General features: G+C 71.6%; 51 protein-coding genes (1 of these 51 cut by a window edge). 29 read left to right on the top strand and 22 right to left on the bottom strand.

Annotation, left to right across the window (positions count from 1 at the left end):
• The 4 genes in view from zwf to tkt are tightly spaced (at most 48 nt apart) and all read right to left on the bottom strand, a layout consistent with a single transcriptional unit that may run on beyond the window.
• On the bottom strand, positions 1-519 hold the start of the coding sequence (gene zwf, locus ACIBMZ_RS11950) for a glucose-6-phosphate dehydrogenase (protein WP_396692847.1). The gene continues 996 nt to the left of window position 1, outside the view; the window shows 519 of its 1,515 coding nt (coding positions 1-519); its start codon is at positions 517-519; its stop codon lies off the left edge, out of view.
• 37 nt (positions 520-556) lie between these two features.
• The gene (locus tag ACIBMZ_RS11945) at positions 557-2,176 is read right to left on the bottom strand and encodes a glucose-6-phosphate isomerase (RefSeq protein WP_396692845.1); all 1,620 of its coding nucleotides are present in this window, start codon (positions 2,174-2,176) and stop codon (positions 557-559) included.
• A 48-nt stretch (positions 2,177-2,224) separates the two neighbouring features.
• Positions 2,225-3,406, bottom strand: coding sequence for a transaldolase (gene tal / locus ACIBMZ_RS11940; protein ID WP_396692843.1), 1,182 nt, complete (start codon positions 3,404-3,406; stop codon positions 2,225-2,227).
• 13 nt (positions 3,407-3,419) lie between these two features.
• Positions 3,420-5,558, bottom strand: a complete 2,139-nt coding sequence (tkt, locus tag ACIBMZ_RS11935; RefSeq protein ID WP_396692841.1) for a transketolase — start codon at positions 5,556-5,558, stop codon at positions 3,420-3,422.
• 267 nt (positions 5,559-5,825) lie between these two features.
• Here tkt and ACIBMZ_RS11930 point away from each other — a divergent pair, with 267 nt between their 5' ends.
• The 3 genes from ACIBMZ_RS11930 (at position 5,826) to ACIBMZ_RS11920 (ending at position 8,362) form a co-directional block, all read left to right on the top strand.
• Complete coding sequence (locus ACIBMZ_RS11930) at positions 5,826-6,782, top strand: heme o synthase (RefSeq protein WP_396692839.1); 957 nt, start codon at positions 5,826-5,828, stop codon at positions 6,780-6,782.
• Between the two features lie 301 nt (positions 6,783-7,083).
• The gene (locus tag ACIBMZ_RS11925) at positions 7,084-7,419 is read left to right on the top strand and encodes a hypothetical protein (protein ID WP_396692837.1); all 336 of its coding nucleotides are present in this window, start codon (positions 7,084-7,086) and stop codon (positions 7,417-7,419) included.
• 31 nt (positions 7,420-7,450) lie between these two features.
• On the top strand, positions 7,451-8,362 hold the full coding sequence (locus ACIBMZ_RS11920; protein WP_396692835.1) for a RimK family alpha-L-glutamate ligase: 912 nt from the start codon (positions 7,451-7,453) through the stop codon (positions 8,360-8,362).
• 51 nt (positions 8,363-8,413) lie between these two features.
• Here the strand turns inward: ACIBMZ_RS11920 and ACIBMZ_RS11915 are convergent, their stop codons facing one another.
• A complete protein-coding gene (locus ACIBMZ_RS11915; protein WP_396692833.1) occupies positions 8,414-9,385 on the bottom strand; it encodes a heme A synthase in 972 nt (323 codons plus the stop codon).
• Positions 9,386-9,483: 98 nt separating this feature from the next.
• On the opposite strand from ACIBMZ_RS11915, the gene ACIBMZ_RS11910 reads away from it, so the two are divergent.
• The 8 genes from ACIBMZ_RS11910 to ACIBMZ_RS11875 all read left to right on the top strand — a co-directional run bounded on the left by ACIBMZ_RS11910 (position 9,484) and on the right by ACIBMZ_RS11875 (position 16,256).
• Positions 9,484-10,257: a helix-turn-helix transcriptional regulator gene (locus ACIBMZ_RS11910; RefSeq protein WP_396692831.1), complete on the top strand. Its 774-nt coding sequence runs from the start codon at positions 9,484-9,486 to the stop codon at positions 10,255-10,257.
• Complete coding sequence (gene sufB, locus ACIBMZ_RS11905) at positions 10,254-11,684, top strand: Fe-S cluster assembly protein SufB (RefSeq protein ID WP_117227176.1); 1,431 nt, start codon at positions 10,254-10,256, stop codon at positions 11,682-11,684. The genes ACIBMZ_RS11910 and sufB overlap by 4 nt, the downstream gene beginning before the upstream one ends.
• Before the next feature lie 83 nt (positions 11,685-11,767).
• Complete coding sequence (sufD, locus tag ACIBMZ_RS11900; RefSeq protein ID WP_396692829.1) at positions 11,768-12,913, top strand: Fe-S cluster assembly protein SufD; 1,146 nt, start codon at positions 11,768-11,770, stop codon at positions 12,911-12,913.
• A complete protein-coding gene (locus tag ACIBMZ_RS11895) occupies positions 12,913-13,239 on the top strand; it encodes a non-heme iron oxygenase ferredoxin subunit (protein ID WP_396692827.1) in 327 nt (108 codons plus the stop codon). The genes sufD and ACIBMZ_RS11895 overlap by 1 nt, the downstream gene beginning before the upstream one ends.
• Positions 13,239-14,012: a Fe-S cluster assembly ATPase SufC gene (sufC, locus tag ACIBMZ_RS11890; RefSeq protein WP_131054272.1), complete on the top strand. Its 774-nt coding sequence runs from the start codon at positions 13,239-13,241 to the stop codon at positions 14,010-14,012. Before ACIBMZ_RS11895 ends, sufC begins: the two co-directional genes overlap by 1 nt.
• Before the next feature lie 25 nt (positions 14,013-14,037).
• Positions 14,038-15,342, top strand: a complete 1,305-nt coding sequence (locus ACIBMZ_RS11885; RefSeq protein ID WP_396692824.1) for a cysteine desulfurase — start codon at positions 14,038-14,040, stop codon at positions 15,340-15,342.
• 39 nt (positions 15,343-15,381) lie between these two features.
• Positions 15,382-15,858, top strand: a complete 477-nt coding sequence (gene sufU, locus ACIBMZ_RS11880) for a Fe-S cluster assembly sulfur transfer protein SufU (RefSeq protein WP_396692822.1) — start codon at positions 15,382-15,384, stop codon at positions 15,856-15,858.
• Positions 15,855-16,256, top strand: coding sequence for a metal-sulfur cluster assembly factor (locus ACIBMZ_RS11875; protein WP_396692820.1), 402 nt, complete (start codon positions 15,855-15,857; stop codon positions 16,254-16,256). Before sufU ends, ACIBMZ_RS11875 begins: the two co-directional genes overlap by 4 nt.
• Positions 16,257-16,395: 139 nt before the next feature.
• On the opposite strand, the gene ACIBMZ_RS11870 is transcribed toward ACIBMZ_RS11875, so the two are convergent.
• Positions 16,396-18,264 carry a S8 family peptidase gene (locus ACIBMZ_RS11870; protein ID WP_396692818.1) on the bottom strand — a complete coding sequence of 623 codons (1,869 nt, stop codon included), beginning with the start codon at positions 18,262-18,264 and terminating at the stop codon, positions 16,396-16,398.
• Between the two features lie 569 nt (positions 18,265-18,833).
• Here ACIBMZ_RS11870 and ACIBMZ_RS11865 point away from each other — a divergent pair.
• From ACIBMZ_RS11865 to ACIBMZ_RS11855, 3 genes are all read left to right on the top strand, one after another.
• Positions 18,834-19,490: a LysE family transporter gene (locus ACIBMZ_RS11865; protein WP_396692816.1), complete on the top strand. Its 657-nt coding sequence runs from the start codon at positions 18,834-18,836 to the stop codon at positions 19,488-19,490.
• Between the two features lie 212 nt (positions 19,491-19,702).
• Positions 19,703-23,410, top strand: a complete 3,708-nt coding sequence (locus tag ACIBMZ_RS11860) for a M12 family metallo-peptidase (protein WP_396692814.1) — start codon at positions 19,703-19,705, stop codon at positions 23,408-23,410.
• A gap of 170 nt (positions 23,411-23,580) precedes the next feature.
• Complete coding sequence (locus tag ACIBMZ_RS11855; RefSeq protein WP_396692812.1) at positions 23,581-24,456, top strand: sulfurtransferase; 876 nt, start codon at positions 23,581-23,583, stop codon at positions 24,454-24,456.
• A gap of 112 nt (positions 24,457-24,568) precedes the next feature.
• Here ACIBMZ_RS11855 and ACIBMZ_RS11850 read toward each other — a convergent pair whose 3' ends face one another.
• From ACIBMZ_RS11850 to ACIBMZ_RS11820, 7 genes are read right to left on the bottom strand one after another with little or no spacing between them, the layout of a single operon-like run.
• Complete coding sequence (locus ACIBMZ_RS11850) at positions 24,569-26,053, bottom strand: mannitol dehydrogenase family protein (RefSeq protein WP_396692810.1); 1,485 nt, start codon at positions 26,051-26,053, stop codon at positions 24,569-24,571.
• Positions 26,050-26,985, bottom strand: a complete 936-nt coding sequence (locus tag ACIBMZ_RS11845) for a PfkB family carbohydrate kinase (RefSeq protein ID WP_396692808.1) — start codon at positions 26,983-26,985, stop codon at positions 26,050-26,052. The genes ACIBMZ_RS11850 and ACIBMZ_RS11845 overlap by 4 nt, the downstream gene beginning before the upstream one ends.
• Positions 26,982-27,533 (bottom strand): SIS domain-containing protein, encoded by a 552-nt coding sequence (locus tag ACIBMZ_RS11840; protein WP_396692806.1) that lies wholly within the window; start codon positions 27,531-27,533, stop codon positions 26,982-26,984. The genes ACIBMZ_RS11845 and ACIBMZ_RS11840 overlap by 4 nt, the downstream gene beginning before the upstream one ends.
• The gene (locus tag ACIBMZ_RS11835) at positions 27,491-28,138 is read right to left on the bottom strand and encodes an orotidine 5'-phosphate decarboxylase / HUMPS family protein (protein ID WP_396692804.1); all 648 of its coding nucleotides are present in this window, start codon (positions 28,136-28,138) and stop codon (positions 27,491-27,493) included. The genes ACIBMZ_RS11840 and ACIBMZ_RS11835 overlap by 43 nt, the downstream gene beginning before the upstream one ends.
• A gap of 3 nt (positions 28,139-28,141) precedes the next feature.
• Positions 28,142-28,912: an ATP-binding cassette domain-containing protein gene (locus tag ACIBMZ_RS11830; RefSeq protein WP_396692802.1), complete on the bottom strand. Its 771-nt coding sequence runs from the start codon at positions 28,910-28,912 to the stop codon at positions 28,142-28,144.
• On the bottom strand, positions 28,905-29,930 hold the full coding sequence (locus ACIBMZ_RS11825; RefSeq protein ID WP_396692800.1) for an ABC transporter permease: 1,026 nt from the start codon (positions 29,928-29,930) through the stop codon (positions 28,905-28,907). The genes ACIBMZ_RS11830 and ACIBMZ_RS11825 overlap by 8 nt, the downstream gene beginning before the upstream one ends.
• Before the next feature lie 41 nt (positions 29,931-29,971).
• Complete coding sequence (locus ACIBMZ_RS11820; protein ID WP_396692798.1) at positions 29,972-30,955, bottom strand: ABC transporter substrate-binding protein; 984 nt, start codon at positions 30,953-30,955, stop codon at positions 29,972-29,974.
• Between the two features lie 274 nt (positions 30,956-31,229).
• Between ACIBMZ_RS11820 and ACIBMZ_RS11815 the strand changes: the two genes are divergently transcribed.
• From ACIBMZ_RS11815 to ACIBMZ_RS11805, 3 genes are all read left to right on the top strand, one after another.
• A complete protein-coding gene (locus tag ACIBMZ_RS11815; RefSeq protein ID WP_396692796.1) occupies positions 31,230-32,276 on the top strand; it encodes a LacI family DNA-binding transcriptional regulator in 1,047 nt (348 codons plus the stop codon).
• Entirely contained in the window at positions 32,257-32,904 is a 648-nt protein-coding gene (locus ACIBMZ_RS11810; RefSeq protein WP_396692794.1) for a nucleoside/nucleotide kinase family protein, read from the top strand. Before ACIBMZ_RS11815 ends, ACIBMZ_RS11810 begins: the two co-directional genes overlap by 20 nt.
• A gap of 69 nt (positions 32,905-32,973) precedes the next feature.
• Complete coding sequence (locus tag ACIBMZ_RS11805) at positions 32,974-33,621, top strand: acVLRF1 family peptidyl-tRNA hydrolase (RefSeq protein ID WP_396692792.1); 648 nt, start codon at positions 32,974-32,976, stop codon at positions 33,619-33,621.
• Between the two features lie 66 nt (positions 33,622-33,687).
• Here ACIBMZ_RS11805 and ACIBMZ_RS11800 read toward each other — a convergent pair whose 3' ends face one another.
• Complete coding sequence (locus ACIBMZ_RS11800; RefSeq protein ID WP_396693496.1) at positions 33,688-34,599, bottom strand: neutral zinc metallopeptidase; 912 nt, start codon at positions 34,597-34,599, stop codon at positions 33,688-33,690.
• Between the two features lie 230 nt (positions 34,600-34,829).
• On the opposite strand from ACIBMZ_RS11800, the gene ACIBMZ_RS11795 reads away from it, so the two are divergent.
• From ACIBMZ_RS11795 to ACIBMZ_RS11780, 4 genes are all read left to right on the top strand, one after another.
• The gene (locus ACIBMZ_RS11795) at positions 34,830-36,434 is read left to right on the top strand and encodes an ABC-F family ATP-binding cassette domain-containing protein (RefSeq protein WP_396692790.1); all 1,605 of its coding nucleotides are present in this window, start codon (positions 34,830-34,832) and stop codon (positions 36,432-36,434) included.
• A gap of 273 nt (positions 36,435-36,707) precedes the next feature.
• Positions 36,708-36,935, top strand: a complete 228-nt coding sequence (locus tag ACIBMZ_RS11790) for a helix-turn-helix domain-containing protein (protein ID WP_007072022.1) — start codon at positions 36,708-36,710, stop codon at positions 36,933-36,935.
• Between the two features lie 46 nt (positions 36,936-36,981).
• Complete coding sequence (locus tag ACIBMZ_RS11785) at positions 36,982-37,749, top strand: enoyl-CoA hydratase/isomerase family protein (protein WP_396692786.1); 768 nt, start codon at positions 36,982-36,984, stop codon at positions 37,747-37,749.
• 110 nt (positions 37,750-37,859) lie between these two features.
• Complete coding sequence (locus ACIBMZ_RS11780) at positions 37,860-39,836, top strand: ABC transporter ATP-binding protein (RefSeq protein ID WP_396693494.1); 1,977 nt, start codon at positions 37,860-37,862, stop codon at positions 39,834-39,836.
• 7 nt (positions 39,837-39,843) lie between these two features.
• Here ACIBMZ_RS11780 and mug read toward each other — a convergent pair whose 3' ends face one another.
• The 6 genes from mug to ACIBMZ_RS11750 form a co-directional block, all read right to left on the bottom strand.
• Positions 39,844-40,401: a G/U mismatch-specific DNA glycosylase gene (gene mug / locus ACIBMZ_RS11775; RefSeq protein ID WP_396692785.1), complete on the bottom strand. Its 558-nt coding sequence runs from the start codon at positions 40,399-40,401 to the stop codon at positions 39,844-39,846.
• 128 nt (positions 40,402-40,529) lie between these two features.
• Positions 40,530-41,291 carry an SDR family oxidoreductase gene (locus ACIBMZ_RS11770; RefSeq protein ID WP_396692784.1) on the bottom strand — a complete coding sequence of 254 codons (762 nt, stop codon included), beginning with the start codon at positions 41,289-41,291 and terminating at the stop codon, positions 40,530-40,532.
• A 119-nt stretch (positions 41,292-41,410) separates the two neighbouring features.
• The gene (locus tag ACIBMZ_RS11765; RefSeq protein WP_396692783.1) at positions 41,411-41,878 is read right to left on the bottom strand and encodes a hypothetical protein; all 468 of its coding nucleotides are present in this window, start codon (positions 41,876-41,878) and stop codon (positions 41,411-41,413) included.
• Positions 41,875-42,690, bottom strand: coding sequence for a DUF692 domain-containing protein (locus ACIBMZ_RS11760; protein ID WP_396692781.1), 816 nt, complete (start codon positions 42,688-42,690; stop codon positions 41,875-41,877). Before ACIBMZ_RS11760 ends, ACIBMZ_RS11765 begins: the two co-directional genes overlap by 4 nt.
• Positions 42,687-43,613 (bottom strand): TIGR04222 domain-containing membrane protein, encoded by a 927-nt coding sequence (locus tag ACIBMZ_RS11755; RefSeq protein ID WP_396692779.1) that lies wholly within the window; start codon positions 43,611-43,613, stop codon positions 42,687-42,689. The genes ACIBMZ_RS11760 and ACIBMZ_RS11755 overlap by 4 nt, the downstream gene beginning before the upstream one ends.
• 102 nt (positions 43,614-43,715) lie before the next feature.
• Positions 43,716-44,288, bottom strand: a complete 573-nt coding sequence (locus tag ACIBMZ_RS11750) for a TetR/AcrR family transcriptional regulator (protein ID WP_396692777.1) — start codon at positions 44,286-44,288, stop codon at positions 43,716-43,718.
• A 147-nt stretch (positions 44,289-44,435) separates the two neighbouring features.
• Here ACIBMZ_RS11750 and ACIBMZ_RS11745 point away from each other — a divergent pair, with 147 nt between their 5' ends.
• Positions 44,436-45,110: an HAD family hydrolase gene (locus ACIBMZ_RS11745; RefSeq protein WP_396692776.1), complete on the top strand. Its 675-nt coding sequence runs from the start codon at positions 44,436-44,438 to the stop codon at positions 45,108-45,110.
• Between the two features lie 158 nt (positions 45,111-45,268).
• A complete protein-coding gene (locus ACIBMZ_RS11740) occupies positions 45,269-46,195 on the top strand; it encodes an RIO1 family regulatory kinase/ATPase (protein WP_396692774.1) in 927 nt (308 codons plus the stop codon).
• 82 nt (positions 46,196-46,277) lie between these two features.
• On the opposite strand, the gene ACIBMZ_RS11735 is transcribed toward ACIBMZ_RS11740, so the two are convergent.
• Complete coding sequence (locus ACIBMZ_RS11735) at positions 46,278-46,526, bottom strand: DUF2630 family protein (protein WP_396692773.1); 249 nt, start codon at positions 46,524-46,526, stop codon at positions 46,278-46,280.
• Between the two features lie 726 nt (positions 46,527-47,252).
• On the opposite strand from ACIBMZ_RS11735, the gene ACIBMZ_RS11730 reads away from it, so the two are divergent.
• From ACIBMZ_RS11730 to ACIBMZ_RS11705, 6 genes are all read left to right on the top strand, one after another.
• Positions 47,253-48,155, top strand: coding sequence for a terpene synthase family protein (locus ACIBMZ_RS11730; RefSeq protein WP_396692771.1), 903 nt, complete (start codon positions 47,253-47,255; stop codon positions 48,153-48,155).
• The gene (locus ACIBMZ_RS11725; RefSeq protein WP_396692769.1) at positions 48,152-49,771 is read left to right on the top strand and encodes a prenyltransferase/squalene oxidase repeat-containing protein; all 1,620 of its coding nucleotides are present in this window, start codon (positions 48,152-48,154) and stop codon (positions 49,769-49,771) included. The genes ACIBMZ_RS11730 and ACIBMZ_RS11725 overlap by 4 nt, the downstream gene beginning before the upstream one ends.
• Before the next feature lie 95 nt (positions 49,772-49,866).
• On the top strand, positions 49,867-52,392 hold the full coding sequence (locus ACIBMZ_RS11720; protein WP_396692767.1) for a nitrate- and nitrite sensing domain-containing protein: 2,526 nt from the start codon (positions 49,867-49,869) through the stop codon (positions 52,390-52,392).
• A 47-nt stretch (positions 52,393-52,439) separates the two neighbouring features.
• The gene (locus ACIBMZ_RS11715; RefSeq protein WP_396692765.1) at positions 52,440-52,901 is read left to right on the top strand and encodes a roadblock/LC7 domain-containing protein; all 462 of its coding nucleotides are present in this window, start codon (positions 52,440-52,442) and stop codon (positions 52,899-52,901) included.
• Positions 52,902-52,905: 4 nt separating this feature from the next.
• Positions 52,906-53,292: a DUF742 domain-containing protein gene (locus tag ACIBMZ_RS11710; RefSeq protein WP_396692764.1), complete on the top strand. Its 387-nt coding sequence runs from the start codon at positions 52,906-52,908 to the stop codon at positions 53,290-53,292.
• On the top strand, positions 53,273-53,878 hold the full coding sequence (locus ACIBMZ_RS11705; RefSeq protein WP_396692762.1) for a GTP-binding protein: 606 nt from the start codon (positions 53,273-53,275) through the stop codon (positions 53,876-53,878). The genes ACIBMZ_RS11710 and ACIBMZ_RS11705 overlap by 20 nt, the downstream gene beginning before the upstream one ends.
• Before the next feature lie 80 nt (positions 53,879-53,958).
• Here ACIBMZ_RS11705 and ACIBMZ_RS11700 read toward each other — a convergent pair whose 3' ends face one another.
• On the bottom strand, positions 53,959-56,814 hold the full coding sequence (locus ACIBMZ_RS11700) for an aconitate hydratase (RefSeq protein WP_396692760.1): 2,856 nt from the start codon (positions 56,812-56,814) through the stop codon (positions 53,959-53,961).
• Positions 56,815-57,049: the final 235 nt, after the last annotated feature.

Raw genomic sequence — 57,049 nt, 5'->3', positions numbered from 1 at the left:
CAGGTCGTGCCCGAACGGCTTCTCCACCACGACCCGCCGCCAGCCGCCGCACTTCTCGTTGTCGGCCATGCCGGTGCGGGCGAGTTGCTTGAGCACCACCGGGAAGGCGGCCGGGGGGATGGAGAAGTAGAACGCCGCGTTGCCGTGGATGCCGTGGCTGTCGCGCAGCCCCTCCAGGCAGGAGGCGAGGTTGTCGAACGCGGTGTCGTCGTCGAAGGAGCCACCGACGAACTTGATGTTGTGTTCCAGCCGCGACCAGACCTCCTCCCGCCACGGGGTGCGGGAGTGTGTCTTGGCCGCCTCGCGGGCCAGCGACGCGAAGTCGCCGTCGCGCCAGTCCCGCCGGGCGAAGCCGACGACCACGAAACCGGGCGGCAGCAGCCCCCGGTTGGCGAGGTCGTAGACCGCGGGCAGCAGCTTCTTCTGGGCCAGGTCACCGGTGACTCCGAAGATCACCAGAGCGCAGGGCTCCGGGATCCGCGGCAGCCGCCGGTCCTGCGGGTCGCGCAGCGGGTTCACGCCGCCTCCTCGCTCCGCTCGTCCACGTCGTCCATCGTCATGCCCGCAGCGACCCGACCGCGTCGATCAACCGGGCCAGGCCCGCCGACCGCTCGGTCAGGTGCAGGTGCAGCAGCGGGCGTCCACGACCGGCCAGGGCGCGCCGGTCGCCGGCGGCCTGCGCCGCCTGTCGTTCCCCGAAGGTGTACGGCTTACCGGGCACCGGCAGATCAACTCTGACCGTACCGGTTATCTGAAGAAAGCTACCCGCCAGCGGACCACTCTTGTGGTATTGCCCGGTGGAGTGCAGGTAGCGGGGTCCCCAACCGAAGGTGACCGGTCGTCGGGTCAGCGCGGCCAGCAGCGGGCGCAGCCGTGCGGCGTCGGCCTCGGCGTGCGGGTCGAGGTAGGCGGTGACCGCCAGGTAGTCGTGGTCGCCGAGGCCGGTCAGCAGGTGACGCAGGGCGTCGGGCAGGTCGTCCGGGGTGCCGGGCGAGGCGTACACCTCGATCGCGTCGGTGGTGGACGACGGTGTCGGCAGCGGCGTCGGGTCGGCCAGCGCCGCCTCGGTGTGCCGGGCGGACCCGGTGGCGTCGGGCCGGTCGAACGGGTCGACGCCGAGCACGCTCGCGGCGACGGCGGCGGCGTACTCCCAGGCCAGGAAGTGGGCGCCGAGCGGGCCGTTGACCGTCACGTCGGGTCGGACGCCACCGGCGGGCAGCGCCCCGGCGGCGAGCGCGCCGCCGTAGCCGACGGTGAGGACGTCCGGCCCGGTCAGGCCGGGGTCGTCCGGGGAGTCGACCACCACCGGCAGGATGCCCTGACCGTCCTTGCCGGTGGCTGCGGCGAGCAGGTGCTCGACCCAGTCGCCCAGCCCTTCGACGCCGGTGCCGTCGCCGACCAGCGCGACCGTGTCCCGTCCCGTCGTCGCGGCGGCGGCCAGCGCGGCGCCGAGCGCCAGGGCGGGGTTGTCCCGCAGGCGCGGCAGCGACTCCGCGAACGCGTCGGCCTGGTCGAGCAGGTCGGCCACCGGGACACCGGCCAGCGCGCAGGGCACCAGTCCGTACGCGCTCAACGCCGAGGACCGTCCGCACACCGGCGGGTCGGCGGGGACGGTCATCGCCTGCCACTGCGCGGCGGCGTCCGCCAGCGGCGAACCCGGCTCGGTGACCACCACGAAGTGCCGGCCCGCCTCGGCCTCGCTCAGCCCCGAGTCGAGGAACGCCTGCCGGTAGGCGCGTCGGTGGTCGTCCACCTCCGGCGTCGCCTCGGCGGCACCGGTCAGGACCACGACGGTGCGGGCCAGTCGGTCGTCCAGGGTGGCCCGGACCCGGCCGGGGTCGGTGGTGTCGAGCACGGTCAGCGGATGACCGGTGGTGCGGGCGACGGCCTCGGCGGCGAGCGGGGTGCCGCCCGTGCCGAGCAGCACCACGTGGTCGAGGTCGGCCAGTTCCGCCGTCAGTTCGGCGAGGCGGGGGAGCAGCTCCACCCCGTCGCCGGGCCGGCCGGCCGCCGAGAGGTCCCACAGGGGTGGGTCCTGGGCGGCCAGCCGGGCCGGCACGTCGGCGTCGACCAGGGCCTGCCGGGTCGAGGTCGGCGTGCTGCCGTCCACGGCCTGTGCGCCGTGCACGGTGAGACCTCCCGCCGACTCGGCGGGTGCGGCCAGCAGGTCACCCACGCCGCCACCCGGATGGGGCGGCGGCGTGGGAGACGTCTGGTCGCAGGGTCACGCATTGCCTCCGGCACGCGCGGCGGCGTCGGCGTTGTCGTGAGCGGCGTCGCTCGGGTGGCCGCTGCCCTGCCCGGCGGCGGCGAGCGACTTGCGGACACCGTCGAGCAGTTCGCCCCAGCTCGCCTCGAACTTCTCGACGCCCTCCCGCTCCAGCGTGTCGATCACGTCGGCCAGGTCGACACCGACCGCACCGAGGTCGGCGAAGACCTGCCGGGCGTCGTCGTACGCGCCGGTGACGGTGTCCGGCCGGGTCTCCCCGTGCTCGGCGTAGGCGTGGATGACCGACTCCGGCATGGTGTTGACCGTGCCCGGCGCGATCAGCTCCTCGACGTAGATGACGTCCCGGTAGTCCGGGTTCTTCGTCGAGGTGGAGGCCCACAGCGGACGCTGCGGGTGCGCCCCCGCGGCGGCGAGCGCCTGCCACCGGTCGCTGGAGAAGACCTCGGCGTACCGCTCGTAGGCCAGTCGGGCGTTGGCCACGGCCGCCTTGCCGCGCAGGGCCTTGGCCTGCTCCGTGCCGATCTTCTCCAGTCGCTTGTCCACCTCGCTGTCGACCCGGGAGACGAAGAACGAGGCCACCGACGTGATCGTGGACAGGTCGTGCCCGTTGGCCTTGGCCTGCTCCAGGCCGGCGAGGAACGCCTCCATCACCTGCGAGTAGCGGTCCAGGCCGAAGATCAGCGTCACGTTGACGCTGATCCCCTCGGCGAGCGCGGCGGTGATCGCCGGCAGACCGGCCTCGGTCGCCGGGATCTTGATGAACAGGTTGGGCCGGTCGACCAGCCACCAGAGCGCCTTGGCCTCGGCGACCGTCTTCGCGCTCTCGTGGGCGAGGCGCGGGTCCACCTCGATGGACACCCGACCGTCGACGCCGCCGCTGGCGTCGTACGACGGGCGCATCACGTCGCAGGCCCACCGCACGTCGTACGTGGTGAGCATGCGGACGGCCTCTTCCACCTCGACACCCCGGGTGGCCAGGTCACGAAGCTGCCAGTCGTACTCGTCGGCGTCGCTCAACGCCTTCGCGAAGATCGTCGGGTTGGTGGTCACCCCGACCACGTGCTTGTCCCGGCGGAGCTGGTCGAGCCCGCCGGAGCTCAGTCGTACCCGGGAAAGGTCGTCGAGCCACACCGCCACCTGCGCGGCGGAGAGCTCACCCAGCCTGTCGGTCGTCATTCACGCGCTCCCCTCAGTTGCCGGTCGTGAAACCGGTGATGTCACCGACCCGGGTCAGCGCCGCGTGCGCGGCGGCGACGATCCGGTCGGGGGTGAAGCCGAACTGCTCGAAGAGCACGGAGTGCGGGGCGCTCGCGCCGTAGTGCTCCAGGCTGACGCTCTCGCCGCAGTCGCCGACGATGGCCTGCCACGACATCGCGATGCCCGCCTCCACGCTCACCCGGGCCTTTACCCCGCGTGGCAGCACCGACTCCCGGTAGGCCTCGTCCTGCGCGAAGAACCACTCCTGGCAGGGCATCGAGACGACCCGGGTGGGGGTGCCGTCGGCCTCCAGCCGTTCCCGGGCGGTCAGGCAGAGCTGCACCTCGGAACCGGTGCCGACGATGATCACCTGAGGCTTGCCGTTGGACGCCTCGGCCAGCACGTAGCCGCCCTTGGCGGTGCCCTCGGCCCCGCCGAGCTGCGTCCGGTCCAGCGTGGGCAGCGCCTGCCGGCTCAGCGCCAGCGCGGTCGGCCGGTCGGTGTGCTCCAGCGCCTGCCGCCACGCCCACGCCGTCTCGTTGGCGTCGGCCGGCCGGACCACGTCCAGGCCGGGGATGGCCCGCAGCGCGGTCAGGTGCTCCACCGGCTGGTGGGTCGGACCGTCCTCGCCGAGACCGATCGAGTCGTGCGTCCAGACGTAGACCACCGGCAGCTTCATCAGCGCGGCGAGCCGCACGGCGGGACGCATGTAGTCGCTGAACACCAGGAACGTGCCGCCGTACGGGCGGGTGCCGCCGTGCAGGGCGATGCCGTTGAGGATGGCGCCCATGGCGTGCTCGCGGATGCCGAAGTGCAGCGTCCGGCCGTACTCGTGGCCGGGGAACTCCTTCGTCGCGAACTGGCTGGGCACGAAGGAGGGCTCGCCCTTCATCGTGGTGTTGTTGCTCTCCGCCAGGTCGGCGGAGCCGCCCCAGAGCTCGGGCAGCACCGGCGCGAGCGCGGCGAGCACCTTGCCGGAGGCGGCCCGGGTGGCGACGCCCTTGGCATCGGCGGGGAACTCCGGCAGCGCCTCGGCCCAGCCGTCGGGCAGGATCCGCCCGGCCAGCCGGTCGTACAGCGCGCGGCGCTCCGGGTTGGCCTCGGACCAGGTGCCGAAGGCGGTGCTCCACTCCTGCTGGGCGGCGTCGCCACGACCCAGCGTGCCACGGGTGTGGGCGAGCACCTCCTCGGTGACCTCGAACGTGCCGGCCGGGTCGAAGCCGAGGATCTCCTTGGTGGCGGCCACCTCGTCGGCGCCCAGCGCCGAGCCGTGGATCTTGCCGGTGTTCTGCTTGTTCGGTGCGGGCCAGCCGATGATGGTGCGCAGCCGGACGAACGACGGGCGACCGGTCTCGGCCTTGGCGGCCAGCAGCGCCTGGTACAGCTCGTCGACGTTCTCGTGGTAGTCGCCCTGGTCGGCGTCGCCGGTACGCCAGTCGACCGTCTGCACGTGCCAGCCGTACGCCTCGTAGCGGGCCGCGACGTCCTCGCTCAACGCGATCCGGGTGTCGTCCTCGATCGAGATCTCGTTGTCGTCGTAGACCACGCAGAGGTTGCCCAGTTGCTGGTGCCCGGCCAGCGCGCTGGCCTCGTGGGTGATGCCCTCCTCGATGTCGCCGTCGGAGGCGATGCACCAGATGTGGTGGTCGAAGACCGACTCACCCGCCTCGGCCTCCGGGTCGAACAGGCCGCGCTCCCGGCGCGCCGCCATGGCCATGCCGACGGCGTTGCCCAGGCCCTGTCCGAGCGGGCCGGTGGTGGTCTCGACACCCGGGGTGTGCCCGTGCTCGGGGTGACCCGGTGTGAGCGAGCCCCACTGCCGCAGTGACCTGAGGTCGTCCAGGCTCAGCGGGTAGCCGGCGAGGAAGAGCTGGATGTAGAGCGTCAGGCTGGAGTGACCGGCGGAGAGTACGAAGCGGTCCCGGCCGGGCCAGTTCGGGTCGGCGGGGTTGTGACGCATCACCCGGTTGAACAGCAGGTACGCCGCAGGGGCGAGACTCATCGCGGTGCCCGGGTGGCCATTGCCGGATTTCTCCACGGCATCTATGGCCAGGACGCGGACGGTGTCCACGGCACGGCGGTCGAGGTCGGACCAGTCAAGTGCGGGGTGCGCAGGTCGGTTGGCAGCCACGGTGGTTTGTGCTCCTCGGCGAGATGGGCGGAACCCTCACAGGTGACCCTATCGAGCGCCACTAAACGTGCGCCCGAGGATCTCAGCATGCTGGTCTGTACGTTTCCGTTCCGCCCAGCGGTTCAGTCGCGGGTGTGACGGCCCGCACCGTTACCGGGTCGCCCGGGCAGCCAAAACGACAACGCGTAGTGTGTGGGGCGGTGTGTGGACCCCGGGCGGGTCCCCGCCGCCGTGACCTCCCCTGCCGAAGCCGGAAGGTGGCAATCCGTGAGCATGATCACCGAGCGCCCCGTCAGCAACCCTGCCGGGCAGACGCCGGTGCGCGCGACGGAGGAGGTGCCGGTCCGCTCCCGCGACCTGCGGGCGGTGGTGGCGGCGTACGTGACGCTGACCAAGCCGCGGATCGTGGAGTTGCTGCTGGTCACCACGGTGCCGGCGATGATGCTCGCGCACGGCGGGATGCCGTCGCTGTGGCTGGTCGCGGTGGTGCTGGTGGGCGGGTCGCTCGCCGCCGGTGCGGCCAGCGTCCTGAACTGCTACATCGACCGGGACATCGACCAGGTGATGCGGCGTACCAAGCGTCGCCCGCTGCCGGCGCACACGGTGACGCCGCGCAACGCGCTGGTCTTCGGTCTGGTGCTGGCGGTGGTCTCGGTGGCGCTGATGGCGGCGTTCACCAACCTGCTCGCCGCCGGTCTGACGCTGGCCGCCATCGTCTACTACGACGTGGTCTACACGCTCTGGTTGAAGCGGACCACGGCGGCGAACACGTTCTGGGGCGGCGCGTGCGGGGCGGCGCCGGTGCTGATCGGCTGGGCGGCGGTGACCGGATCGCTGTCGCCGATCGCCTGGGCGCTGTTCGCGGTGGTCTTCTTCTGGCAGATGCCGCACTTCTACCCGCTGGCGATGAAGTACAAGGACGACTACGCCCGGGCCGGTATCCCGATGCTGCCGGTGGTGGCGTCGGTGCGGCGGGTCAACACGGAGATCATCCTGTTCGCCTGGCTCACGGTGCTCACCTCGCTGTCCGTCTGGGCGCTGGGCCTGAGCGCGGTCTACGGCGTGCCGACGCTGGTGGTGGGCGCGATCTTCCTGGTCGAGGCGCACAAGCTGGCCGGTCGGGCGAGCCGGGGTGAGCCGGTCAAGCCGATGCGGCTGTTCCACTGGTCCACCACGTACCTGACCATCGTCTTCGCCGCCGCCGCGCTCGACGCCCTGATCTGACGCAAGGAAGGGCACCTTCCTACCGTCTCGCGTATAGGAAGGGGCCCTTCCTAACAATCGGCCTGCGACGAACGAATGTCGTTTGTCTGCTTTGTCGCACTATTGACACCCACCACATGATCGGTCTGATCCGACCTTGCCTGATGGCATTGATGGCGCTCTGCGGCGTCGATTAGGGTGATTCGACCGGATAAATTCGGTCAAAACTCCTGGTGGGGGTCTTAAACCAGCAGGTAATCGGTATCACAAAAGCTTCCCTGTTCTCGCCCTTTCGCTTGCATCTCTGCTTAGGCTTCGCGTTATGGCAGATGGTTCCGATACGACGCTGACGGCTGATCAGACCGCCTCCGGCGTGGCCCCGAGCGGGCTGGTCGCGGGTATCAAGTCGTTCGCCACCGGACACGGCGGGGCGAAGGCGGTCATCGAGTACGTCGGCAAGCGTGGGGCGCGGATCGTCCTGGTGGGTTCGGACGGTGCGTGGGGCGACCAGTTCGCGGAGGACACCGGGGTCGCCCGGGAGGCGTGCGCGGCGGCTGGTGTCGCCGTGGAGAACGCCTGGGAGCGGGAGTTGATGGACCAGATGCGGCCCAGCAACGACCTCTGGCGTTCGATGGCCCGCCGCACCATGGCCCGCTAGACAAGCCGCACTACAGATAGATAGAGATAGATTGACTAACCACCACCAGTCGACCCGGGGGAAACCCCGGGTCGCTCTCGTCACCTGTACCGAACTGGCCGACCTGGAGCCGGACGACCGCCTCGTGATCGGCCCGCTCGCCGACCGCGGGGTCACCGCCGAGCCGGTCGTCTGGGACGACCCGGCCGTCGACTGGTCCGGCTACGACCTGGCGATGCTCCGCTCGCCGTGGGACTACATATCCCGCCGCGACGAGTTCGTGGCCTGGGCGACCCAGGTCCCCCGACTGGCCAATCCGGCCGACGTGGTGCGCTGGAACACCGACAAGCGCTACCTCGACGAACTGTCCGCCGCCGGTGTGCCGACGGTCCCCACCGCCTGGGTGGCCCCCGGCGAGCAGTGGCGACCACCGGCCGACACCGGCGAGTACGTCGTCAAGCCCTCGGTCAGCGCGGGCAGCCAGGACACCGGCCGCTACGACCTGGCCGACCCGGAACACCGCGACCTCGCCGTGGCCCACGTACGTCGGCTGGGCGCGGCCGGCCGGGTCGCCATGATCCAGCCGTACCTGAGCGCGGTGGACTCGGCCGGCGAGACCGCGCTGCTCTACTTCGCCGGTCCGGACGGGCCGACGTTCAGTCACGCCATCCGTAAGGGACCGATGCTCGCCGGGCCGGACCTCGGCGTGGGCGGCCTGTACCGGGCCGAGGAGATCGCCGCACGCACCGCCGGTGCCGATGAGCTCGCGGTGGCGCAGCGGACGCTCGCGGCCGTGCCCGGCGGACCGGAGCGCCTGCTCTACGCCCGGGTGGACCTGATCCCCGGCTCGGACGGGGCGCCGGTGCTGGTGGAGCTGGAGCTGACCGAGCCGTCGCTGTTCCTCGGGCACGCCGACGGTGCCGCCGACCGCCTCGCGGACGCGATCCTCGCCCGGATGGGCTGATCGTTCCCGTTCCGGCCGGTGTCGCACCGGCCGGGGCCCGCGGGTGTCTTCTCAGGCGTGCGCGGCTACCGGCTGCTCGGCCGCCGCGGACCTCTCGTCCGGTGCCGGGCCGACCGGGCGGCGTTCCCGGATCGACCAGAGCACCGCCAGCGTGCAGAGCCAGACCAGGCAGGACCCGAGCATGTGCGCGCCGACCAGCAGCACCGGCAGGTTGGTCAGGTACTGCACGAGGCCGATCACACCCTGGGCCAGCTCGACCGCGAGCAGCACTCCGGCGGCCCGTACGGCGCGGGCCGGCGCGCCGACCGCGCGTAGCGCCAACCAGAGGCCGACGGTCAGGCCGATCAGCAGGAAGACCAGGTCGGCGTGTACCTGGGAGACGGTCTGCGGGTCGAGGCCGTTGCGGACGGCGTTCGCGTCGCCCGCGTGCGGGCCGCTGCCGGTGACGGCCACCCCGACCACGATCACCGCGGCACTGGCCAGCACGGTCAGCCAGGTCAGCGTCCGCAGCGCGGAGGGCACCACCGGCACCGTCGGCCCGTCCGGCTCGCGCACCCGCCGCCAGAGGGCGTACGCGACGAGCAGCAGCACCATCGAGACCACGAAGTGGATGCCGACCACCGAGGGGTGCAACTGGGTGCGGACGGTGATCCCGCCGATCACCGCCTGCGCCACGATGCCGAGCACCACGCCCAGGGCCAGCGGCACCGTGCCCCGGCGGCGCGGCCGGTGTGCCAGCACGGCCAGCAGCGTGGCGCCCGCGATGAACACCAGCGCGAAGGTGAGCAACCGGTTGCCGAACTCGATCACCCCGTGCACGCCCATCTCGGCGGTGGTGGTGTACGAGTCGTCGGTGCACCGGGGCCAGGTGGGGCAGCCGAGGCCCGAGGCGGTGAGCCGGACCGCCCCGCCGGTGACGACGATCACCGTGTTCGCGACGATGTTGGCGTACGCGAGTCGGCGCAGCAGGGTGGTGGAGACCGAGAACCGGGCGGGTCGCTTCACGAAGCGAATCCTACGCACCGTAGTTGACGCCGATCGGGTGACTCCGCCCGCTCGGTGGTTCGGATCACCGGACCCCGCGTTTGCAGGCGCCTGGCGAATTACGTAACGTGGGCGTTGTGAAAAAGGCGGCAGGGCTCCCCGGGCACCCGCCGGCAGCCGGTTCGGCCGCCGGTGGCCCGGTGTCGTCCGCCCCGGATGCGCCCGCCGCCGACCTGTCGACCCGGGACCGGGTCACCCAGTTGCTGCTGGAGCGTCGCGCCGCCACCGCCGCCCAGCTCGGCGACGCGCTGGGGCTCAGCCCGGCGGCGATCCGCCGGCACCTGGACGCCATGCTCGCCGACGGTGACGTGGTGGCCCGCGAGCAGACCGTACGCGGTCACCGTGGTCGGGGACGCCCGGCCAAGGTGTTCCTGCTGACCGACGCGGCCCGGAGCCGCTGCGGCACCCACCACTACGACAACATGGCCACCGCGGCGCTGCGGTGGATCGCCCGTACCGGCGGCTCCCGCGCGGTGGAGGACTTCGCCGCCGAGCAGGTGGCCGCGTTGGAGGCACGCTGTCGGGCCGCCCTGAGCGACGCCGGGGACGATCCGATGGCGCGTGCCGAGGCACTCGCCGCGGCGTTGACCGCCGAGGGATACGCTGCCAGTGCGTCCACGATCGCTTCCGGCGGCCAGCTCTGCCAGCACCACTGCCCGGTGGCGCACGTGGCCGCCGAGTTCCCTGCGTTGTGCGAGGCCGAGACCACGGTGATCTCTCGCCTGGTCGGCACCCACGTGCAGCGCCTGGCCACCATCGCGCACGGCGACGGGGTGTGCACCACGCACATTCCGGGTTCGTCGCCTGCCCAGTCCGGTAAGACCGTCACCACTGTGAGGACAGATAGATGACCGAGCAGATCGTCCAGCCCCTGACCCAGGAGGAGCAGCTCGCCGCCCTGGGCAACTACGAGTACGGCTGGGCCGACCCGGACGTCGCCGGGGCGGTCGCCCAGCGTGGCCTCAGCGAGGCGGTGGTGCGGGACATCTCGGCCAAGAAGAACGAGCCGGCGTGGATGCTCGACCTGCGGCTCAAGGGCCTGCGGCTGTTCGGGCGCAAGCCGATGCCGGCCTGGGGCGCCGACCTCACCGGGATCGACTTCGACAACATCAAGTACTTCGTGCGCTCCACCGAGAAGCAGGCCGCGAGCTGGGAGGACCTGCCGGAGGACATCAAGAACACCTACGACAAGCTGGGCATCCCGGAGGCGGAGAAGCAGCGCCTCGTCGCCGGTGTGGCCGCCCAGTACGAGTCCGAGGTGGTCTACCACAAGATCCGCGAGGACCTGGAGGAGCAGGGTGTCCTCTTCCTGGACACCGACACCGCCCTCAAGGAGCACGAGGACGTCTTCAAGGAGTACTTCGGCACGGTGATCCCGGTCGGCGACAACAAGTTCGCCGCCCTGAACACCTCCGTCTGGTCCGGCGGCTCGTTCATCTACGTGCCGAAGGGCGTGCACGTGGAGATCCCGCTGCAGGCGTACTTCCGGATCAACACCGAGAACATGGGCCAGTTCGAGCGGACGCTGATCATCGTCGACGAGGGCGCGTACGTGCACTACGTCGAGGGCTGCACCGCGCCGATCTACTCCTCGGACTCGCTGCACAGCGCCGTGGTGGAGATCATCGTCAAGAAGAACGCCCGGTGCCGCTACACGACCATCCAGAACTGGTCGAACAACGTCTACAACCTGGTCACCAAGCGCGCGGTGTGCCACGAGGGCGCGACCATGGAGTGGATCGACGGCAACATCGGCTCCAAGGTGACCATGAAGTACCCGGCGGTCTACATGACCGGCGAGCACGCCAAGGGCGAGGTGCTCTCGGTGGCGATGGCCGGCGAGGGGCAGCACCAGGACGCCGGTGCCAAGATGGTGCACGCCGCGCCGCACACCAGCAGCACGATCGTGTCGAAGTCGATCGCCCGGGGCGGCGGCCGGACCTCCTACCGGGGCCTGGTGCAGGTCCTGGAGGGCTCGCACAGCAGCGCCAGCACGGTCAAGTGCGACGCCCTGCTGGTGGACACCATCTCCCGCTCGGACACCTACCCGTACGTCGACATCCGCGAGGACGACGTGTCGATGGGGCACGAGGCGACCGTCTCCAAGGTCAGCGAGGACCAGCTCTTCTACCTGATGAGCCGGGGCCTGAGCGAGGACGAGGCGATGGCGATGATCGTGCGCGGCTTCATCGAGCCGATCGCCAAGGAACTGCCGATGGAGTACGCCCTGGAGCTCAACCGCCTGATCGAGCTGCAGATGGAGGGCGCGGTCGGCTGACCCGCCCACCGGCGGGCCGGCTCGCGTCGGCCCGCCACCCTTCGCACCACAGACCGTCGTCGTGAGAACAGACCAAGGACGAGATGACTACCCAGGCTTCCGCGCCGCCGCCGAGCACCAAGTCGCAGGCGCTGCGCTCGTACGACGTCGCCGACTTCCCGGCCCTGACCGGCCTGGAGGAGGAATGGCGTTTCACCCCGCTCAAGCGGTTGCGCGGGCTGGTCGGTGACGACCGCACCGCGACCGGCACGGTCCGGCACGAGTACGCCGACCTGCCCGAGGGCGTGACGGTGGAGCGCGTCGACCGGGACGACGAGCGGGTCGGCAGCGTGCTGACCCCGTTCGACCGGGTCAGCGCGCTGGCGTACGGCGGTGCCGGGCAGGCGCTGCTGGTGCGGGTCGCCCGGGAGGCCGTACCGGCCGGGCCGGTGACCGTGCGGGTGGTCGGCGAGAGCGCCGAGGGTGTGGCCTTCGGGCACACCGTGGTGCAGGTGGAGCGCTTCGCCGAGGCGACCCTGGTGCTGGAGCACGTCGGTTCGGCGACCCTGGCCGACAACGTCGAGGTGACCGTGGCCGACGGCGCGAAGCTGACCCTGGTCACCGTCTCCGACTGGGCCGACGACGCGGTGCAGGCGCAGCACCTCAAGGTGAAGCTGGGCCGGGACGCCCGTGTGGTGCACGTGCAGGCCACCCTCGGCGGCGACCTGGTGCGCCAGTTCACCACCGTCGAGTACACCGACCGGGGCGGCGAGGCCGAGCTGTACGGCGTCTACTTCGCCGACTCGGGCCAGCACCTGGAGCACCGTCAGCTCGTCGACCACACCGTGCCGGACTGCCGCAGCTACGTCGGCTACCGGGGCGCGTTGCAGGGCGAGAGCGCCCGGACGGTCTGGGTCGGCGACGTGCTGATCCGCGCCGAGGCGACCGGCACCGACACGTACGAGATCAACCGGAACCTGTTGCTCACCGACGGCGCCCGGGCCGACTCCGTGCCGAACCTGGAGATCGAGACCGGCGAGATCGCCGGTGCCGGGCACGCCAGCGCCACCGGCCGTTTCGACGACGAGCAGTTGTTCTACCTGATGGCCCGGGGCATCCCGGAGGCCGAGGCCCGCCGCCTGGTGGTGCGCGGCTTCTTCGCGGAGCTGCTCAACAAGATCCCGGTCGAGGAGCTGCGCGAGCGGCTCGGGGCGACGATCGAGGCCCGTCTGACCAAGGCCGGCGCCTGATGATCCGTGTCTGCGCCGTCGAGGACGTGCCGAAGGGCACCGCGGTCAGCGCCGACATCGACGGCACCGCGATCGCGCTCGTGCACGCCGAGGACGACGTGTTCTACGCCGTGCACGACGAGTGCTCGCACGCCGCGGTGGCCCTCTCCGAGGGGGAGGTGTCCGGCTGCACCCTGGAGTGCTGGCTGCACGGCTCCCGCTTCGACCTGCGTACCGGCGAGCCGAGCGGGCTGCCGGCGACCGAACCCGTACCCGTCTATCCCGTCGAAGTCCGCGACGGCGACATCTACGTCAGCCTGACGCCGAGTAATGGAGTGACCCGATAATGAGCACCTTGGAGATCCGTGACCTGCAGGTGTCGGTCAAGCTGCCCGAGGGTGAGCTCAAGCCGATCCTGGCCGGTGTCGACCTGACCGTGCGCTCCGGTGAGACGCACGCGATCATGGGCCCGAACGGCTCCGGCAAGTCGACCCTGGCGTACTCGATCGCGGGTCACCCGAAGTACGAGATCACCGGCGGGTCGGTCACCCTCGACGGCGTCGACGTGCTGGAGCTCTCCGTCGACGAGCGGGCCCGTGCCGGTCTGTTCCTCGCCATGCAGTACCCGGTCGAGGTGCCCGGTGTGTCGGTGGCGAACTTCCTGCGGACCGCCAAGACCGCGCTGGACGGCGAGGCGCCGAAGCTGCGTACCTGGGGCGGCGAGCTGCGGGGCGCCATGGAGCGCCTGCACATGGACCCGGCCTTCGCCCAGCGCAACGTCAACGAGGGCTTCTCCGGCGGTGAGAAGAAGCGGCACGAGATCGTGCAGCTCGAACTGCTCAAGCCGAAGATCGCCATCCTGGACGAGACCGACTCCGGCCTCGACGTGGACGCGCTTCGCGTGGTCAGCGAGGGCGTCAACCGGGTCCGCGACACCGGTGACACCGGCCTGCTGCTGATCACCCACTACACCCGCATCCTGCGCTACATCAAGCCCGACTACGTGCACGTCTTCGTGGCCGGCCGGATCGTCGAGGAAGGCGGCCCGGAGCTGGCCGACAAGCTCGAGGAAGAGGGCTACGAGCGGTACGTCGCCGGAGCCGGGTCGGCGCGGGCCTGAGCCGAGGGAAGGGCCGGTCACGACGATGACCACCATCGCGATCCCGTCCGGGATGCCGCAGTACGACGACGTGCCCGGCTACGACGTGGCGGCGGTACGTGCCGACTTCCCGATCCTCGATCGGGAGGTCAACGGGCATCCGCTGGTCTACCTGGACAGCGCCAACACCTCGCACAAGCCGCGTCAGGTGCTCGCTGTGCTGGACGAGCACTACCGTCGGCACAACGCCAACGTGTCCCGGTCGGTGCACACCCTGGGCACCGAGGCCACCGAGGCGTACGAGGGGGCCCGGGCGAGGATCGCCGCGTTCGTCAACGCGCCGAGCGCGGACGAGGTGGTGTTCACCAAGAACTCCACCGAGGCGATCAACATCGTCGCGTACGCCTTCTCCAACGCCTCGCTGCGCGCCGACGGCGACCCGCGGTTCCGGCTCGGGCCCGGTGACGAGGTGGTGATCTCCGAGATGGAGCACCACTCGAACATCGTGCCGTGGCAGTTGCTCTGCGAGCGGACCGGCGCGACGTTGCGCTGGTTCCCGGTCACCGACAACGGCCGGCTGGACGAGTCGGGGCTGACGGACCTGGTCAACGAGCGGACGAAGATCGTCTCGCTGGTGCACATGTCCAACATCCTCGGCACGGTCAACGCCACCTCGCGGATCACCGCACGGGTGCGCGAGGTGGGTGCGCTGTTGCTACTGGACTGCTCGCAGTCGGTGCCGCACATGCCGATCGACGTGGTCGACCTGGACGCCGACTTCATCGTCTTCACCGGGCACAAGATGTGCGGTCCGACCGGCATCGGGGTGCTGTGGGGGCGGGCCGAGCTGCTGGCGGCGATGCCGCCGGTCTTCGGCGGTGGCTCGATGATCGAGACGGTGTCGATGGACGGCTCGACGTACGCGCCGCCGCCGGCCCGGTTCGAGGCGGGTACTCCGCCGATCGCCGAGGCGGTCGCGCTCGGTGCCGCGGTGGACTACCTGACCGGCCTCGGTATGCGGGCGATCCAGTGGCACGAGAAGCAGCTCACCGCGTACGCGTTGGACGCTCTGGCGACCGTGCCGGGCCTGCGGATCTTCGGTCCGGAGGTGCCGGTGGGTCGGGGTGGCACGATCTCGTTCGCCCTGGCCGACGTGCACCCGCACGACGTGGGGCAGGTGCTCGACTCGCTCGGTGTACAGGTGCGGGTGGGTCACCACTGCGCCCGCCCGGTCTGCCGGCGCTTCGGGGTCCCGGCGACCACGCGGGCCTCGTTCTACCTCTACACCACCACCGAGGAGATCGACGCCCTGGTGGCGGGTCTGGAACAGGTGCGGACGGTGTTCCGATGAGCCGGGCGACGTCCGGCGACTCGACGGGAGGTCGGCCCGATGCAGCTTGAGTCGCTCTACCAGGAGATCATCCTGGATCACTACAAGCACCCGCACGGCCGTGGCCTGCGGGACGCCGCCGACCCGGCGGCGCAGGTCGGCGAGGCGCACCACGTCAACCCGACCTGCGGCGACGAGGTGACCGTCCGGGTGGCCACCGACGGCACCGTGCTGCACGACGTGTCGTACGACGGCATGGGCTGTTCGATCAGCCAGGCGTCGGCGAGCGTGCTGCACGAGTTGCTGACCGGTCGGGACACGGCGGCGGCGTTCGAGGTGCACGAGGCGTTCGTGGCGCTGTTGTCCAGCCGTGGCCAGGTCACGGCGGACGAGGAGGTACTCGGCGACGGGGTGGCGTTCGAGGGTGTCGCCCGCTATCCCGCCCGGGTCAAGTGCGCGCTGTTGCCGTGGATGGCGTTCAAGGACGCCGCGGCACGCGCCGGTGTGGGCGCGAGCCCGACGGAGGTGAAGGCATGACCGAGGAAACCAGCACGCCGGAGAACGGGGCCGTGGCCACCGAGGCTGCCTCGCCGGTCGCGGCGACCGGCGGCAAGGCCGCCGTCGCCGACATCGAGGAGGCGATGAAGGACGTCGTCGATCCGGAGTTGGGCATCAACGTGGTCGACCTGGGTCTGGTGTACGGCGTGCACGTCGACGACGACAACATCGCGACCCTGGACATGACGTTGACCTCGGCGGCCTGCCCGCTGACCGACGTGATCGAGGACCAGGCCCGCCAGGCGCTGACCACCGGTCCGGGGGGCGGCCTGGTCGGCGACATCCGGATCAACTGGGTCTGGTTGCCGCCGTGGGGGCCGGACAAGATCACCGACGAGGGGCGTGACCAGCTCCGCTCGCTCGGCTTCAACGTCTGAGCTGACGACACGGCGCCCGGAGCCCGGCTGTTGGCCGGGGACTCCGGGCGCCGTCGTGCGCGCGGTGGGTGTCCGGGGCGACGCGCGCCCCGGTCGCTCGCGACGGCGGACGGTGTGAGCCGCCCGCCGTCGCGTCAGGTCACAGGGTCAGCGTCCAACTGTCCAGGTAGCCGGTGTCGGCGCTGGCGGAGTCCTGGACCCGCAGCTTCCAGGCGCCGTCGGCGGCCTTGCCGGACAGGTCGCGGGTGTAGGTCTGGAAGATGTTGTCGGCGCTGCCGCCGGTGCGGTTGTGCAGCACGTAGGCGGTGCCGTCCGGGGCGATCAGCGAGACGGTCAGGTCACCGATCCAGGTGTGGAAGATGCGTACCTCGACGGTGCTGGTGGCACTGGCGGCGCGCCCGCACCCGTGGATCACGATGGTGCTCTCGATGGTGCTGTTGTCGTTGATCGGGTAGTCGGTGGCGTTGCCCTGGGTGCAGCCGGGCGGGCCGTTCACGGTGAGCGTGAAGGTGGCGCCCTGGGTGGTCTCCGGCCCGGTGCCGAGCACGGTCACCGTGTAGAGACCGGGCACGGTGCCGGCGTCGGCGCTCAGGGTCAGCGTGGCGGTGTCGCCGGAGGTGACGGTGGTCGGGCTGAAGCTCGCGGTCACTCCGGTCGGCAGGCCGCTGACGCTGAGTGCGACGCTGTGCGGCGTACCGACCGTGGTGGTGGTGCCGACCGTGGTCGTGGTCGAGTCGCCCGGGTCGACGGTGCCGCTGCCCGGGGCGAGGGTGAGGGCGAAGTCCTGGGTGGGCGGCACGATGTTGCCGGTGTAGAGCAGCTTGTTCGGCGAGCCGACGCCCGGGTTGGTGACCACGCCGTCGGTGGCGTCGGCGACCAGCAGGTCGCGGATCTGCTGCGGGCTGTAGCCGGGGTTGGCGGCCACGGCCAGGGCGGCGGCACCGGCCACGTGCGGGGCGGCCATCGAGGTGCCGTTGATGGTGTTGGTGGCGGTGTCGCTGCCGATCCAGGCCGAGGTGATCGCGCTGCCCGGGGCGAAGACGTCCACGCAGGTGCCGAAGTTGGAGTAGCTGGCGCGGGCGTCGGTGCTGGTGGTCGCGCCGACGGTGATCGCCTCCGGGGTGCTGGCCGGCGAGTAGTTGCAGGCGTTGGCGCTGCTGTTGCCGGCGGCGACCGCGTACACCACGCCGTCGGCGACGGACCGGGCGACCGCGTCGTTGGTGGCCTGGTCGCGGCCACCGCCGAGGCTCATGTTCGCCACCGCCGGCTCGCCCGGCTGGTGATCCGCGGTGACCCAGTCGATGCCGGCGATGACCTGCGCGTAGGTGCCGCCGCCGCCGTTGTCCAGCACCCGTACGCCGACCAGGGTCACGCCCTTGGCCACGCCGTACGCGGTGCCGCCGACCGTGCCGGCGACGTGGGTGCCGTGGCCGTTGCCGTCGTCGGCGCTGCCGCCGTCGATGGCGTCGAAGCCGGTGACGGCCCGCCCGCCGAAGTCGTTGTGGGAGAAGCGGATGCCGGTGTCGATGATGTACGCGGTGACTCCGGTGCCGTCGTTGGGGTAGGCGTAGCTGTTGTTCAGCGGCAGCGCCCGCTGGTCGATGCGGTCCAGGCCCCAGGACGGGGTGGGGGACTGGGTGTCGGCGATGCTGACGGTGCGGTTCTGCTGGACGTACTCGACGGACGGGTGGGCCGCCAGCCGCTTGGCCGCCCGCTCGGTCAGCCGGGCCTCGAATCCGCGCAGGGCGTCCCGGTAGGTGCGGGCGATGCTGCCGCCGTGCCGTTCGGCGAGGGTCTTGGCGGTGGCCCCGACCTGTGCCCGGCTGACCGCCGAGTCCTTGAGTACGACGATGTACGAGTCGGCGACGGCGGCGGCGTCGCCGGCGTGCACGATCGCACCCTCGGCGGGAGCGGCCTGGGCGGGCGCGGCGACCGCCACCAGGGTGAGTGTCGCCGCAGCGGTGAGGGCGAGGCGCCAGGGACGCCGGGACGGCTGGGAGAGGAGCATCTCCCGCCTCCTTTCGATGCGCAGCCGACCCGTTTGTGACGGGCCGACCGGTGACCGTGGAGCGGACTGACACAGATGGTAGGACCTCAACGCATCGATGTTGAGAGATATAATTCGCCCCGCGAATCGCGTAGCATGGTGGATTTCAGCATCCACGATCATGAATCATTTGGTCGAAACAAGCCGGAAACGTGGGCCATTGGTGGGAGGTGGGCGTTGTCCGTTGTGGATGCTCATAAACGTCCCGTGGTCAGGGCGAGTGTCGGCTGGCGAATCGGGTGTGTCCGCTACTGATCCACATGATTCGACCGGGAATGATTGTCGGACGGCAATTCGTTGCGGGGATGTTCGCAATTCGGTCCCATTGACGAGACGCGTGGACAGACAGCCTGCGGCTCGTCAACCGGGGCTCCGGTGGGAGCCGCGGTAAATGCGTGGCACCGGCCGCGCGTGGGGCGTAAGGATGGCGGCGTGCGGACGTACCCGATGATGCCCTGCCCGGTCGCCGTGCCCGTCGCCACGGGCCGACAGCCGGTCGCGCCCGGGTCCCCGCCACCCGACCCGCCGTCGTGACCGGCGCGTTCCTGGCCGGCGTGGTCGCCGGCTACGGCGTCGCCGTCCCGGTCGGTGCCATCGCGGTGCTCATCGTGGGGCTCACCGCGCGCACCTCGTTCCGGGTCGGTGCCTCCGCCGCGCTCGGGGTGGCCACCGCCGACGGCCTCTACGCCGCGGTCGCGGCGTTCGGCGGCGCGGTCGTGGTCGGCTGGCTCGCCCCGCTCGCCACACCGCTGCGGCTGGTCGCCGTCGCGGTGCTGCTCGCCCTCGCCGCGCACGGCGCGTGGCGGGCGCTGCGCACCGTCGGCCCGACCCGGCCGCCGCCGGGTGCCGACGGTGGTCCGGCCCCCGGTGCGGTGCGGCGCGGGCTGGACACCCCGCTGCGGGCGTACGTCGGGATCCTCGCGCTGACCCTGCTCAACCCGGCCACCGTCGTCTACTTCACCGCGTTGGTGCTCGGTCGCGGTGGCCGGGACGGTTCCGGGGCGGGCACGGCGGCGCTGTTCACCCTCGGGGTGTTCATGGCCTCGGCCAGTTGGCAACTCGTGGTCGCGGCCGGCGGCACGCTGCTCGGCCGAACGCTCACCGGCGCGCGGGGACGACTGGTCACCGCCCTGCTGTCGAGCGCCATCATCGCGGCACTCGCCGTCGCCCTGCTGCTCGGCGGTTGACCCTCCGGAACGGACCGTCGACAGTGTGACGATCTCGTGAAGGTCGCGTTGCGTCGAGCGTGGACGACCTTCTCCCAGAGGATCTTGCCCTGTTCGGCTGATGTTCGTCCTCCGCCGTCCGTCTAGGGTCTGCCCCATCCATCGATCATCCGCACTGCCCGTCGACCCGGACGGTGCGGTGGGTCGCACCCCCTCATCACCAGGGAGACGAGTTGAGGAGCTTCCTCACCCCTCGACCGGGCGGACGGTCCGGACACACCCGGTCACACCGACCCCGCCTGGCCGCCGCGCTGGCCGTGGCATTGGTGGCGACGATGTCACCGGTCCTGCTCACCTCCACCCCGGCCGCTGCCGCCCCGTCGGCCGACGGCCCGTGGCGCAAGGTGGACGGCACACCCGCCGCCACCAAGTCGGGCCGTCCGGCGGCCATCGAGGCGACGAGACTGGCCGCCTACACACTGGACCGGGCCGGCATGGCGCGCCTGCTGGAGAGGGCGCCGGCGGAGCAGCGCCGCGCGGCGGGCCAGCCGCAGCAGGTGGTGTCCCTGCCCGCTCCCGACGGCACGTTCCAGCGGTTCGCGCTGGTCGAGTCGCCGGTGATGGAGCCGGAGTTGGCCGCCGCCCACCCGGAGATCAGCACGTATGCCGGCACCGGCCTGGACGACCCGACCGCGACGATCCGGGCCGACCTCACCCCGCTGGGCTTCCACGCCTCCGTCCGGTCCGCCGACGGGGCCTGGTACATCGACCCGTACTACCACCGCGACCAGAGCCTGTACGCCAGCTACTTCGCCCGCGACCTGACGAACCAGAACGGTGAGTTCGTCGAGCGCGAGGACGTCGAGTCGGCGGCGCACCACCTGCACGACGAGATCGAGGAGGCGCACGACGAGCCGGTCGCCGGCCCGCTGGTGACCCTGCGCACCTACCGCCTCGCCTTCGTCACCGACCCGTCGTACGCCACCTTCTTCGGCGTGGAGAACGTGACCGCCGCGAAGGTCACGCTGATCAACCGGGTGAACCAGATCTACGAGGACGAGACCGCGATCCGGCTCGTCCTGGTCAACGACACCGAGAAGACGAACCTGAACACCCCGGCGTTGGCCACCGAGCCCAACGGCCCCTGCGGCAGCTCCGGCTGCTACACCCCGGCACAGCTCACCGGATGCAGCAGCGGTCTGCTCAACCGCAACCGGATCGTGCTCGGCCAACTCGTCGGCGCGGGCAACTACGACGTCGGCCACATCGGTCTCGGGCTCAGCGGCGGTGGCATCGCCGGTCTCGGCGTGGTCGGCGGCGACGGCAAGGCGCGCGGCTGCACCGGCCTGCCCAACCCGGTCGGCGACTACTTCGCGGTCGACTACGTGGCACACGAGATCGGGCACCAGTTCGCGGGCAACCACACCTTCAACGGCAACCAGTGGAACTGCTCGGGCGGCAACCGCAGCGCGGCCAACTCGTACGAGCCGGGCAGCGGCTCGTCGATCATGGCGTACGCGGGCATCTGCCAGCAGGACAACCTCCAGCCGCACACCGACCCGTACTGGTCGCACCGGACCTACACCGAGATCACGAACTACGTGACGTCGAACCGGCCGGCGATCAACGAGGTGCAGACCGTCTCGCTGCGCGACTTCGACACCGCCGGTGACTCGTTCACCCTCGGCTACGGGGACGCGACCTCGGCGCCGATCGTGCGCGGGGCCAACTACACCACCGCCGGGATCAAGGCCGCCATCGAGTCGATCGCGGGCTGGCCGGCGGGCGCGACGGTCACCGTGGCCGCCTTCGGGGGCAGCGGCACGCTCAACGACACCGGATTCCAGGTCACCTTCGGCGGCACCCTGGCCGCGACCAACGTGGCCCCGCTGACCCTGGGCGACCTCACCGGCGTCACCGGTTTCGTCGGCGAGACCGCCAAGGGCGGTGCCGTCGACAACGGCGGCCACCTGGTCGAGCAGACCACCAACCACGCCCCGGTGGTCACCGTGCCGGACGGCCTCACCATCCCGGTGCGTACGCCGTTCGCGCTCACCGGCAGCGCCACCGACGTCGACGGCGACACGCTCACCTACCTGTGGGAGCAGAACGACCGGGGCGGCAGCGCCGGTACCGCACTGATGAACAACACCAAGACCAACGGACCGCTGTTCCGGGTCTTCGGCGAACCGGCGTGGGTGTCGCCCGAGGACGCCCTGAAGTACCACTCACCGGGCCAGAACGCCGTCACCACCGACTCGACCCGGGTCTTCCCGGACCTCGCGCAGGTGCTGGTCGGCAACACCAACGCCCGGACGGGCGCCTGCCCGACCCCGCCGGCACCACCGGCCAGCGGCAGCGCCTCCAACGTCCCGCCGGAGATCCTGGACTGCTACTCGGAGTTCCTGCCCACCCGGGACTGGGTCGGTGTGAACAACGACCGGACCCTGAACTTCAAGCTCACCGCCCGGGACGGTCGGCCGGGCGGCGGCGGCATCGGCAGTGCCGACATCGCGCTGCGGCTGGCTCCGGACGCCGGACCGTTCCTGGTCACCTCGCAGGCGGAGGCCGCCGTGCTCGACGGTGGTACGTCCCAGACCGTCACCTGGGACGTCGCCGGGACCGACGCGGCACCGGTGAACGTGAGCCACGTGAAGATCACGCTCTCGGTCAACGGTGGCGACAGCTTCCCGTACGTGCTGGCCGAGAGCACGCCGAACACGGGTGGCGCGACGGTGACCCTGCCCAACGTGGCGACCGACGAGGCGCGGATCAGGATCGAGGCGGTCGACAACGTCTTCTTCGCCGTCAACGACGCCGAGTTCGGCGTCCGCTCCGCCCCCGAGGTGTCCACCGACGCCCCGACGGACGGCGTCGGCGTGCAGTACAGCGACGCGCTGGCGCCGACGGTGACGGTCCGGGCGACCGACGCCGACGGTGCCGGATCGGCGCTGACCGCGACCGCCACCGGCCTGCCCGCCGGTCTGGCGCTCACCGTGGCCGGCACCTCCGGGCCGGACACCCGTCCCGGCACCCGGAGCTGGACGGTCACCGGCACCACCTCGGCGGCCCCGGGCACGTACCCGGTCACCGTCACGGTGACCGACGGCACCGGGCTGGTCGGCAGCACCACGTTCACCGTCACCGTCGCCCCGGAGAACGCGGCCGTGACCTGGGCCGGGGACACCCTGGTCAGTACCGCGACCGCCGGTGCCGCCGGTCGCGTCCTGTTGCGGGCGGTGCTGCGGGACAGCTCCGTGCTGCCGTCGTCGGCCGACACCACCGGCGGTGACCTGCGGACCGCCACGGTGACCTTCACCGCGGGCGGGGCCGCGCTCTGCACCGCTCGCGTAGACCTGGTCGCCCCGGCCACCACCACCGGCACGGCGGCCTGCACGGCGACCCTGCCGGCGGGGGCGCACACGGTGACCGCCACGGTCGGTGGCAACTACACCGGGAACACCGCCGCCACGGTGACGGTCGCCCGTTCCGACGGTGGATTCCTCACCGGGGGCGGTCACCTGACCGTCACCCGGTCGGCCGGTACCCACCCGGCGGACCGGGCGTCGAAGGTGTCGGTGAACCTGAACGCGAAGCCGGCCACCGCGAAGAAGGCGGCGTCGGGCCACGCGGAGATCACGTACCGGTCCGGCGGCACCGACTACACGGTGCGGACCAGCGCGGTCGACGGTCTCGGCATCACCTCGGCCGGTAAGTTCGCGTCGCTGCGATACCAGGCCGCGCTCTACGACGGCCGGGGCAAGCTGGTGGCCGCCGGCCTGACCCTGGCCGTGACGGTGACCGACCGGGGTGCTCCCGGGCGGCACGACACCGTGGGGATCACCCTCTGGCAGGGCGGCACCCTGGTCTTCTCGTCCGACTGGACGGGAGCCGGGACCGGCGAGGTGGCGCTGACCGGCGGCAACCTCACCGTGCACTGAGCGGCGGGCAGGCCGGGCAGGTGCGTCCTGCCCGGCCTGCCGTCCGTCGATTGCCACCACCAGAACACCGGTGAGCTCCACCACTCGTCGGAATATCCGCAGGTCGGAGTCGTATTGTCGCGAAGGTAATCCCGATTGCCCAGATAGGAAATCCGGCGACAGGAGGACTCATGGCCAGCACCCTCGACCTGCCCACCCCGCTCGTGTCCACCGAGTGGCTCGCCCAGCACCTCGACCACCCGGACCTGCGGATCCTCGACGCGACCGTGCACCTGGCCCCGCCGAGTGAGGCCGGCCAGGACTGGTCCCAGACCTCCGGCCGCCCCGAGTACCTGACCGCCCACATCCCGTCGGCGGCGTTCGCCGACATCATCGACGACCTCTCCGAGCCGGACGGCGGCTGGTTCACCCGGCCCTCCCCGGAACGCTTCGCGGCGGCGGCGGGGCGACTCGGCATCGGCCCGGACACGGCGGTCGTGGTCTACGCGGCCAACGTCTTCTGGGCCACCCGGGTCTGGTGGCTGCTGCTCGCGAACGGCTTCGACAAGGTGGCCGTCCTGGACGGCGGATTCGGCAAGTGGACCGCCGAGGGCCGGCCGACCCGTGACGGCGAGGAGAGCTACCCGCCCGCGCAGTTCGTCGGTACGCCCCGTCCGGAGCTGTTCGCCGATCTGGACGAGGTCAAGCAGGTGGTGGAGAGCGGCAGCGGAGCCTGCCTGATCAACTCGCTGTCGCCGGAGGACCACCACGCCACCGAGACGATCAGCTACGCCCGCCCCGGTCGGATCCCGGGCAGCCGCAACGTCTTCGTCGCCGCCCTGCTCGACCCGACCGACGGGACCTTCCGGTCGGTGCCGGAACTGCGGGAGATCTTCCAGGAGGTGCAGGCCCAGCCGGGCCGGAAGGTCACCTACTGCGGCGGCGGCATCGCCGCCACCGGTGACGCCCTGGCGCTGCGCCTGATCGGGGAGACCGACGTGGCGGTGTACGACGGTTCGCTGCGCGAGTGGACCAGCGACCCGTCGCTGCCCGTCGAGGTCGGCTGAGCACGCCGCGCCGCCCGTACGCCTTCCGGCCCGCCACGCCGTCGCACTGGCGGGCCGGAAGGCTGTGTGGCGTCGTCTCGGACCCCGGCTCAGCGGGACGGTGTCGACAGGCTCAGCGAGACGGTGTCGCCACGATCTGCCGGAGGGCGGCCCGGACGCCGCCGGTCCGGATCAGACGCAGGGCCTCGACGTAGGCCTCGACGAACCGGGGGGAGTCCGCGAGGGTGCCGAAGAGCGACCGGTCCTCGATGAAGGTGGTCGGGGCGTCCCCGTTGCGCCGCGCGGCAGCCATCAGACCGTCCCGGCGCGGATCCACCACGTCGATCGGCCGGCCCTGTTCGTCGGTGCCTTCGGCGTACCGTGCCCAGGCCGCCACCACGGCGGCGCAGACGCCCACCGGCCCGCCGTCGGCGAGCTGCGCGGTCACCACCGGCAGCAGGAACTTCGGGATCCGGTCCGAGGTGTCGGCGCAGATCCGGGTCAGCGGATCCTGGATCTCCGGGTTGCCGAAGCGCTCGACGACGGTGCGGCCGTACGCCCGGAAGTCGACCCCGGCGATCGGCTTGAGCGTGGGTACCGCCTCCTCGTCGATGTAGCGCAGCAGCAGCGCCCGGACGTCCGGGTCGGTGATGGCCTCGTGCACGTACCGGTGCCCCAGCAGGAAGCCGAAGTAGCAGAGCGCCTGGTGCGTGCCGTTGGCCAGGCGCAGCTTCATCAGCTCGTACGGCTCGACGTCCCCGACGATGTCCACACCGACGTCCTCCAGCGGCGGACGGCCGGCGACGAAGGTGTCCTCCAGCACCCACTGGTGGAACGGCTCGGCGGTGACCGGCCACCGGTCCCGGTAGCCGAAGGTCCGCTCCAGGTAGGCCCGGTCGGCGTCCACCGTCGCCGGGGTCACCCGGTCCACCATGGAGTTCGGGAAGGAGACCTCCTGCTCCATCCACCGGGCCAGCTCGGGGTCCTTCATCCCGGCGAAGCCGAGGAACGCGGCGCGCGACACCTTGCCGTTCTCCTGGATGTTGTCGCAGGACATGACGGTCAAGCCGCCCAGGCCACGGTCCCGTCGCAGGCGCATCGCCTGGAGCACCAACCCGAACGGTGTCGCGTTCGGCACGTCGGCGTCCAGGTCCGCGCGGATCGGGGCGGAGTCACCGGTGAACTCGCCGGTCACCTGGTCGATCCCGTACCCACCCTCGGTGATGGTCAACGACACCACGCGGGTGGCCGGGTCGGCGATGCGCTCCACGACGCCGGTCGGGTCCTGAGGGGCGTACCCGGTGCTGAGCAGCGAGCCGATCACCCGGTTGCGCCGGCTGCCGTCCGGCTCCTTCACCGTCAGCGTGTAGAGGTGGTCCTGCGCGGCGAGCCGGTTGCGGGTGCCCTCGTCGGCGGGGCGGACGCCCACGCCGTGCACCGCCCAGTCCAGTCCCTGCCCCCGGCGCAGCAGTTCGTCGAGGTACATCGCCTGGTGCGAGCGGTGGAAGTGCCCGACACCGAAGTGCACGATCCCGCCGCGCAGTGCCGCCCGGTCGTACCGGGGCGCCTCGACCTCGGTGGGCAGCGAGGTCAGGCTCGCGTTGCTCAGTTCCCTCATCGCTCTTTCCGTTCTGTGGGCCGCAGCGCGGCCAGGTTGCCGCCGGAGATCCGGCAGATGTCGGCCGCGAGGTCCATCGCCTCGCGGGCCAGATCGCGCCACCGCGCCGCGTCCAGGTCGACGCCGTCCTCGGCGAAGCCGCACACCAGGCGGGCGAGGGTGGCGTCTCCCGCACCCATCGTGTCGACGACGGGTCCGGGTCGGTCCGGTACGGGTGCGGTCGCCACGACACCGTCGGCCGTGTGCACCGACACGCCGTCGGCGGCCCGGGTCAGCACCACCACCCGTACCCCCGATCGCAGCAGCTCGGCCACGAACTGCTCGGGGTCCTCGACGTGCAGGTCGGCGAGGTCCTGCAGGCTCAGCTTGACCACGTCGGCGACGGTGGCGAGCCGGCGGAGCCCCGACCGGTAGGCCGCGACATCGCGCACCAGCGTGGGCCGCACGTTGGGGTCGACCACGAAGGTCCGTCCGGTCCGGCGGACGACGTCGACGAGCGCCTGCACCTGGTCGAGGTCGTCCAGCGGGTACGAGTTGACCACCAGGACGGCCCCGCCGCCCATGGTCGCCACGTCCGCCGCCGTGTACGCGTACCGCCGATCGTGGATGGCCGCGGAGAACTCGTAGACCGGCTCTCCCGCCACCCGCCGGGACGTCGCCGTTCCGGTCGGCAGCGCGCAGGACAGCGGTACCAGGGTGACGTCCTCGGCGGTGACCGCCTCCCGCAACCAGTCGCCGAGGCCGTCGGCGGACACCGGTGACACCAGTGCCGCCGGTGTCCCGAGTCGCCGGACGCCGACGGCGAGGTTGAACCCGGCGCCGCCGGGGTGGCGGGCACGGGTGCCGTCCGCGTTCTCGATGACGTCGGCGAGCAGGTCGCCCACCACGACCACGCCGGACGGTGCTGTCCCGGCTCCAGTCGACGCGGTCACTGGAGATTGGTGTGGTTGTGGCTCATCGTGCCGGCCGGGTCCGGCAGCGCCCGCATCAGCTCCAGCACGACGGAGTCGAGCAGGATCAGTGCCGACTGCTCGAAGAGCGTGCCGCCGAACTGTCGGCTGGCGTCCGCCGGCAGGACGATCGAGCCGTCCGCGAGATCCCGTAGTGGGCTCTGACGTTGGTGGGTCACCAGCAGCACCTTCGCACCCTCCGACCGGGCGATCCGGGCGAAGCCGACGCTGACCGGGGTCCGCCCGCTGCCGGACACGATCACCAACGTGTCGCCCGAGCGCACCGACGGTGCGGTGGCCTCGCCGACGAAGTGCGCCGCCAGGCCGAGGTGCATGAATCGCATCGCGGCCATCTGTGCGGCGAGCCCGGAGCGGCCCTGCCCGGAGAGGAACAGTCGGCCGCCGGCCACGTCGTCGAAGCAGGAGACGAAGCGGTCGTACTCGTCGACGGGCAGCGCCGCGAGGACGGACCTCAGCTCGGTGCCGCTCAGGTGCCAGGAGTCGACAGGTCGACCTGTGCTCTGATCCATGCCGCTTCTCCTTCCGGGTCGGTGGCCTCGGTGACGCCCGAGCCGATCACGACGATGTCGGGGGCGACCGCCAGGGCGCGGGCGAGGTTGGCGCGTCCGATGCCGCCGGCCAGGGAGACGCGGAATCCGCGCGCCCGGCGTTGGGCCACCCGGTCGATGTGGTCCTCGGTGCCGAGGCCGGCCCGCCGGGTGTCGGACGGGGCGTGCAGGGCCAACCAGACGTCCTGTGGTGCCCGGCCGTCCAGCAGGGTCTCCGCGTCCAGTTCGCCGTCGAGGATGGTGTCGAGCACCACCTCCCGCCCGTACCGCCGGGCGACCTCGTCGGTGTCGCGGCGGGTGGCGGGGGAGGCGTGCGCGAGCACGGTCATCATGGCGGCCCCGGCGGCGAAGACCATCTCGGCCTCCAGGCGTCCGCCGTCGGCCGTCTTGGTGTCGGCGAGCACCGGTGTGTCCGCGCCGAGTTCCCGGACGGTGCTGATGGCGGCGAGCCCGAAGCGCTTGAGTACGGGCGTGCCGACCTCGATGAGGTCGAAGTACCGGCCGACGCGCGGGATGAGCGCGAAGTGCTCCGGCGCGTCGATGGCGAGTTGCAGTCGGATCGCCACGGCCTAGCCCTTCGGCTCGGGAGCGTGCAGACCGGTGATCACCTTCAGCAGCGAGTCCGGGGTGAACGACGACGTCGGCTCGTCGGCCACGACCCGGCCCAGGCGCAGCACGACGATGCGGTCGGTCACCTGGAGCACGTGCGGCAGCGTGTGCGAGATGAAGATGACGCCCAGACCGCGTTCCCGCGCTCCCGCGATCACCTTCAGCACCTCACCCGACTGTCGGGCACCGAGGTGGTTGGTGGGCTCGTCCAGGATGATCACCTTGCGTGCCCAGGCGACGGCACGGCCGATGGCCACGGCCTGCCGCTGCCCACCGGAGAGCTGGTTGACGTTGCGACGTACGCCGGTGGTCAGGCCGATCCCGGCCCGCTCCAACTCCTCGTGCGCGACCCGGGCCATCGCCTTGTTGTCGAGGAACCCGAGCTTGCCGAGCAGCCCCGGCCGTCGGCGTTCCCGTCCGAGGAAGACGTTGCCGCTGATGGTGAGGTCGGGGCAGAGGCCCGAGTCCTGGTACAGCGTCTCGATGCCCGCCTGGAGCGCGTCGTGCGGCGACTTCCACTCCTGCGGCACGCCGTCGAGATAGACGCTGCCGGTGTCCGGCCGGTGCGCGCCGGAGAGGACCTTCACCAGGGTCGACTTGCCGGCTCCGTTGTCGCCGACCAACCCGATGATCTCACCGGCCCGGACGGACAGGTTGACGTCGGTCAGCGCCCGGACGCTGCCGTAGGACTTGGTGACCTCGCGGGCCTCGTAGATGGGTGCGTCAGCCACGGCCGGCTCCCCTCCTGGTACGGACGTTGATCTGCTGGACGCCGACCGCCACCGCGATCAGGACGCCGATGACCACCTGCTGCCAGTTCGGTGCGACGCCGATCAGGATCAGGCCGCTCAGCACCGCCGTCGTGATGAGCGCGCCGAGCACGGTGCCGGACATCCGCCCGATGCCACCGGCCAGGCTGGTGCCGCCGATGACCGCCGCGGCGATCGCCGCCAGCTCCTGGCCCTGTCCCGAGGTGGGCGAGCCCGAGCCGAGCCGGAAGTAGACGAACACGCCGGCCAACCCGGCCAGCAACCCGGCCAGCATGTACACCTTCAACAGGTGCCGTTCGACGTTGATCCCGGCACCCCGGGCGGCGAAGCCGTTGGATCCCACCGCGTACGTCCAGCGGCCGAACCGGGTGAAGCTGAGCGTCAGCCACGCGACCGCCAGCACGGCGAGCACGACGATCAGTGGGATGGTCAGCAGGTTCAGGTACTGCGTGTTGCCGAGCCGGATCACCTCGGCGGGGCCGCCGGCGATCTGGACCCCGCCGGTCAGCACCAGGGTCAGCCCGGCGGCGGCGCCCATGGTGGCCAGCGTGGCGATGAACGGTGCCAACTTGGCCCGGGTGATGAGCAGCCCGTTGACCAGGCCGACCGCGAGACCGGTGGCGAGGGCCACCACCACGCCGACGGCGATCGTCGTGGCGGTGGCCGTGCCACCCTCGTTCAGGGATCTCATCGTCATCGCGCAGGCGACGCCGCTCAGCCCGAGCGTGGACCCGACCGACAGGTCGATGCCGCCGGTGATGATGACGTACGTCTGCCCGATCGCCAGCAGGATGACCGGGGCCCAGTCCTGCAGGATGTTGGCGAAGGCGAACCGGCTGAAGAACAGCGGGTTCATCGCCGTGAAGAAGACCACCATGACGACGAGGACGCCGAGCAGGATCACGTCCTGCCGCATCAGTGTCGCCAGCAGGCGGCTGCCGCGCGTCTCGCTCGCCGCCTGTGTGGTGTCGGCCGTCATGGCGCTCCTCCTCTGGAGATCCGCATTCCCCTGGTCGCCGGCTACTGGGTCGGGTACTGGTACTGCTCGGTCTCGGCCAGGTTGTCGTTGGTCATCACCACGTTCGTCATCACGACGTCCTTCTCGATGCCGTCGACGTTCTGGTCGCGGATCGTGTCCACCAGGTTCTGCAGGGCGAGCGCGGCCTGGTCGCCGGGCTTCTGCGCGACCAGGGCGCTGTAGATGCCGGCCTTGAGGTCGGCCACCTGGTTCTCGTACGCGTCGTAGCCGATGAGCTTGACCTGCTCGGCCTTGCCCGCGTTGCGCAGCGCGGCCACGGTGCCGGAGCCGGAGGTACCGTCCACGGCGAAGATGCCCTTGAGGTTCGGGTGCTTCAGCAGGATCGTGTTGACCGCGGAGGTCGCCCGGGCCGGCTGGCTGTTGGCGTACTCCTTGCCGACGAGGGTGATGCCCGGGTACTTCTTCAGCTCCTCGGTGAAGCCCTCTTCGCGGAGCTGGTTGGTGGTCGCCGTCGGCGAGCCGGACATCAGGAAGACCTCACCGGACTCCCCGATCTGCTCGGCCAGGGTCTGCGCCGCCTGCCGGCCGCCCTCGCGGTTGTCGCCGGTGATCGCCGAGGTGAGGTAGCTCTGGTCGGTGACCGTGGTGTCGACGGTCACGACCGGGATGTTCGCCGACTGCGCCTTGGTGACGCTGGGCTGTAGCGCGTCCGGGTCGGTGGGGACGAGGACGAGCCCGTCCACCCGCTGGGTGAGCATCGAGTCGACGAACGGGATCTGCGACTGCGGCGAGTACTCGTCGGGCGCGCCCTGCCACAGCAGCCTGATGCCCAGCTCCTGTGCCTTCGCCTCGGCACCGACCTGCATGGCCTTGAAGAACGGGTCGGAGGCGATGCCCGGGACGAACCCGATGGTGAGCTGCCCCTCGCCGCCGTCCCCGGCGGAGTCGTTCCCACAGGCGGCCACCGAGAAGGCGAGCGTGCCGGCCATGGCTACACCGATAACTGTCCGGAATGTCCTCTTCATGCCACCAGATCCTTGTCGACTAGTCAGACCAACCTCAGGGGAGTTCCGCCTCCCGTAGTCCTGCCGGGCCGTGTCGCGCCGTCGGACATCCCCACCAGCGCTCCGATGGATGCGCAACCGCTTGCGCACCTCGAAGATGGCGGAACTTTACCCCCGCGCAACCGCTTGCGCAAGGGCTTGCTTTTGGCTAGATTGAGCTCCTTCTCGCCGTGGTCCCCGCAGTCGCGGGGCCGGTCGCGAGCCGGGGGAAAGGGTGCAAAACGACGTGGCGACGATGGCCGAGGTAGCGCGGATCGCCGGGGTGTCGACGACGACCGTGTCCCATGTGCTCAACAAGACACGCAAGGTCGCCCCGGAGACCGAGGAACTCGTGCGCAAGGCGTTGGAGTCGACCGGCTACCGGCACAACCTCGCCGCCCGGGCCCTGGCCACCCAGTCCACGGACACCATCGGGCTGGCGATGTCCGTGGTCACCAACCCGTACTTCGCCGCGCTCATCCGGGACATCGAGCGGCACCTGCGCCGGGCCGGGTACACCCTGATCCTGGCCGACACCAACGACGACCCCGAGGTCGAGTTGGACGTCATCAACCACCTGCTGGCCCGGCGGGTGAGCGGCCTCATCGTGAATCCGCTCGAAGGCAACAGCGAACTCACCCAGTGCCTGCGGAAGCTGCTCGACGATCAGTTGCCGACCATCTTCCTCGACCGCCGGTCGGCGCTTCCGGGCGACCAGGTGTACTCCGAGTGCCTGGACTCGATCCATCACCTCACCGCCCACCTGGCGGCCCAGGGGCACCACCGGATCGGCTACGTGCGGGGTGCCGTGCGGGAGATGTCGGCCCAGGACCGGCTCGCCGGCTACCACCGGGCCGTCGCCGAGTTGGGGCTGGCGGACGATCCGAGTCTGGTCATCGCCGGTGAGTCCGACGAACGCGTCACCGAGCAGCGTCTCCTCGAACACCTCGCCTCGGACGGTCCGGCCACCGCCCTGGTCGTCTCGAACAACCAGATGACCCTCGGCGCGCTGCGCGCCATCCGGCGTGCCGGGCTGAAGGTGCCCCACGACATCGCCCTGGTCTGCTACGACGACTTCGAGTGGGCCGACCTGTTCGACCCGCAGATCTCGGCGATGGCGCAGGACGCCGCCCGGCTCGCCTCGACCGCCGTGGAACTCCTGCTCGCCCGGATCCGGCGACCGGACCGGGTGCCGCAGTCCGTGGTGGTGCCGGCCACCTTCCGGCACCGCGACTCGTGCGGATGCGGACGCGGCACCCACCCGGCACCGGGGAGCGTGGACAGTGTCCTGGCCGCCGGCTGACACGCTCACGCTCGCCGAACTCGCCGACCGCGCCCGGGCGATGTCGGCGGGTGCCGACCGGACGCTCATCGGCATCGTCGGTCCGCCCGGCGCCGGCAAGAGCACCGTCGCGGAGGCCCTCGTCCGGCTGCTCGGTCCGGACGCCGTCCTGGTGCCGATGGACGGCTTCCACCTGAGCAACGAGGTCCTCGCCGCACTCGGCCGCGCCGACCGCAAGGGCGCTGCGGACACCTTCGACGCGGACGGCTACCTCGCCCTGCTCCGCCGACTACGCGACCAGACCGACGAGGTCGTCTACGCGCCGACTTTCCGCCGCGACATCGAGGAGCCGATCGGTTCCAGCATCCCGGTGCCCCGCACCACCCCGATCGTCGTCACCGAGGGCAACTACCTGCTGCTCGACTCCCATCCGTGGAAGTTCGTCCGCGACCTGCTCGACACCACCTGGTATCTGGAGGTGGCCGAAGAGGTACGCCTCGACCGGCTCGTCGCCCGCCACGTCGCCTTCGGCAAGACGCCCGACGCGGCCCGGGCCTGGGCGAAGGGCAGCGACCAGGCCAATGCGGCCGTCATCGCCGAGTCGAGCCGCTCCGCCGACCTGCTGGTCCACCTCGCGGCGAGCGACTGAGGGGCCCGCCGCCACCTGTCCCCGCCCGGCGGTGCCGTCCCGCCCGCCCGCCTGCCGTAAGGTCGGGTGATGAGCAGCCGACCCGCCGCCGGGGGAGGCCGGTGGGTCGAGGTCGACCCGGCCCGGACCGAACGCTGGGTGGCCGGCTTCGCCGACCGGCACGGCCCGTTCGCCGCCACCGCACAGGAGTACGGACTCCTGCTCGCCGCCCCGGACGGTGCCACCGCCGAACTGCACACCCCACCGGGCGCGCCGGTCACCGCCGACCTGGAAACCTTCGTCGCGGAGGCCGTCGTACCCCGCCGGATCGGACTGCTGCTGGCGCGCAAGGGCGCGGTGGCGGTCGGCGTCGCGGAGGGGGAGGAGCTGCCGGTACACAAGGTCGACACGCGGTACGTGCAGGGGCGTACCGCGGCCGGTGGCTGGTCGCAGCAGCGGTTCGCCCGGCGGCGCGACAACCAGGCCAAGGCCGCGCTCGCCGACGCGGTCGACCTGGCGGTCCGCCTGCTGCTGCCACAGGCAGAGCGGCTGGACGCGGTGGTGGCCGGTGGCGACCGGCGGGCCGTGGACACCGTGCTGGCCGACCGTCGGCTCACCGCACTCGCCGCGCTGCGCGCCGACCGGCTGCTCGACGTACCCGAGCCTCGGTATGCGGTGCTGCTGGCCGCGACCGCCGCCGCCCGCGCCGTGCACATCCTGATCCGCGACCCCGACTGAGCGGCACGGACCGGCCCCGGTCGACGCCTCCGACGAAGGGCGTCGACCGGGGCGGTCCGCACCGCGTCAGATCGCGCCGCTGAAGGTGTCGCAGGAGGCCGGGGTGCCGGATTCGTAGCCGCGGCTGAACCAGCGCTTGCGGTCCGCCGAGGAGCCGTGCGTGAACTCCTCCGGGTTCACCGGTCGGTCGGCGCGCCGGGAGATGGCGTCGTCGCCGATGGCCTCGGCGGTGTCGATGGCCTCGGCGATGTCCTGCTCGGTGATGCTGTTGAAGATCTTCTGGCCGCGATCGTCGGCGGTGCCGGTGGCGTTCTTGGCCCAGGCGCCGGCGAAGCAGTCGGCCTGCAACTCCAGGCGCACCGACAGGTCGTTGGCGTTGCCGGGGTCGCGCTGCTGCTGGCGGCGGACCTGCTCGTTGGTGCCGAGCAGGTTCTGCACGTGGTGGCCGTACTCGTGGGCCAACACGTACGGCTGGGCGAACTCACCGGTGGCGCCGAGCTGCGTGGCGAGCACCTCGTAGAAGGAGAGGTCGATGTAGACCAGCGAGTCGGCCGGGCAGTAGAACGGGCCGACGCCCGAGTCGGCCTGACCGCAGGCGGTGCTGACGGCCTGGTCGAAGAAGACGGTACGGGTCGGCCGGTACTGCTCGCCGAACGCCTCGGGCAGGGCGGTGCGCCAGTACGCCTGGATCGAGTTGACGTAGAGGTTGTTGCGGCAGTCGAGCTGCTCCAGCGCGTCCGGGGCCTCGCAGCGCTGCTCCAACGCGGTGTTGTCGCCCTGCTCGCCGCCGCCGGTCATGGCGTTCAGTCCGAAGCCGCCACCGACCAGCGCCACCAGCACGGCGATGACGAGCCCGACGATGCCGCCGCGGCCACCGCCGATCGGGATGGGGATGCCCAGCCCGCCGCCGCCTCCACCGCCGCCTCGCCGGTCCTCCACCTGGCTGGTGTCGATCCGCGCGTTCTCGTTCAGCTCCATCATGACCCCGATCAGTCGGTGGCTCGCGGGCCGGAACCGTTCCGGACGGCGAATCGGTACCCGACGATCTTGCTCGGTAATCCGCGTTCGCCGTTCACCGGGGCCCGGTACAATCGAGCCGTGCTGCTCTGCGAAGGCTGAACGCCCCGCGCCGACGGGTCACCATGATCCGCCGGCGCTTTCGTGTGCCCTGAGTCAGCCCTGCGGATCCCGAGAGCGAGTACCCCGACATGATCACTGCCAGCGGCCTGGAACTGCGCGCCGGTGCCCGGATCCTGCTGTCCGACACCACGCTGCGGGTGCAGCCGGGGGACCGGATCGGCCTGGTCGGCCGCAACGGCGCCGGCAAGACCACCACGCTGAAGGTGCTGGCCGGTGAGGGCCAGCCGTACGCCGGGCAGGTCGACCGGCGCAGCCCCGTCGGCTATCTGCCGCAGGACCCCCGTACCGGCGACCTGGAGGTCACCGGCCGCGACCGGGTGCTCTCCGCGCGGGGCCTGGACACCCTGATGGCCGGGATGAAGGACCTGGAGGCGAAGCTCGCCGACGGCGGTGACGAGAAGCTGGTCCGTCGGTACGGCGCGCTGGAGGACCAGTTCGCCGCGCTCGGCGGGTACGCGGCCGAGGCCGAGGCGGCGCGCATCTGCGCCAACCTGGGGCTGCCCGACCGGGCCCTGGCCCAGACCATCGGCACCCTCTCCGGTGGTCAGCGTCGTCGCATCGAGCTGGCCCGGATCCTGTTCCGGGACGCGGGCGACAACGGTGGCGGCATCCTGCTGCTCGACGAGCCCACCAACCACCTCGACGCCGACTCGATCACCTGGCTGCGCGGCTTCCTGGCCAACCACAAGGGCGGTCTGGTGGTCATCTCGCACGACGGTGACCTGCTGGAATCGGTGGTCAACAAGGTCTGGTTCCTGGACGCCACCCGTTCCGTGGTCGACGTCTACAACCTGGGCTGGAAGGCGTACCTGGAGGCGCGGGAGACCGACGAGCGGCGACGCCGCCGGGAGCGGGCCAACGCCGAGAAGAAGGCCGGCGCGCTGATGGCCCAGGCGGACAAGATGCGGGCGAAGGCCACCAAGACGGTGGCCGCGCAGAACATGGCCCGCCGGGCCGAGCGCCTGATGTCGGGTCTGGAGGAGGTCCGGGTCGCCGACAAGGTGGCCAAGGTGCGGTTCCCGGCCCCGGCGGCGTGCGGCAAGACTCCGCTGACCGCGAACAGCCTGTCCAAGTCGTACGGGTCGCTGGAGATCTTCACCGACGTCGACGTGGCGGTGGACCGGGGTTCCCGGGTGGCCATCCTGGGGCTCAACGGCGCCGGCAAGACCACGCTGCTGCGGATGCTCGGCGGGTTGCTCAAGCCGGACACCGGCGAGGTACGGCCCGGGCACGGGCTGCGGCTGGGCTACTACGCGCAGGAGCACGAGACGCTCGACGTCGGGCGGACCGTGCTGGAGAACATGCGGGCCGCCTCGATCGAGCAGACCGACACGGAACTGCGCAAGATCCTCGGTGCGTTCCTCTTCTCCGGTGAGGACGTGGACAAGCCCGCCGGGGTGCTCTCCGGTGGCGAGAAGACCCGGTTGGCGCTGGCGACCCTGGTCTGCTCCGGCGCGAACGTGCTGCTGCTGGACGAGCCGACCAACAACCTCGACCCGGTCAGCCGGGAGCAGGTGCTCGACGCGATCGCCCGGTACCCGGGGGCGATCGTCCTGGTCACCCACGACCCGGGCGCGGTGTTGGCGCTCAAGCCGGACCGGGCCATCCTGCTGCCCGACGGCGACGAGGACGCCTGGAGCGACGACCTGCTGGAACTGGTCGAACTGGCCTGACCGGATGCAAGGAAGGGCACCCTGCTAACGCCCGGTGTATAGGAGGGGTCCCTTCCTAACCCACACCGGGTCAGCGGGCGAGGGCGCGGTCGTCGAGGGCCGGTCCGGTGTGCCGGCACGCTCTCGGGTGCCGACTGTCGTCACCTATCGGGAAGCTGACATTGCATAGCGTGTCGGTTGGCGAATAGTTGATATCTGGCGCATGATCGTTCGAGGCGGTCTAATAGGTGGGACCGTATCCGAACCGCACAGTCTGGGACGTGAGGACACAGCATGGCAGCCACTGGCACAGCCACCAGCACTGAGAAGGGTCGCCGGATCGTCGGAGCCGAGCGTCAGACGCTCGCCAAGGACCTCGTCAAGCGGTACACCGGAGGAGAGAGCATCCGTGCTCTCGCGGCCTCGACCGGCCGATCCTACGGGTTCATCCACCGCGTGCTCACCGAGTCCGGGGTGCAGCTGCGGCAGCGCGGCGGCGCCCGGCGCCGCAAGAAGGCGTGACCCGCCCGTCAGCGTCGTACACCACCACCGCGACCCGGGCCGCCCGGTGACCACCGAGGCGACCGGGGTCCGGCTGGAGTGTGACGGGCCGATCGCCACGGTCACCCTGTGTCGGCCCGACGTGCTCAACGCGCAGACCCCGTCGATGTGGCGCGCGATGAGCGATTTCTCCCGGGACCTGCCCGGTGACGTACGTGTCGTGGTCGTCCGGGGTGAGGGGCGGGCGTTCTCCGCCGGCCTCGACCTGGCGGTCGTGGGCGCCACCGGGCCGGGATCGTTCGCCGAGCTGGCTGCGCTGCCGGAGGCGGAGTGCGCCGACCGGATCGCCGCCCTGCAGGGCGGCTTCACCTGGCTGCACCGTCCGGACGTCATCTCCGTCGCGGCCGTGCAGGGGCATGCCATCGGTGCCGGGTTCCAGCTCGCCCTCGCCTGCGACCTGCGGGTGCTGGCGCAGGACGCGAAGCTGTCCATGGCCGAGGTGACGCTGGGCCTGGTCCCGGACCTGGCCGGCACGAAGCGCCTGGTGGAGTTGGTCGGCTACGCCCGTGCGCTGGAGATCTGCACCACCGCCCGGCGGATGGACGCCGCCGAGGCGGACCGGCTCGGCCTGGCCACCCTGGTGGTGCCGAACGCGGAGCTGGACGACGCGGTGCGCGACCTCACCGCCGGGTTGGTGGCGCACCAGCGTGACGCGGTGGTGGAGATCAAGGCGCTGCTCGCCGGTGCGTCCGGGCGGACGCACGCCGAGCAGCAGCGGGCCGAGCGGGAGGCACAGACCCGACGGATCCGCGATCTCGCCGGGTACGCAGAATAGTAAGGACCGTTCGGGAAGATCCGGGTTACTCACGAGGTTGTCGTAGCTGTCGGGAGAATTGACCCGACGGCGTACTGAGGCCCTTCCCGGAGGTGTGTGTGTCCAACCCGATGGCCGCCGGCGGCATGGGCGGTTGGAGCATGCTGCGATCGATGCGTAACGGTGACGAGATCTCCAGTCACCGGTTGCAGCGCGGGGTGGCCCAGCGGATCGTGGCGTTCGCCCGGCCGTACCGGCGCGACATCGTCGTGTTCCTGCTGACCGTGATCGTCGCGGCGGTGATCGGGGTGGCCACCCCGTTGCTCGCCGGTCAGGTCATCGACGCGATCACCCGGGGCGGCTCCGAGGCCGGCGCGCTGGTGATCCGGTTGGCGTTCTTCATCGCCGGCCTGGCCGTCGCCGACGCGATGCTCTCCCTCGCGCAGCGCTGGTATTCGGCGCGCATCGGCGAGGGCATCATCCTCGACCTGCGTACCCGGGTCTACGACCACGTGCAGCGGATGCCGTTGCAGTTCTTCACCCGCACCCAGACCGGTGCGCTGGTCAGCCGGCTCAACAACGACGTGATGGGGGCCCAGCGGGCCTTCACCTCGACGCTCTCCGGCGTGGTCAGCAACGTGATCCAACTGCTGCTCACCGCCGCCGTGATGCTCACCCTCTCCTGGCAGATCACCGCGTTGTCGCTGGTGCTGCTGCCGGTGTTCATCATCCCGGCCCGCCGGGTGGGCCGGCGGCTGGCCGAGATCACCCGCGAGTCGTACAACCTCGACGCCAAGATGAACGCGACCATGACCGAGCGGTTCGGGGTCGCGGGCGCGCTGCTGGTGAAGCTCTTCGGCCGTCCCGACGCCGAGGCCGGCCGGTTCGCCGCCCGCGCCGAGCGGGTCCGGGACATCGGCATCACCTCCGCGATGTACTCGCGGACGTTCTTCGTGGCGATGCTGCTGGTCGCCTCGCTGGCCCAGGCGCTCACCTACGGGCTCGGCGGATGGCTGGCGGTCACCGGCGAGGTCAGCGCCGGTACGGTCGTGACGCTCGCGTTGCTGCTCACCCGGCTCTACGGTCCGCTCACCGCGCTGAGCAACGTCCGGGTCGACGTGATGAGCGCGCTGGTCTCGTTCGACCGGGTCTTCGAGGTGCTCGACCTGGACCCGGCGATCAAGGAGCGGCCCGACGCCGTCCCGGTGCCCCGCGACGCCGGCCGGGTCGAGTTCCGCGACGTGCGCTTCCGCTACCCGAGCGCCGCCGAGATCTCCCTCGCGTCGCTGGAGGAGGTCGCCACGCTGGACCGTACGGTCAACGAACCGGTGCTCAAGGGCGTCTCCTTCCGGGTCGAGCCCGGGCAGATGGTCGCCCTGGTCGGGCCCTCCGGCGCGGGCAAGTCCACGCTGTCCATGCTGATCTCCCGCATCTACGACGTCAGCGACGGTCAGGTGCTGGTCGGCGACGTCGACGTACGCGACGCCACCCTCGACTCGCTGCGGGACGAGATCGGTGTGGTCACCCAGGACTCGCACCTGTTCCACGAGACGATCGCCGAGAACCTGCGCTACGCCAAGCCGGACGCCACCGACGACGAGCTGTGGGCGGCACTGGCCGGCGCGCAGGTCGCCGACCTGGTCCGGGCGCTGCCCGACGGGCTGGACACCACCGTCGGCGAGCGCGGCTACCGCTTCTCCGGCGGCGAGAAGCAGCGCATCGCGATCGCCCGGCTGCTGCTCAAGGCACCGTCGATCGTGATCCTCGACGAGGCGACCGCGCACCTCGACTCGGAGAGCGAGGCGGCGGTGCAGCGGGCGCTGGCGGTGGCGCTGACCGGGCGTACCGCGTTGGTCATCGCGCACCGGCTCTCCACGGTCCGCGACGCCGACCAGATCCTCGTCCTCGACGAGGGCCGCATCGTCGAGCGTGGGCGGCACGACGAGCTGGTCGCCGTCGGTGGCCTCTACGCCGAGCTGTACCGCACCCAGTTCGCGGTCGCCGACTCGCCGACCCCGCACACCGACCAGGCCATGATGGAGCCGGTGATCATCCCGTCGCGGGAGTACCTCGCGGACGAGGCGCTGCCGCCCGCCGCCGCCAACTGACCGCCGTTCACTGCCGGTTCGTCGCCTCGCGGAGTTCGGCGAAGGCGGCACCGAGCGCCTGCGGGGTGTAGTGGGCGTTCAGGCCACTCGGGTTGGGCAGCACCCAGAGACGGGCGCCGGCCAGCGACTCGGGCTGCCGACCGAAGGTGGCCTTCGGGCGGGCGAAACCGATCCGGTACGCGGTCACCCCGACCACCGCCACCCAACGCGGTCGGTACGCGGCCACCTTGCCGGTCAGCTCCCGTGCCCCGTCCACCAGTTCGGCGGCGGACAGTTCGTCGGCGCGGGCGCTGGCCCGGGCCACCACGTTGGTGATGCCCAGCCCGAGCCCCGGCAACTCGTTCTGCTCGCTGGGATGCAGCAGGCGCGGAGTGAACCCGCCCCGGTGCAGTGCCGGCCAGAACCGGTTGCCGGGGCGGGCGAAGTGCCAGCCGGTCGCGGCCGACCACAGCCCGGGGTTGATCCCGACGAACAGTACGTCCAACCCGGGCACGATGACGTCCGGCAGCAGCCGGTCCACCGCCGCCGCCAACTCCTCGCGGGTCGGCCGGTACCCCCGGTCCACGCGACCGGTCCGCGGCGCAGGTCCGGGACCCGGTTCCGCCGCGCGGCGAGTGCGCCGGCTCGGGCCGTCGCCCGGCTGCCCGGCCCCAGGCCGCCCGGTCTCCGGCTGGCCGCTCTCCGGTTGCCTGGTCACAGGCCGCGCAGCGCGCCGCCGTCGACCGGGATGGTGACCCCGGTCAGGTAGCTCGCGGCCGGGGAGAGCACGAACGCGGCCACCCTCCCGAACTCGTCGGGGTCGCCGATGCGGCGCAGCGGGATGCCGGCCTCGGCCTCGGCGCGGGCCCGTTCGGGGTCGCCGCTGGCGGCGAAGAGTTCCCGGTTCCGGTCGGTCATGATCCGTCCCGGCAGCAGCCCGACCACCCGTACGCCCCGAGGGCCGTACTCGTCGGCGACGTCCTTGGCGACCCCGGCCAGACCGGGGCGCAGCCCGTTGGAGATGCCCAGCCCGGTGACCGGGCCCCGCGCCGAGGTGGACAGCACCAGTGCGATGGCGCCTCCGTCGGGCAGCGCCCCGGCCACCGTGCGCACCGTTCGTACGCTGCCCAGGAAGATGGTCTCGAAGGCCGCTCGCCACTGGTCGTCGTCGACCGAGGCGGCGCTGCCGGGAGGCGGCCCGCCCACCGACACCAGGGCGCCGTCGAGTCGGCCGAAGTGCTGGTGCGCGGCCTGCACCAGCCGTTCGGGCGTATCCGGGTCGGTGAGGTCGGCGGTGATGCCGACGGCGTGCTCCGGTCCGCCGAGGGCGGCGGTGGCGGCGGCCACCGTGTCGGCGTGCCGGGCCGAGAGCACCACCCGGGCGCCGTCGGCGACCAGGCACCGTGCCGTGGCGTGACCGAGGCCGCGCGAGGCGCCGGTGAGCACGTACACCCGGTCGGTGAGTCCTAGATCCATGCCACCGATCCTGCCGCAGCCGGTGCACGTCCGGCATCCCCGGGTCCGCGCACCGCCGCTGGCCCGGATGTAAGGAGGGGGCCCTTCCTATACCGCAGGCGTTAGCAGGGTGCCCTTCCTTACGTCCGGAGGAGGCGTACGCGGCCGGCTAGTTGGACCGCGACAGCGCCGTCGACGCGTGCGAGTGCGGGGGATCGGCGGGGGCGTGGTGCCCGCCGGCCGTCGTAGCGCAGGGTGGCCTCCCGCACGGCGAGTTCCTCGGCGCCCAGCGGTGGCAGTTCGGCGCGGTCGCGCAACGCGCGGGCGAGGTCCCAACCGTCGCGCAGGCCGCCACCGGTGGGCCGGTCGGCGGCCCAGGTGAGGAAGGTCGACGGCCAGCGTGCGCCCAGGGCGGCGCTGAGCAGCGGCCAGTGCCGGGCGACCTCACCGGCCCGCTTGCGCAGCAGTGCCGCGCGCGCGGCGGCCAGCGGTGCGGGAGCGAACCCCGGAGGCGGCGGGCCACCGGCCACCAGCGCGGCCACCAGTCGTGCCTGTCGCTCGGCCAGCGTGTCGCCCGGCGTGGGCGGCTCGTCGGCGTCGGCGCTCACGTCACCACCGGGAATCCGCAGGCGGTGGCGATGGCGTCCAGTTCGGCGTGCAGCTCGGCGGCGGGTGGGTAGTGCCCGTCGCGCTCCAGCATGACCGCCGGTGGCCGCTGGCGTGCGCACAACTCGGCGAGCAGGTCGATGACGTCCTGACCGATCGGGTCGGTGTGGGTGTCGTGGTAGAAGCCACCGTGGTCGGCGCCACCGGCGACGTGCACGTACGCGACGCGCTCCAACGGCAGCCGGTCCAGCAGGTCCAGCGGATCGGTGGCCCGGTTACGGGCGTTGGCGTGCACGTTGGCGATGTCGAGTAGCAGCAGCGCGTCGGTGCGGTCCAGGATCTCGGTGAGGAAGTCGGCCTCGTCGAGTTCGTCGTCCGGCCAGTCGAACAGCGCGGCGATCGGCTCCAGCGCGATCGGCACCGGCAGGTCGGCCCGGGCTCGCGCGACGTTGGCGCAGACCACGTCGACCGCCTCGCGGGTGCGGGGCAGCGGCAGCAGGTGCCCGGCCTCCAGCCCACCGGCCCGGACGAAGGCGATGTGTTCGCTGACCAGAGGCGCTGACACCAGTTCGGCGACCGCCGCCAGGTGGCCCACCCGGGCCGGCTCGACCGGTTCGGTGCCGCCGAGGGAGAGTCGTACCCCGTGTGGCACCACCGTCACGCCGCGTCGACGCAGCGCGACCAACCCGTCCGGTGGGTCGGCGGGGGACACCCCCTCGGCGACCACCTCGACGAAACGCAGGCCGGGCAGATCGGCGACGAATCCGGCGATCTCCGGCCGCCAGCCGATGCCCACCCCGTGCGGGCCGGTCATCCGCCGCACCCACCACCGCCGCACCCGCCGCCGCCTCCGCCACCGCCACCGCAGCCGCCGCCGCTGTCGCTCGCGCCCGCAGTGCTGCCACCGCCGCAGGCGGCGGTACCGCTGGTGCCGGTCGCCGCCTGGCGCTGGAGCTCGGCCTGCTGGGCGAAGGTGGGGTCCATGGCCCAGATCGTGGCGCTGCCGTAGAGGGCCACCGCCATCGCGGTGCCGGCAGCACCGTAGGTGGCGTACGACGGATTGCTGCGGGGCGCCAGGTGGTGGTTGCGCATGCGGAGCAACCGCAGCGCCGCGTCGGCGGCCTTGGTCCGTCGGGGCACCAGGGCGAACAGCAGGGTGCTCAGCACGCTCAGTGCGAGGACGACGACGATGAGATACCAGACCGGTCGCCCGTTGGCCACGCCGGCGAAGATGCGCGCGATGCCGACTGCGGACAGCACGGCCATCAGCAGCGGGCCGATCCGCAGGGCCGTCCGCTGTTCCGGGGTGACCAGCAGTCCGTGCCGGTCCAGGTCGTCCCGCAGCTCGGTGAGTGCCCGGCTCACCCACTCGGTCGCGATGACCCGGCGGGCGGGGAGGCGTTGACCGGCGGCGTGGTGGACGGCGCGGTCGAGCGGGGTCGCGCCGGGAGGCAGGGCGGCGTCGGCGGTCAGCCGGTGCTGCTTGTCGACCCCGATCACGCCCTGTCCGCGCAGCGCGCCGATGGCGGTCCAGACCGCCAGGTTCTCGCCGCCGTTGAGGTAGGCGACCTGCTGCGGGCCGAGCTGGTCGGCGGGGGGCGAGGAGCGGCCGGACAGCACCGCCCGGCGGTGGATCAGGGTGCCGACGACGAGGACGAGCGCCGCCGCCAGGTAGAGAAACAGGAAGGTGCGGCTGGGAATGCCCCAGGTGTGGAAGTCCGCCACGGGATCCGTCATGGCCTGCTCCTGTCGCGCGAAGGGGACGCGCACTCATTGTGGAGCGCGGACGCCACCGTGCCGAGGCCGGGACAGCGGGGTTATCGCGCCGTTACCGGCCGTTCAGCGGCGGCGGACGGCTTCCTCGACCAGATCGAGGACGGGACCGAGGTCACCGGCGGGTCGCCCCATGGCCAGGTGCAGGACCAGGCCGTCGTAGGCGAGTTCGAGGAAGCGGGCCAGCACGTCGATGGGTACGTCCTCGCGCAGCACTCCGGCCTCGCGTTGCCGGGCCAGGCGTTCCCGGGTGGCTTCGGCGATCGCCGCCGAACGCTCGGCCCATCGCTTGGCGAAGGCCGGATCGGTCCGTAGCCGTCGGGAGACCTCCAGTTGGCTGCCGAGCCATCCGGTGGTGTCCGGGGAGACCGCGCGGGCCAACAGGTCCCGCATGACCTGGACCAGACCGTTGCGGGCGACGGTCTCCACCATGGTCGCCGCGTCGTCCTCGGCGACGGCCAGGAAGAGCGAGTCCTTGTCGCGGAAGTGGTGGAAGATCGCACCTCGGGACAGTCCGGTCGCCTCCTCGAGCCGCCGCACGGTCGCGCCCTCGTAGCCGTGCCGGGCGAAACAGGCGCGCGCGGCGGTGAGGATCTCGTGTCGACGGGCGTCGAGCTGGTCCTGACTTACTCTGGGCACGTCACGATCGTGTCAGCTCACCCGGGGTAACGCAAACCGTACGTACGGCTTGGAAATCGGGTTCCGGTCAGGGTCGGTGCCGGTACGACATCACCGCGTAACCTCCGGGCCTGTCGGGCGGGTACCGGATTCCCGTAAGGTGCCCGAGTGCCGCTGCTCCTGCTGGATCTGGACAACACCCTGCTCGACCGGGCCGGGCCGTTCCGCACCTGGGCAGAGCGTTTCCTCGACGGCATCGGCGCGCCCGCACACGACATCGAATGGCTGTTGTCGATCGACGCCGACGGGCTGACCGATCGGTGGGACGTCGCGGACGCCATCCGGGACCGGTACCGCCTGCGGATGCCCTCCATCGATCTGGTCGAGGAGTTGCACGACGGCGTCGTCGAGTTCACCCGGCTCGATCCGCTGGTCGCCTGCGCGCTGCGGATCGCCGACGACGCCGGCTGGATGCCCGTGGTGGTCACCAACGGCGCGGTCCGCCAACAGGACACCAAGATCCGACGTACCGGCCTGGACCGGTACGTGGCCGACTGGGTGATCTCCGAGGAGGCCGGGGTCAGCAAGCCCAACCCGCGGATCTTCGCGCTGGCCGCCCAACGGGCCCGGATGCCGCTGCGCGGCGCCTGGGTGATCGGCGACGGTCCGGAGGCCGACATCGGCGGCGCCACCGCGGTCGGTCTGCCCAGCATCTGGTTGCACCGGGGGCGGCCCTGGACGGACGCCCGGTTCGCGCCGACGGTCACCGTCGACACGGTGATCGCCGCCATCGCCGCGATCATGGGCGCTACCGGTGGCGCGGCGGGGCGTACCCGCGCCTGACGTCGAAAACCGGTTGCCGCGGCGCGCCGACGCGACGAGCATGGTCCGCGCATCGTGCTGCCGGGCGTGCGCCCGGTCGAGGAGAGGAGGTCGGTCATGGCCGTTCTCGCAGGTCAATTCCTGCCTCCATCCACCTCGAACAAGGGACGACCAGCGCAGTGCGCGATCACGACTCCTCGGTGCCGCAGCGCCGAGCCCGCGGCAAGCGCCGCTTCGACGACGACGAACCACACTTCCTGAAGCGCGGGCGGCCGTCCGGCCCCGCCCCGACCGATCCGGACGACGAGCCCGACCCGGAGACCGGCGAGGTCTGGTCCTCCTGGGACGACGCGGTGCACGGCCCGCAACCCCATCCCGCATGGCTGGTCACCGAGCTGGCCGCCAAGGACACCGAACTCGGGGTGCTCAAGACCGGCAAGGAGGCCGACGTCCATCTGGTCCGCCGAGCCGTGCCGGAGACCGATCGGGCCTGCCTGCTGGCGGCGAAGCGCTACCGCGATCCCCGACACCGGCTCTTCCATCGCGACGCCGGGTATCTCGAAGGACGGCGGGTGCGTCGTTCCCGGGAGATGCGCGCGATGACCGGGCGGACCGCGTTCGGCCGGCAGATGGTCGCCGGGCAGTGGGCGGCGGCCGAGTTCGCCGCGCTGGCCCGGCTCTGGGAGATCGGCGAACGGTACGGCACGGTCGCCGTGCCGTACCCGGTGCAGTTGCGCGGCACCGAGCTGATGCTGGAGTTCCTCGGCGACCCGGACCAGGGGCGGGCCGCGCCCCGGTTGGCCGAGCTGCGCCCCGAGGCGGGCGAGCTGCGCAGGCTGTGGGAGCAGCTCGTCGACGCGCTGGTGGTGCTGGCCCGCGCCGGCTACGCGCACGGTGACCTGTCGCCGTACAACCTGCTGGTGCACCAGGGGCGGCTGGTCCTGATCGACCTGCCGCAGGTGGTCGACGTGGTGGCGAACCCGCAGGGGCGGGACTTCCTGGCCCGGGACGTACGGGTCGTCGCCACCTGGTTCACCGCCCGGGGCCTGCCTCAGGAGCCGGACGGTCTGACCGATCTGCTGGCCCGCGAGGCCGGTCTGCGCTGACGGACCGGGCGCTGACGTCGGTCGGCCCGGACGACGGGGCTCCGGGTGGCCGTCCCGCCGCCACCCGGAGCCCGGCGGGTGCCTACTGGAGGTACCGCTCGACCTCGGGCACCGGGCGTGCGCCCTGGGCGTCGGGGTCGCCGTGTGCCTGCCGCGCGGCGCGTCGACGGCGGAGCAGGTCCCAGCACTGGTCGAGGGACTCCTCCAGCGCACGCAGCCGGGTACGGGCCTCGTCGTCGGTGCCCGCCTCGTGGGCCTGCGCCTCGGCGCGCAGTCGGTGCTCCTCGTCGACCAGATCGGAGATCCGGCTCAGGATGGTCTTGTCGTCCATGCCCTGAGCCTGGCACAGCGAGACGGGTCGTGCCCGCATTCTCCGGGCGGAGCCCGCCGGTGTGGGCGGCCGGTCGTCGCGCCCGCCGAGCAGGTGTCGTCCGGTCGCCGGATGATCGCGCTCGGCTATTTCGCGAGGTCGGGACCAGCCATGACAAAGATCACCTGGCGGGTCGTCGGCCCACCGGCGTAAGGAGTCGGGCCGCAGGTCCGCCCGGTCGGCTTGTTCGGGGCGGTAGAACCCCACTGAGCAGGGACGATGCCCCGGCGGTCGATGTCGGTCACCGGCCCGCTGCGGACCGGGGCGCCTGCGGCGGTGGGTGACGACGACGTGCCGGAGCGCTCTCTTCTCTGTGGACACCGGGAATTTCCACCATGAACATTCCTCGCCACGCGACTAGTGAGGACTGCTATTGCGATGTCATGCTCATCGCAACCGAGGCATTTCGAAGAGTGACGCCCCTCCACCCCGGGGGCCTGTGCAACTGGGAGCCGACGACGTGAACTGCGCCCGACGCCGGAGAGCGGCATCGATACCCCTGCGACGTGCGTTGCCGAGTCTGCTGCGTCAGGCACTGGTCGGTTCCGGAGAACAGTCTGCGGGTGCGGTGGTCCGGCTCGATCGCGGCGCGCCGCGCCCGTACCTCAGCACGTCTCCCGAGATCGCCGTTCGGCTCCACGCGGGAATCGCCGAGGTGATTCTGCGGCCCGCCCAGGGTGTCGCGGCGTGAGTGCCGAGACCGAGGTGTCGCCGGTCGGCCCGGGCGACCAGATGACCGACTCCGCCGAACAGGGCCGGATCTGCGCCCGCGCCGCCAAGGGGCAGCGTGATCTGACGGCGGTGGCCGCCGCGTACCCCGAGCTGTTCCCGCCCCGGCCCTTCGACGCCACCCTGTTCGGCGACGTGGCGATGGCGATCGCCTTCTGCGCACCCTGGTGTGACCTCGATCGGCTCCGGGCCGCCCACCGGGCGGTGCTGTGGGGCTTCGCGGTGGACCGGCTGATCGACCACGAGGCCCGCTCGCGCGACGAGATCGACCGGCTGGCCGTACGCTGCCTGGCGGTCGTCGACGGCGCGACGCCGCAGGAGGGCGACCAACTCGGTGCCCTTCTCGCCGAGCTGCGCGACGAACTCGCCACCGTGCCCGCCTTCGCCGCACACCGCGAGCGCTGGCGGGAGGAGACCCGCAAGGTACTCGACGCGATGGCCCGGGAGTGGGACTGGCAGCAGTCGCCGGACACGCGGCCCGGCTTCGCGGAGTACCTGGACAACGCCGCCAGCCTGGCCTGCACCGTGGTCAACGTCGTGCACTGGATCCACGGCGACGATCCGGCCACCCTGGCGCACCTGGACGCGCTGCTGGCCGCGAGCGACCAGGTGCAGCGCATCCTGCGCCTGGTCGACGACCTCGGCACGTACGAGCGCGACCTGCGCCGGGGCGACCTGAACGCCCTGCTGCTGGTGTCCCGCGCCGAGGTGGAGAAGCGGATCGCCGTACTGGTCGCCGAGGCCCGGGAGCAGCTCGCGACGCTCCGGGTCGACTGTCCGGTGGCGGTCGACCACCTGGCTCGGCAGATCGGCTTCAGCAGCGGCTTCCACCGGTCCACCGACTTCTGGGGCACGCCGTGACGGCGACCGGCGTGACCGGGCCGGAGACGGCGCAGAGCCTCACCGATGAGGCCGCCGACCTGGTCGCGGACCTCGACCGGGTCCCGGCCGGGCAGGTGAGTGCCTCGGTCTACGAGACGGGTCGCCTGGTCGCCGACGCCCCGTGGCTCGGCGGCCACGGCCGACGGTTGGCGTACCTGCTCGGCCGACAGGGGGCGGACGGCGCCTGGGGCCTGCCCGGCGGGTACGGCCTGGTGCCGACGGCGAGCGCGGTGGAGGCCCTGATCGCGGTGCTGGTCCGGGACGAGCCGGCGGACCGTGTCGGCCCGGCGCGGTCCGACCTGGTGGACGCCGCCACGCGTGGGCTGACCGCGCTGGCCGCACGGCTGGAGACCGGCGCGCCGCTGCCGGACACCCCGGCCGCCGACCTGATCGTGCCGGCGCTGACCGGCCGCATCGACGCGCACCTGACCCGGCTGCGCGACCGGGGCGCCCCGGCGCTGTCCGGCCTGCCTCCGCTACCGCGAATGGATCGGCGACGCCTCGACGCGGTCTCCGCCCTGCTCGCCACCGACCGCCCGATGCCGCGCAAGCTGTGGCACGCCTACGAGGTGCTGGGACCGAACGCCGCGGCCCGCGAGGAGGTCCGCCCGATCGACGGCGCGGTGGGCGCCTCACCCGCCGCCACGGCCGGGTGGCTCAACCACCAGCGGACGCCGGACCGGGCCGCCCGGGCGTACCTGGACGAGGTGGTTGCCCGGCACGACGGCCCGGTGCCGTGTTGCACCCCGATCACCGTCTTCGAGCGGTCCTGGACGCTCGGCACGCTCATCCGGGCGGGCGTACCGGTCCGACCGTCGCCCGCACTGGTGGCCGGGCTGGCCGCCGCGCTCGGACCGGACGGCGCGGCGACCGGGCCGGGGCTGCCGGCCGACGCGGACACCACCTCGGCCACCCTGTACGCCCTGGCCCGACTGGGTCGGCCGGTCGACCCGAGCAGCCTGTTCCGCTACGACCTCGGCAGTCATTTCTGCACCTGGCGCGGGGAGGACGGCGACTCGATCACCACCAACGCCCACGTGCTGGAGGCGCTGGGCTGGCACGCCCGGCACCCTCGGCAGGGAACACACCGGTACGGCGCCCGGGTGGACGCCCTCGGTCGCTGGTTGCGTGAGGTGCAGCAGCCGGACGGCCACTGGACGGACCGGTGGCACGCCTCGCCGTACTACGCCACCTCCTGCGCCGCCCTGGCGCTGGCCGGTCACGCACCGCCGGAGGTCGCCGGGGAGGCCGTCGACCGGGCCGTCGGCTGGGTGCTCGACACCCAGCGTGACGACGGTGGATGGGGACGGTGGTCGACCACCACGGAGGAGACGGCGTACGCCGTGCACGTCCTGCTCGGTGCGGGCGCCCGGCGACCCGGCGCGGTGCAGGCCGCCACCCGGGCGTTGCCGCATCTGCAGGTCGAGGGTGTCGACGACCCTCCATTGTGGCACGACAAGGACCTCTACACCCCGGTCCTGGTGGTACGCGCGGCAGTGCTCGCGGCACGGCGTCTGGCGTTCGAGTCCGGTGTGGCAGGACGTGGCGGTGCGGGCTCCGCGGCCACCCACCAGGGCATGATCACGAGCGCTTGAGTTGCTCCGACGACGCTGTTAGCGTGCGCCGGGGTCGGTGCGTGTGTCGCCCGCCTGACTGACCGATCGACTCGCTCCGGGCCAGGGACGGTGTAATGGGTTCCCGCAGTTCGAATCTGCGTACCAAGATCGTGGCCCTGTTGGCTTCGCTGGTGGCACTCTGGAGCTTCACCGCCTGGGTGACCATCCGCGAGGGCGTCAACCTCGTCGGCGTGCAGGCGCTCGACGCGCGGGTGTTCGACCCCACCGAGCCGCTGCTGTTGCAGTTGCAACTGGAACGCCGGACCTCGCTGGCGTATCTCGGACGCCCCGAGGACCGCGGGCGTGGTGAACTCGTGCAGGTACGCCAGCGCACCGACGAACTGGCCGCCGAGTTCGAGGAGTCGGCCGGGCACTGGCAGGTCGGCCTGCTCGGCAGTGATTCCCTCCAGCAACGGATCGGCGACCTGAACCGGGGGCTCGCCGCGCTGTCGGACACCCGGACCGCCGTCGACAGTCGCAACATCGGTCGCGGCGAGGCCGGCGGGGCGTTCACCCAGGTGATCGAGTCGATCTATCGGGTCTACGACGAACTGGGCAACCTAGACGACGACCAGGTCGCCGAAGACATCACCCAACTGATCCAGCTCAATCGGGCCCGGGAACTGTTGTCCCAGGAGGACGCCCTACTCGCCGGGGTGCTGGCCGCCGGCCGGATCACCTCGAGCGAACGCGCGGAGCTCACCCGGATCGTCGGTGCCCGCCGGTTCGTCGCCGAGCAGGCGGTCGTCCGGCTGCCGGAGGCGGACCAGGCCCGGTACCAGCAGGTGTCCTCCGGGGCGAACTTCCGTCGGCTGGCCGACCTGGAGAACCAGGTGATGCTGGCCGGCAACGGCGCCCGGGTGCCGTTCAGCGCCGAGGCGTGGGGCGACGCCACTGGTCCGGCACTGATCGACATCGGCGACGTGGTGGTCATCGGTGGGGACGACGTGGTCGAACGGGCCACCCCCGTGGCCGTCGGCGTCATCGTCCGGCTGGTGCTCGCCGCCGGCCTCGGCCTGCTCGTCGTCATCGCCTCGGTGGTCGTCTCGGTCACCACCGCCCGCGCCCTGGTACAGCAGTTGCAGCGCCTGCGGGACGCCGCGTTCCAGCTCGCCAACGAGCGACTGCCCAGTGTGGTCGATCGGCTCGGGCGTGGCGAGCAGGTGGACGTGGCCAAGGAGGCGCCGCCGCTGCGCTTCGGCGACGACGAGATCGGCCAGGTGGGCCGGGCGTTCAACGTGGTGCAGGAGACCGCCATCCGGACCGCGGTGGAACAGGCGGAGCTGCGCCGAGCGGTGCGCGACGTCTTCCTCAACCTGGCCCGACGTACCCAGGACCTGGTGCACCGCCAGCTCACCCTGCTGGACTCGCTGGAGCGCCGGGAGCAGGACGCGGAGGAACTGGAGGACCTGTTCCACGTCGACCACCTGGCCACCCGGATGCGGCGTAACGCGGAGAACCTGATCGTGCTCGCCGGCTCCACGCCCGGCCGGGCCTGGCGCCGCAGCGTGCCGATGGTGGACGTGGTCCGTGGCGCGGTCGGTGAGGTCGAGGACTACACCCGTGTCCAGGTGCTCCCGATCAGCGGGGTGTCGCTGGCCGGACGGGCCGTCGGTGACGTCATCCACCTGCTCGCCGAACTGATCGAGAACGGGCTGTCGTTCTCGCCGCCGCACACCATCGTCGAGGTGCGGGGACAGGTGGTCGCCAACGGGTTCGCCATCGAGATCGAGGACCGTGGTCTCGGTATGACCGAGGAGGACCTGGCCGCCGCCAACCAGCGCATCGTGGACCGCTCCGAACCCAACCTCGCCGACGCGTCCCGGTTGGGCCTCTACGTGGTTAGTCGGTTGACCGACCGACACGGGTTGCGGGTACAGCTCAAGGAGTCGCCGTACGGTGGGACGACCGCGGTGGTGCTGGTCCCGAGCGATCTGATCATCGTGGACGGCGCGCAGCCGGCCGTACCGCCGTCGGACTCCGGGGACGAGGCTCCGGCGCTGCCCGCCGGGCCGGGCCCCGGCAGCGAGGAGCGGTCACCCGCAGCGGTGGCGGTGGCGTCGCCCGCCGCGCTGCAGGAGACGGCGGTCGGACCGGCCGTGCAGACCTCGGCCGCCCCCGCCGAGGAGACGACCGGTCTGCCGACCAGGTCCCGTCGTCGGCCCGGCCAGTCCGCACTGGACGGACCGACCATCCCGATCGAGGTGCCGGTAACCTCGGTGCCGGGTGAGGGCCCGGCACGGCCATTGCGCATGCCGGCCGACGCCGTGGCCGCGCCCGGAGCGCCGACCGGCCCGTCCACCTCGGCGGCGGCCCCACCCGAGCCGGGTACGCCGACGGCGCCCGAGCCCGACCTGGGGCGTACCGAGTCGGGTCTGCCGGTGCGGGTACGGCAGGCCAGTCTCGCCCCGGCGCTGCGCGACGAGCCCGGGGCGACCGACGGCGGTGAGGACGTGATCCGCGAACCAGAACAGGTTCGACGCATGATGAGTTCGTACCAGACGGGCACCCGGCGCGGACGCTCCGACGCCGCTAGGTTGCTCGATGGTGGCCGGCGCGCCGAGGACGGGTCCGACGGCGCCGACCAACAGGCGACCTGATCCGTGTCGCTGGCCCGGTTGCCCGGGTCGGCGCCGGTCAGGCCCAGATGAGCACGGCGAAGAGCCGGGGAGAAGAGGACGACGAAGTGGCGCAGAAGACGGCTTCGAGTGCCGACCTGACGTGGTTGCTGGACGACCTCGTCGGCCGGGTCAAGCAGGCCGAACACGCGGTGGCGCTGTCCGCCGACGGTCTGCTGATGGCCTCGTCGCAGGGGCTCAGCCGCGACGACGGCGAGCACCTGGCAGCGATGGCGGCCGGTATCCAGAGCCTGGCCCGCGGTGCGGGCAAGCGGTTCGGTGGCGGACAGGTCCAGCAGACGATCATCGAGATGCAGTCGTCCTTCCTGTTCGTCACAGCCGCCGGCCGTAACGCCTGTCTCGCGGTGCTGGCCACCGAGGACGCCGACGTCGGCCTGATCGCGTACGAGATGGCGATGCTGGTCACCAGGGTCGGCAAGTACGTCGCGTCACCGTCCCGGGCCGTCGAGCAGGCCGGCGGGGAGAAGTAGCCGGATGACGGTGCAGGGAGAGTTCGCGGACCACCAGTGGGTGGACGACCACGCCGGTCCGGTCGTCCGTCCGTACGCGGTGACCGGCGGCCGGGCCCGCCCGGTCACCGGCACGTTCGACCTGATCTCCCTGGTGACGGCGACCCGCACGGACGTCTCCCCGGAACTCGGTCTCGGCCCGGAGCACCTGGCGATCGTCGGCCTCTGTCAGCGGATCCAGTCCGTGGCCGAGATCGCGGCACACCTGGACCTGCCGGTGGGCACCGTGCGGGTCCTGCTCGGCGATCTGGTGGCACGCAGTCTGGTGCAGATCCGGGAGCCGCACACCACCGTCGGCATACCCGACCACAGCATTTTCGAGGCGGTTATCAATGGACTACGGGCACTCTGAGCGGCCGTCGGGTGCGGTCGCCCTGCCCACCGCGATCAAGATCCTGGTCGCCGGCGGCTTCGGGGTCGGCAAGACCACGTTGGTCGGGGCGGTCAGTGAAACGCGCCCGCTGCGCACCGAGGAGGTGCTGACCGAGACCGGGGTCGGCATCGACGACCTCTCCGGCGTCGAGGCGAAGCAGACCACCACGGTGGCGATGGACTTCGGCCGGATCACGGTCAGCGAGGATCTGGTGCTGTACCTGTTCGGTACGCCGGGTCAGGACCGGTTCTGGTTCGTCTGGGACGAGTTGGCGCTCGGTGCCATCGGCGCGGTGGTGCTGGCGGACACCCGCCGGCTCGCCGACTGCTTCCCCTCGATCGACTACTTCGAGGGGCGCGGCACGCCGTTCCTGGTCGCGGTCAACTGCTTCGAGGGGGCGCGCTCGTACCGCCTCGACGAGGTGCAGGCCGCGCTGAACCTCGACCCCGAGGTGCCGGTGCTGCTCTGCGACGCCCGCAACCGGGAGTCGGTCAAGGAGGTGCTGATCACCGTGGTGGAGCACGCGATGAAGATCCGGGAGGCCCGTGCTCGCACCGTCGAGTGACGGCGGGTCCCGCGCTCTCGGCCCGACGAACGGCGGGCGCCCTCCCCGAGCGGGGAGGGCGCCCGTCGGCGTTCGTGGCGTCAGCCGGCGATCATGCGCCGCAGCACGTACTGCAGGATGCCGCCGTGCCGGTAGTAGTCCGCCTCGCCCGGAGTGTCGATCCGCACCACCGCGTCGAACTCCACGCCGCTGTCGGTGCTGACCCGCACGGTACGCGGGGTCGAACCGTCGTTGAGCGCGGTGACGCCGGTGACGGTGAACGTCTCGGTGCCGGTCAGCCCCAGCGAGTCGGCGCTCTCGCCGGTCGGGAACTGCAAGGGCAGCACACCCATGCCGATCAGGTTCGAGCGGTGGATCCGCTCGTACGACTCGGCGATGACCGCCTTGACGCCCAGCAGCATGGTGCCCTTGGCCGCCCAGTCCCGCGACGAGCCCGACCCGTACTCCTTGCCGGCCAGGATGACCAGCGGGATGCCCGCCTCCTGGTAGGCCACCGAGGCGTCGTAGATCGAGGTCTGCTCGCCGGTCAGGTGGTTGACGGTGAAGCCGCCCTCCACCCCGGGGACGAGCTGGTTACGCAGCCGGATGTTGGCGAAGGTGCCCCGGATCATCACCTCGTGGTTGCCCCGACGCGAACCGTACGAGTTGAACTCGTGCCGCGGCACGCCGTGCCCGGCCAGGTACTCGCCGGCGGGGGAGTCGGCCTTGATGGATCCGGCCGGGGAGATGTGGTCGGTGGTCACCGAGTCACCCAGCTTCGCCAGCACCCTGGCGGGACCGATATCGAGAACAGGCGTCGGCAGGCGCCGCATGCCCTCGAAGTACGGGGGCTTGCGCACGTAGGTGGACTCGCCGTCCCAGGCGAAGGTGTCCCCGGTCGGCGTCGGCAGCGACTGCCAGCGCTCGTCACCGGTGAAGACGTCGGCGTACGCGGAGCTGAACCCGCCGGCGCCGATCGCCGAGGCGATGACGTCCTGGATCTCGGCGGTGCTCGGCCAGATGTCGCGCAGGTAGACCGGCTGGCCCGCGCTGTCCTCGCCGATCGGCTCGTTGGCCAGGTCGATGTCCATCGTGCCGGCCAGCGCGTACGCCACCACCAGCGGCGGGGACGCCAGGTAGTTCATCTTGACGTCGGGGTTGATCCGGCCCTCGAAGTTGCGGTTGCCGGAGAGCACCGACACCACGGCGAGGTCGGCCTCGTTCACCGCGGCGGAGACCTCCTCCGGCAGCGGGCCGGAGTTGCCGATGCAGGTGGTGCAGCCGTAGCCGACCAGGTGGAAGCCGAGCTTCTCCAGGTACGGCGTGAGGCCGGCGCGCTCGTAGTAGTCCATGACGACCTTCGAACCCGGCGCGAGGGTGGTCTTCACCCACGGCTTGCGGTTCAGACCCTTGTCCACGGCGTTGCGGGCGAGCAGCGCCGCGCCGATCATCACCTGCGGGTTGGAGGTGTTGGTGCAGGAGGTGATGGCGGCGATCACCACCGCGCCGTGGTCCAACTCGTACTCGCTGCCGTCGGAGCCGGTGACCCGGATCGGGTTGCTGGCCCGCCCGCCGGAGCCGACGGCAGCGGTGACCAGGTCACGCGGGGCGTCGGCCGGGTCGTTGACCTCGTTGGCCGGGGCGTCGCTGGCCGGGAAGGACTCGGCGCTGGCCTCGTCGGCCGGGCCCGCCGTGCCGAACGGCTTGTCCTGCTGCGGCACGCCGGGACGACGGCCAAGGTCGCCACCGGTCTCGTCGGCCGCGACGTAGTCGGTGAGCGCGGCGCGGAACAGCGTCTTGGCGCTGCCCAGCGGCACCCGGTCCTGGGGACGCTTGGGTCCGGCGAGCGAGGGCTCGATGGTGCCCAGGTCGAGTTCCAGGTGCTCGGAGTACTGCGGCTCGGCGGCCGGGTCGTGCCAGAGGCCCTGCTCCTTGGCGTACGCCTCGACCAGCGCGACCTGCTGCGGGTCCCGGCCGGTCAGCTCCAGGTAGCGCACGGTCTCCGCGTCGATCGGGAAGATCGCGACGGTGGAGCCGTACTCCGGGGACATGTTGCCGATGGTGGCCCGGTTGGCCAGCGGCACGGCGCTCACGCCGGGGCCGTAGAACTCGACGAACTTGCCGACCACGCCGTGCTTACGCAGCATCTCGGTGATGGTCAGCACCAGGTCGGTGGCGGTGGTGCCGGCCGGCATCTCGCCGGAGAGCTTGAAGCCCACCACGCGGGGGATCAGCATGCTGACCGGCTGGCCCAGCATGGCCGCCTCGGCCTCGATGCCGCCGACGCCCCAGCCGAGCACGCCCAGGCCGTTGACCATCGTGGTGTGCGAGTCGGTGCCGACGACGGTGTCCGGGTACGCCTGGCCGCCGCGCTCCATGATCGTGCGGGCCAGGTACTCGATGTTGACCTGGTGCACGATGCCGGTGCCGGGCGGCACGACCTTGAACTCGTTGAAGGCGGTCTGGCCCCAGCGCAGGAACTGGTAGCGCTCCTTGTTGCGGGTGTACTCCAGCTCGACGTTGCGCTCGAAGGCGTCCTCACGGCCGAACAGGTCGGCGATGACCGAGTGGTCGATGACCAACTCGGCGGGGGCGAGCGGGTTCACCTTGGTGGGGTCGCCGCCGAGTTCGTGGACGGCCTCACGCATGGTGGCCAGGTCGACCACGCACGGTACGCCGGTGAAGTCCTGCATCAGCACCCGGGCCGGGGTGAACTGGATCTCGACGTTGGGGTCGGCGGTCGGGTCCCAACCGCCGAGCTGGCGGATGTGTTCGGCGGTGATGTTCGCGCCGTCCTCGGTCCGCAGCAGGTTCTCCAGCAGGATCTTCAGGCTGTAGGGGAGCCGTTCGTGGCCCTCCACCTGGCTGATCTTGAAAATCTCGTAGCTCGCGTCTCCGACGCGTAGCTGGGTCTTCGCACCGAAGGTGTCGAGGCTCGCCACGTCGTACTCCTTCACACCAGCGACCGTGAGTAGTCCTGAGCAGTCTGTCGCACCGGCGGGAGGGTCGCCGTGGTTAGGCAACACTTACCGCCGATCCGCGCCGTCAACAAAACCGTACGTCCGTCTTGCTATGAGTGCAAGCCGTCGGTCGCAGAGTGGACGCGGGGGTGCGGGTGTGGGTGTTAGGAGGGGTCCCCTGCTATGCGTGAGGCGTTAGGAGGGGGCCCTTCCTTGCGTGTGTGGGCGGCCG

The organism is Micromonospora sp. NPDC049900 (assembly GCF_044461025.1).
Classification (GTDB): domain Bacteria; phylum Actinomycetota; class Actinomycetes; order Mycobacteriales; family Micromonosporaceae; genus Micromonospora.
Note: the sequence above shows the minus strand (reverse complement) of the source record. Positions and strands in the feature narration are given on the sequence as shown.

What these genes read in the sequence shown, in the direction of transcription:
- ACIBMZ_RS11710 (WP_396692764.1), top strand. Translation starts at nt 52,906, where the DNA reads ATGACGGTGCAGGGAGAGTTCGCGGACCACCAGTGGGTGGACGACCAC.
- ACIBMZ_RS11885 (WP_396692824.1), top strand. Translation starts at nt 14,038, where the DNA reads ATGACCACCATCGCGATCCCGTCCGGGATGCCGCAGTACGACGACGTG.
- tal (WP_396692843.1), bottom strand. Translation starts at nt 3,406, where the DNA reads ATGACGACCGACAGGCTGGGTGAGCTCTCCGCCGCGCAGGTGGCGGTG.
- sufU (WP_396692822.1), top strand. Translation starts at nt 15,382, where the DNA reads ATGCAGCTTGAGTCGCTCTACCAGGAGATCATCCTGGATCACTACAAG.
- sufC (WP_131054272.1), top strand. Translation starts at nt 13,239, where the DNA reads ATGAGCACCTTGGAGATCCGTGACCTGCAGGTGTCGGTCAAGCTGCCC.
- ACIBMZ_RS11925 (WP_396692837.1), top strand. Translation starts at nt 7,084, where the DNA reads ATGGCAGATGGTTCCGATACGACGCTGACGGCTGATCAGACCGCCTCC.
- ACIBMZ_RS11870 (WP_396692818.1), bottom strand. Translation starts at nt 18,264, where the DNA reads ATGCTCCTCTCCCAGCCGTCCCGGCGTCCCTGGCGCCTCGCCCTCACC.
- ACIBMZ_RS11825 (WP_396692800.1), bottom strand. Translation starts at nt 29,930, where the DNA reads ATGACGGCCGACACCACACAGGCGGCGAGCGAGACGCGCGGCAGCCGC.
- ACIBMZ_RS11790 (WP_007072022.1), top strand. Translation starts at nt 36,708, where the DNA reads ATGGCAGCCACTGGCACAGCCACCAGCACTGAGAAGGGTCGCCGGATC.
- ACIBMZ_RS11795 (WP_396692790.1), top strand. Translation starts at nt 34,830, where the DNA reads ATGATCACTGCCAGCGGCCTGGAACTGCGCGCCGGTGCCCGGATCCTG.
- ACIBMZ_RS11735 (WP_396692773.1), bottom strand. Translation starts at nt 46,526, where the DNA reads ATGGACGACAAGACCATCCTGAGCCGGATCTCCGATCTGGTCGACGAG.
- ACIBMZ_RS11855 (WP_396692812.1), top strand. Translation starts at nt 23,581, where the DNA reads ATGGCCAGCACCCTCGACCTGCCCACCCCGCTCGTGTCCACCGAGTGG.
- ACIBMZ_RS11720 (WP_396692767.1), top strand. Translation starts at nt 49,867, where the DNA reads ATGGGTTCCCGCAGTTCGAATCTGCGTACCAAGATCGTGGCCCTGTTG.
- ACIBMZ_RS11715 (WP_396692765.1), top strand. Translation starts at nt 52,440, where the DNA reads ATGAGCACGGCGAAGAGCCGGGGAGAAGAGGACGACGAAGTGGCGCAG.
- ACIBMZ_RS11770 (WP_396692784.1), bottom strand. Translation starts at nt 41,291, where the DNA reads ATGGATCTAGGACTCACCGACCGGGTGTACGTGCTCACCGGCGCCTCG.
- ACIBMZ_RS11780 (WP_396693494.1), top strand. Translation starts at nt 37,860, where the DNA reads ATGGCCGCCGGCGGCATGGGCGGTTGGAGCATGCTGCGATCGATGCGT.
- ACIBMZ_RS11820 (WP_396692798.1), bottom strand. Translation starts at nt 30,955, where the DNA reads ATGAAGAGGACATTCCGGACAGTTATCGGTGTAGCCATGGCCGGCACG.
- ACIBMZ_RS11840 (WP_396692806.1), bottom strand. Translation starts at nt 27,533, where the DNA reads ATGGATCAGAGCACAGGTCGACCTGTCGACTCCTGGCACCTGAGCGGC.
- ACIBMZ_RS11760 (WP_396692781.1), bottom strand. Translation starts at nt 42,690, where the DNA reads ATGACCGGCCCGCACGGGGTGGGCATCGGCTGGCGGCCGGAGATCGCC.
- ACIBMZ_RS11875 (WP_396692820.1), top strand. Translation starts at nt 15,855, where the DNA reads ATGACCGAGGAAACCAGCACGCCGGAGAACGGGGCCGTGGCCACCGAG.
- ACIBMZ_RS11705 (WP_396692762.1), top strand. Translation starts at nt 53,273, where the DNA reads ATGGACTACGGGCACTCTGAGCGGCCGTCGGGTGCGGTCGCCCTGCCC.
- ACIBMZ_RS11805 (WP_396692792.1), top strand. Translation starts at nt 32,974, where the DNA reads ATGAGCAGCCGACCCGCCGCCGGGGGAGGCCGGTGGGTCGAGGTCGAC.
- ACIBMZ_RS11815 (WP_396692796.1), top strand. Translation starts at nt 31,230, where the DNA reads ATGGCCGAGGTAGCGCGGATCGCCGGGGTGTCGACGACGACCGTGTCC.
- sufD (WP_396692829.1), top strand. Translation starts at nt 11,768, where the DNA reads ATGACTACCCAGGCTTCCGCGCCGCCGCCGAGCACCAAGTCGCAGGCG.
- sufB (WP_117227176.1), top strand. Translation starts at nt 10,254, where the DNA reads ATGACCGAGCAGATCGTCCAGCCCCTGACCCAGGAGGAGCAGCTCGCC.
- ACIBMZ_RS11800 (WP_396693496.1), bottom strand. Translation starts at nt 34,599, where the DNA reads ATGGAGCTGAACGAGAACGCGCGGATCGACACCAGCCAGGTGGAGGAC.
- ACIBMZ_RS11850 (WP_396692810.1), bottom strand. Translation starts at nt 26,053, where the DNA reads ATGAGGGAACTGAGCAACGCGAGCCTGACCTCGCTGCCCACCGAGGTC.
- ACIBMZ_RS11895 (WP_396692827.1), top strand. Translation starts at nt 12,913, where the DNA reads ATGATCCGTGTCTGCGCCGTCGAGGACGTGCCGAAGGGCACCGCGGTC.
- ACIBMZ_RS11755 (WP_396692779.1), bottom strand. Translation starts at nt 43,613, where the DNA reads ATGACGGATCCCGTGGCGGACTTCCACACCTGGGGCATTCCCAGCCGC.